We start from the raw sequence: 57,671 nt of genomic DNA on the forward strand, positions 1-57,671 counted from the left end.
GTGAAATTGAAGCAAAGTGGTTACTTTAAACACTAAAAAGGCACTTACGGGCCTTTTATATTAGTTTACGATGAGTTTCCAACCGAGTTTACTTTGCAATTTAGACTCTTGTTGTAGCTCACTAGCCATAAGAGGGTGTTCTTTTAACCAGTTATTGGCAAACTTTAAGTCTAAGGTGTCTTTTTCTACAGATAACTCTATTCTAGGAAGTACGTCGTCTTGTCGGCGCATCGATAATATTACGGCAATTCTTAATAACCTAACTAAGTATTGGGTAAGTGTACTATGTGCACCTAGAGCGTCGAAGCTGCCTTTTTGAATATCGGAGCGATGTGCATTAGCAACAGCTGCAATCACTTTATGTTCAGATTGTGAAAAACCTGGCATATCGGTGTTTTCTATAATGTAGGCTGTGTGCTTGTGATATTGCTTGTACTCTATTAATAAACCAATTTCGTGTAGTTGTGCTGCGGCTTTTAAAAGCGGCAACGCATTTTCACTAACAAGCGGCCAGCTTTCACCTACTTGTTCTGCCAGTTGAATAACTAAGCTCGATACCCGATTAGCTTGCTTTTGATCAACATGGTAACGGTCCATAAACCCATCAACGGTGCGTTTACGAATGTCGTTGTTATGAAGCTCGGGCACCATACTGTAAAGCACACCTTCGCGAAGTGCACCGCCAGCTAATCCCATTTTTTCAATTTCAAGCGATTCAAATAGCGCAATTAAGATAGCTAGGCCAGATACAAAAACTAATCTACGCTCTTCGCTTAGACCAGGTAAGTCTAGTGCAGCGATAGTGCTAAACGTTATTGATTGCTCTTTTATTTTATTTAGCTTTTCTAGGGTGAGTAGTTCATCTAAGTGTTGCGCAACCATTATTTCTTGAATGGCTTGCACTGTGCCAGAAGCACCCGATGCAATTTGCCAACCTGCTTGTTTATACTCAGGGGCAATTTCATCAATAACTTCGTGGGCAGCTTTGATGGCAGCGTTAAAGTTTGCTTCACTTAATTGGCAATCTTTAAAATAGCGTTCTAAATAAGTAACACACCCCATATTTAAGCTTTTATAGTGCAGTGCCTCAAAACCCTTACCTATAACGACTTCGGTACTTGCACCACCAATATCAATAACTAGCTGCTTGCCAGTGCATGATGAAGTGTGTGCTACGCCTTTATAAATAGTGCGTGCTTCTAGCTCACCACTTATTACATTAATAGTATGGCCTAAGATTTTTTCGGCTTGTGCTTTGAAAACATCGGCATTCGTCGCAAGACGTAATGTGGCCGTTGCTACTATGGTTATATTTTGTTTTGGAATGTCTTGTAGGCGCTCAGCAAAAAGTGCAAGGCACTCCCAGCCTCGCTGCATTGCCTCAGTGCTTAATACGTTATCTTTATCAAGCCCTGCGGCTAATCTTACTTTGCGTTTAACGCGGCCTATAGTTTGTAGGCCGCCAGCAATTGATTTAGCAATAAGCATATGAAAGCTATTTGAGCCTAAATCAATGACTGCATACACATTTTTTTGCGGTTTAAATTGCCCCACCGTTCAAAAACCTCTAGTTACTACTACGTACAGTAACGGCCGAGTTACGACCGTCCTTTTTGGTAACTATTATTTGGGCGACGTCCGTTATTATTACTACGATTACGTGGGCCTGTAGAATAGTTGCGCTTTCTTTGAATAGTAGGCTTTGTTAAATCATCTAGCAATGCGGTTTTATCATAATGTGATAAAGGAATGCTGTGCTCTATATACTCTTCTATTTCATGCAGGTTATAAGCGTACTGCTCACATGCAAAGCTAATTGCATGACCTGATGCGCCCGCACGACCTGTACGGCCAATACGGTGAACGTAATCTTCACAATCATCTGGCAGGTCAAAGTTAAATACATGACTTACCTCAGGGATATGTAGCCCACGTGCTGCCACATCGGTTGCCACTAAAAAGTCTAATTCGCCTTTGGTGAATTGCGCTAATATAGATTGGCGTTTTTTCTGGTTTACATCGCCAGTGAGCATACCTACTCGGTGGCCATCGGCTTTTAACCAGGCATACACTGTTTCACAGCTGTGCTTTGTATTGGCAAACACAATGGCTTTGTCTGGCCATTCTTCCTCAATTAAAGTTAATAGCAGCTTAATTTTATCTTCTTGAGAAGGATGAAATAGCTCTTCTTTAATTCGCTTACCTGTTTTAACGTCTGGCTCGATTTGAACGTGCTCAGGGTTGGTCATATGTTCAAAGGCAAGTTCTTGCACGCGATAAGAAAGCGTGGCAGAAAATAATAGGTTTAATCTATCTGCTGTATCTGGCATGCGGCGGAACATGTAACGAATGTCTTTTATAAAGCCTAAATCGAACATACGATCGGCTTCATCAAGCACAACTACCTCAATTTCATTAAGGGTGTAACAGCCTTGCTTGTACAAATCGATTAGTCGACCTGTAGTACCAATTAAAATATCAACGCCTTTTTCTAATTGTGCACGTTGTTTTTCGTAATCTTCGCCACCATATACTAAACCTAAGTTAAGATTACAGTGCGGCGCTAAAATTTTAGCATCTTTGTGTATCTGAATCGCAAGCTCCCGAGTCGGGGCCATGATCAGGGCTCTTGGATGTTTACTAGGTGCTTTGCTAGATTGTAATAACCGATGGCACGTGGCAGTTAAAAACGCCAACGTTTTGCCCGTACCTGTTTGTGCTTGGCCCGCGATATCGCGTCCGTCACAAATAAAAGGTAGGCATTTTGCTTGAATGGGTGTGCAATATTCAAACCCACTTTCGGTTAAACCGGCAACCACTTCCGGTGCGATAGCAAAGTCTGAAAACTTTTTATCGGTCAAATGTGTCTTAGTCATAGCGTTTAAGCATAACGTTTAAACTTGCAATAAGAAACAAGAGTGTTTAAATACGCACTAAATATTTCGCCTAACTAAATCGGAGAGCGCAATGAGCGAGAAAATAATCCAAATTACTGACGATAGCTTTGAAGCTGACGTATTACAATCAGACAAGCCTGTACTAGTAGATTTTTGGGCTGAGTGGTGCGGACCTTGTAAAATGATCGCCCCTATCCTTAATGAAGTAGCTGATGAATACGAAAGCCGTGTAACAGTTGCTAAATTAAACATCGACCAAAACGCGGGTACACCGCCTAAATTTGGTATTCGTGGTATTCCTACTCTGCTTCTTTTTAAAGACGGTCAAGTAGCTGCAACGAAAGTTGGTGCGCTTTCTAAAACTCAACTTATCGAGTTCTTAGAAAACAATATCTAAGTAAAAATTAAAAAAAAGGGCGTTTTTGCCCTTTTTTTGTGTTTATTTTGTATAAAGACTGGACGCTATGCCAGTGAACTGCTAGTTTATAAAGCCAACTAATCCTTAGTTATATTCAACAAACCTCACTCAACTATCAAAGCGATTTTGAGTATGACAATTGTAATAAAGAACCCACCAATATGCATTTACGCGAATTAAAAGACAAGTCTATAAAAGAACTTGTAAACTTAGCTGAGTCCATGGGGCTCGAAAACGTAGCCCGCTTAAGAAAGCAAGATATCATTTTTGCTATTCTTAAAGCACATGCCAAAGGCGGAGAGAACATCTTCGGTGGCGGTGTACTAGAGATTTTACAAGATGGTTTTGGTTTTTTAAGATCATCAGAAGCATCTTACTTAGCTGGCCCAGATGATATTTATGTATCTCCAAGCCAAATTCGCCGTTTCAGCATGCGTACTGGCGATTCTATTTCAGGGCTTATTCGTCCACCTAAAGATGGCGAACGCTACTTTGCTTTATTAAAAGTAAATGAAGTTAACTTCGATAAACCTGAAAACTCTCGCACTAAAATTCTTTTTGAAAACCTTACCCCACTACATGCAAACGAACGTTTTCGTATGGAACGCGGTAACGGCAGTAAAGAAGACATTACCGCTCGTGTACTTGATTTAGCATCTCCAATTGGCCGTGGCCAACGTGGTTTGTTAGTAGCACCGCCTAAAGCGGGTAAAACAATGCTACTGCAAAACATTGCACAATCAATTACTCACAATCACCCAGATGTTACATTAATGGTTTTACTTATTGATGAGCGTCCGGAGGAAGTAACCGAGATGCAGCGCCTCGTTAAAGGTGAAGTTATTGCATCAACGTTTGATGAGCCAGCTTCTCGCCACGTACAAGTTGCAGAAATGGTTATTGAAAAAGCAAAACGTTTAGTTGAGCACAAAAAAGATGTGGTTATCTTGCTTGATTCAATCACCCGTTTAGCACGTGCTTACAACACCGTGATTCCTTCATCAGGTAAAGTACTTACCGGTGGTGTTGATGCTAACGCATTGCACAAGCCTAAGCGCTTCTTTGGTGCTGCACGTAATGTTGAAGAAGGCGGTAGCTTAACGATTATAGCTACAGCTCTTATCGACACGGGCTCTAAAATGGATGAAGTTATCTACGAAGAGTTTAAAGGTACCGGTAACATGGAACTACACTTAAATCGTAAGATTGCTGAAAAGCGTGTATTCCCTGCCATCGACTTTAACCGCTCTGGTACGCGTCGTGAAGAACTACTTACTAAGCCAGATGAGCTACAAAAGCTGTGGATTTTACGTAAGATTGTTCATGAAATGTCAGAGATTGATGCTATGGAATTCTTAATTGATAAGCTTTCTATGAGCAAAACGAACGATGAATTCTTCGATTCGATGAAACGCCAATAAGCGCGTTTTCGTTATATAAAAAAAGCGCCTAGGGCGCTTTTTTTATGTTTAAACGACTAATACCAATCGGCTTAGATATTTAGCCTTTCTAGCATACTAAATAAAGCGTTAATGGCGTTATAAATTTCTTATGTAGAACAACTAGGTGTCAAAACTTATGCCTTATGACCACTCTATTTATCTGTCGCTATAAATGTCTAATAACCTAACACGATTGGTATAATTAACTCTCGTTATATTTTTTAAGTACACGCTGTAATTCATCTACAAGCTTTTGAATGTGTTCTTTACTTTGGCTTTGTTTATTGAGTAAAGCCATATCGAGATTTTTAGCGGCTTTGGCAATATCGTCTAACGCAAACATTTGCGCAGCGCCTAAAATACGATGGCTGTCTTTTTGTAGTGCCTCTAGGTCATTACTATTATGGTGCTGACTTATGGTTTCGCTTTCAAACGTGAAGCTTTGCTTAAAACTTGTTACTAAGTCGCTCATGTCTATCTTAGCTGTATAGGCTGCCTCTTGTTTTGCTTCACCTAAATGCTGGGCAAGGGTGTTATAAAACGCGTTTTTATCTAATGGCTTACCTAAATACCCTGTAAACCCTAGGGCAAGATAATCATCAACTTCATGGCTCATTGCATTGGCCGTTAAAGCAAAAATAGGCGCTTGAAAGCCGCACTGTTGCAACAACGAAAACGCAGCACGCCCGTCCATAATAGGCATTTGTATATCAAGCAGCACGAGGTCTGGGTATATTTGTAGGCACTTCTCAACCGCTTGCTCGCCATTTTCTACCGCAATAACTTCAAGCCCCATAGAACGTAAATAACGACTTATGAGTCTGCGATTGTCGGGATGATCCTCAGCCAGTACTACACGCCCGGTTAACTGCTTAACCTGTTCAGCGGCGCTTACATGTTCGTACTCATCTAGCTCTTTTTCAACTTCTATACAGGGTAAAAACAGCGAAAACTGACTTCCGCGTTTAAACTCACTTTGTACGCTAATGTAGCCGCCCATCATAGAGGCTAACTGTTGAGACAAACTAAGCCCTAACCCGGTGCCACCAAAGCGGCGACTAATACTGTTATCGGCTTGGCTAAAGCATTCAAATATTTGTTTTAGCTGTGATGAATTCATGCCAATACCGGTGTCTTTAACTATAAAAACAAGCCCTTGCTCGGTTTTGTTTAAAGACACAACTACCTGCCCCGCCTGCGTAAACTTAACAGCATTAGCACATAAATTAATGAGTATTTGCTTCACCCGCATTAAATCGAGCTTGGTATAAAACGCATTGCCTACATGGTTATCAAAACGAATTTGTAAATGCTTCGCCTTAGCCTGCGTAATAAACATGGCATGTACATCGCTAACTAGCTGCACTATGTCAAAGCACGAAATATTAAGCTCTAATCTGTTTGCTTCTATTTTACTTAAATCGAGTACGTCATTAATTAAACTTTTTAAGTGATCGCTATGTCGTTGAATTATTTTTAATTCATCTTGTAGGTTTTCAGGCTCGTACAAACCATTAATTAAATCATCTGTTTGGCCTAAAATAGCGGTGAGCGGGGTTCTAATTTCATGGCTAATATTTGCCAAAAACTGGCTTTTAACATCATTTGCTTCTCGTAGCTCTTGGGCAATAGCTTGTAGCTCTGCTGTACGCTGCGCAACTTGTTCTTTTAATAACTGCTTAGCACGCTTTTCGGCGCCCCGACGATAAAGCGCGGTACCCGTTACAATTACTAAAAATAATAAAACAAAAATAAAAACCGTAAGCTGCGAACGTTGGCTCATTTTTAACTTTTGTACTTTTCGTTCTTGCTTCAGCTTTTGAATTTCTTGATTTAACTGAGTAGCTTTAAATTGATTTTGCAGTACAGCTAAAGCGCTGGTAATTGTTTCGCTATTTATACCGCGCTGCTCTGCTACAAACTTTTCGTGCAGAGTTAATGCCTCAGCGTAGTTGCCTTTGCTTGCCTCTAGGAGCGAGCGTGTACCAAAAGCATCGCGCTTGATACGCACACTATTATATTGTGTGGCCAAATCGGTTGCTTTATCTAGGCTTTTTTGCGAATCAGCAAGCTCGCCTCTCACAAATTGTATTTTAGCCAGTGCATGTAAGGCGTTAAGCTCTAAGCTGTGATTAGCAATTTTAAGGGCATTTTGCACCCCCAATTTAGCTTGCTCGTAGGCAACATCCACATTATTAAGAATTAAATTGATGTTTGCTAAATTAGTATATTGGGTAGATAACTTATTATAATCATTGGTAGAAATATAATAGCGCAGTGCCATTTGGTAATAATGCAGCGCTAAATCTAATTGCGAACTTTCGTAGTAAGCAACCCCTAAATTATTGTTAACTTGCGCTATGCCGCTGGTATCAGCTAATTTTTGATAAACTTTAAGTACTTCTTTATAAAATAAAATGGCGCTTTCGTAACGTGATAACCTAATGTACACCCCTGCTATATTTAGCAAAATATCAGCTTGGTCTTGAGCACTGCCCTTTTTCTCATAAATCTCTTTTGCTTTTAAATAATATTCGAGCGTTAGCTCCATATTATTCATTTCGAAGTACGCTAAACCAATATTACTTAGCAGGTTTGCAAGCTCTACTTGCTTATTGTTTTTTTCAACAATCACCATGGCGCGGCTATATTCAACAATAGCTTGCTGAAAATATCCCTGAAAATAAAACACAACGCCTTGCATTTTAATGGCTCTAAAGTGCATATCTGGTAGGTAGTTTAAGGAAGTGTGCTGTTCTAATTTTTTAAAATACAGCAGGGCATTTTCAAAATCATCTGAGGAGAAGGCTAAATCGGCAAGTTCAGAATACACACTGACCTTTTGGGATTCTGTGATATTTTTTGCTTCAAGCAGCGCATTACCGAGCGTGAGTTTTACGTCCCACTGCTGCTCTTTTTTAAATTCATCAAATAAAGATACACTATTTTGAGCAAAGCTTGGCAGTATGAACACACAACATAAAACAAATAAAAGGCACTTCAATTTGCCTTGCATAATATTATTCCTTCAAACTTTAGCTTTAGTCAGTGTAATCTTTATTGAAGATACACAACAAAACGAGTGCAAACAATGCTTAACCCCCTGATTGATGAGATTTTTGAGCTACTTTTAACTCAGCGTGTTTGGAAAGTTCATATCTTAGCTGCAACGCTCGCTCAACAAGGGGTGTTACCACCTTTAGATGCAAACCCTGAGCAAAATTTATTTAAAAAGAATTTTTTTAATTATGAATGCTTTATTTGAGCTGCAAACACAGCTATTACCCAAGCACTTAATTATATCGTCATTACATATTGAACTTACAGAGCCAAGTAGCAATGTAGCAACGCAGTCCCATTTAAAAAGTTACTATTTAAACTGGGAAAACTACGACACCAGTGCCAAAGACATAGAGGCATTATTAGATAGTTTTTGGCAGCAATTTAACCCACTAATAAAGCAACCAGTTGGGCAAATTGAGCCATTACTTAAGGCTTGGCAACTACCGCCAAACTTTAGCCTGGCTATGCTACAAAAGCGCTGGCGGCAATTGGCATTAAAACATCATCCCGATAAGCAAACTGGGAGTGCATGTAAATTTAGACAAATAAGAGCCGAGTATGAGCAGCTAAAGCTAGCTGCTCAAAACAGGTAATTAACGGGTAAGGCGACGGGCACGAATTTTACGCCCTTTAATATTGCCCTCGGTTAATTTACGTAGCGCAGGTTTTGATGCATTGCGCTCAACGGCTACAAAGGCAACGTTATCAAGTACATTTATTTTACCTACTTGGCGTCCTGCAACACCATCTTTGCCAGTAAGTGCACCTAAAATATCACCAGCGCGCACTTTTTGCTTTTTGCCCGAGTCGATCATTAGGGTAACCATTTCAGGCTTGTAAGGCGGCTTTTCTAATAAACTAAAAGCAGGCATTGGCTCTGGCAAAAAGTCTCGTTCGTAATGGTCGCCTATTTGCGCCACTTTAAACTGCTCAGCCTCACCGTAAATAGAGCATGCAATGCCTTTTTTACCCGCTCGGCCTGTGCGCCCTACACGGTGTACATGGGTTTGTGGGTCGTGTGCTAAGTGGTAATTTATTACTATGTCCATGTCGTCAATATCTAAGCCACGCGCGGCAACATCGGTAGCAACTAATATTGAGGCGCTCTTATTAGCAAAATGAATTAACGTACGCTCGCGATCACGCTGCTCTAAATCACCGTGCAACGCCACTGCGCTAAAGCCTTCACTTGCTAAATCATCACAAACTTGTTGTGTTTCTACCTTGGTATTACAAAAAACAACACAGCTTTGTGGTGTAAATTTAAGTAGTAATAATTTAAGTGTTGAGTAACGCTGTTTGTTGTTGTCCATTTTGTAAAAGTATTGCTTTATTGTGCTTTTTTCTTGCTCTTCTTCTACTTTTATCATCTCTGGATTTTTTAATACGCGCTTTGCAATCGCTTCAATTGCACGCGGAAAGGTAGCACTAAATAACAACGTTTGACGATTTTGCGGTATGCGCTCAATAATGGCATCAAGGGTATCTTGAAAACCCATATCGAGCATTTGATCTGCCTCATCAAGTACCAGCGTTTCAACGTCGTCTAAACGCAGTGTACCTTTACGAATATGATCGTCTACTCGCCCAGGTGTACCCACAATAATGTGCGCGCCATGCTCAAGCGAGCCTATTTGTGGGCCAATAGAAACCCCGCCACACAAGGTTAAAATTTTAATATTGTGAATACCGCGGGCAAGTTTACGCATTTCTACCGCCACTTGCTCAGCCAGCTCGCGCGTTGGACAAAGTACAAGCGATTGAATACGAAAACGTTTTACATTTAATTTAGCTAACACACCTAAACTAAAAGCAGCAGTTTTACCTGAACCGGTTTTTGCCTGTGCAATAATGTCTTTACCTTCAAGTACAGGTGGCAGGCTTTGCGCTTGTACAGGCGTCATTTGCGAGTAGCCAAGTGTTGATAAATTATCAACTAAACCAGCAGGTAAAGCCAAAGATGAAAATGCAGTAGAAGTCACAATAAATTCCAAAATAATAAAAACAACACAGGGCTTAGCCCCAAAATATGGCTCTATAATAGCAGAATTCAGGTTAGGCAACCATTAATACCCGATGTGCATTATTTTACGATGCGTTAATCCTTGTTAATAAAAAAGTTGCAAATGATACTAGTTTTCATTAAGATCCTCGAAAAATTTTAACACCCTAACACTGGATGTAATTGATGAAACTAAACTCACTGTACGTAGCACTTGTTGGTGCCATTAGCACAAGCGCCTTTGCCGCCCCTACTGACCTAGAGCGAATTGAAGTTAAAGGCAGCTATTTCAACGACTACAAAGTCGACAACGCCAACGGAGCAATGAGAACATCAGCGTCATTGTTAGAAACAGCGCAATCAGTCACTGTTATTAGCGATACAATAATTAGCGAGCAATTAGCAACCACACTTGGCGAAGTGCTTACTAACGATGCAAGCTTAACTGCCGGCTCTCAGCAACGTAACCGTGAAGTATTTAACTTACGCGGCTTTGAACTTAGCTCTTCAACAGGCTACTTACGTGACGGGCACCAACATTGGTCTCACTACCAGCAACCGATTGAAATTCTACAACAAGTAGAAGTTATTAAAGGCCCATCAAGTATTTTATACGGACAATCAGGCCCAGGTGGCTTGATTAACATGGTGACAAAAAAGCCTACGGCAACTACATTATTTAACGCCAGCGCAGATGTAGACCAACATGGCTCTACCCGCTTTATGCTAGACGCGGCTGGTGCACTTACCGACGCTGAAGATTTACGCGCACGCGGTATTTTAGTAAAACAAGATGTTGATTATTGGCGCGAATACCAAAACGGCGAAAACCGTGAACGCGATCGTTTTTTAGGTGCTGTAATTGTTGATTACGATTTAAGCGACAACGCATTAGTACGTGTACATTACGACCGCACAGACGACGAAGCAGGCCTTGATACAGGTGCTTGGATAGATGACAACGCCAATGTGATTGGCGATGACAAAACTATTCGCGATATGTCTTGGGCATTTACCGACATAACAGTAGAAAACTTAGGCGTAGATTTTGAAGTGTACTTAAACGATCACTGGCAAGTTAAGCTTGGTTACAACGAGCAAACATTTGAGCGCCAGCGTTTTGAGTCTGCACCTCGTAAGCCAAGCACATTCGTAGAAGGCGATAGCTATGAGTCACGCCCTTACGACCGTTTTGACGATTGGCAGTTTAAAACCGCATTTATTGATTTTGTTGGCGAATTTAAAACCGGTAGTTTACAACATCAGTTTTTAATTGGTGCAAACTCGCTAGATTACTATTACGGACAACGCCGTACATCAGCAGAGTATTTTGATTTTGCCGCTGGCCAAAACGAGCCAAGCCGCCCAACAGTAAGCTATAAATCAGATGATACTATTAGCGAAACTGAATACGACTACTACGGTATTTACGTTCAAGACTTAATTACTTTCTCGCCACAGTGGCAAGTATCATTAGGTGGCCGTTACGATGAGCAAAATAGAGAAGGCGCAGATAACGAGTCGTTCGTACCAAAAGTAGGTGTGCTTTATCACCCTAACCCTTCTGCGACTATTTATGCTAGCTACTCAGAAGGTTTTGAGCCACAAGGTAGCGATACATTAGTAAGCGAAACTGACATCAACAACGGTATGAAGCTTGATGCTGTTACCTCTGAGCAAAAAGAGATTGGTGTTAAATGGCAACTATTTGATGACCGCCTAATGTTAAGCGGTGCTGTATTTGATATTAGCAAAAAAGGCACCTTAGTAACCGAAGCACTTGAAGTGCCAGTCGGCGAATTTACCTCTGAAACAAACCAAGTAGGCGAGCAACGCCATAAAGGGCTTGAGCTAAGCGCGCAAGGTGCAGCTACCGATCGCTTATTTGTTATGGCATCAACTATGTACTTAGATGCAAATTTTGAGCGTGACGAAGACCTACAAGGTAAACGCCCCACTGATGCTCCTAAATGGTCTGCATCACTTTGGACTCGCTATGAGTTAAACGACACCATTGCATTTAATGCCGGTGCATTTTATGAAGGTGAGCGCTTTGCCGATAGTGCAAACACAGTAGTAAAAGATGCTTACACACGAGTAGATGTAGGTGCAACTTACAAACTTAAAGTAAGTAAAACCGATGTAAACCTTCGTTTAAACATTGAAAACCTATTAGACGAAAACTACTTAGGCGGCGGTGGCTTAAACAACGTTACCGTGGGCGAAGGCACAAATGTACGCCTAGCAGCTCAATTTAGCTTTTAATTTATAAAACTTATACTTATAAAGCCCGCACAATAATAATTGTGCGGGCTTTTTACTGCCTATTAAAAACACCACTGCATTCATCTCATCTATTTTTTAAAGCCTTTAAAAAGTGCTCTAATACACTTAATTATAAAAAGGCTTACTCTATATGAAAAAAATTATTACAGCGCTACTAATGACTAGCAGCCTCAGCGTTAGCGCAAACAATGCAGAATTCACCACAACGCAATTACAACAGGTTGATGAGGTGCGCAGTGCTGCGCTTAAAAGCCATTTGAGCTACGAGCTACTCGAGTCACTCACAACAGAAGTTGGCCCTCGCTTACCCGGCACTGAAAACGATAAAAAAGCAGTAGCATGGGCTAAAGCAAAATTTAACGAACTTGGTTTTGATAAAGTATGGCTTGAAGAAGCAACATTTCCAAAATGGCGCCGTTATAGCGAAAGCGGAAAAATACTCACCCCAAGTGAGCAACCTCTGCATTTAACTGCGCTGGGTAACAGTGTAAGCACACCTGATGATGGCATTAGTGCACCGGTTGTGTTGTTTGAAACATTGGATGAGCTAATTGCAGCACCAGCAAATAGCTTAGAAGGTAAAATTGCCTATATTAATTACCGCATGAACCGCGACATAGACGGCAACGGATACGGCCCCGCAGTAAAAGCACGTGCCACAGGCGCAATTGAAGCTGCAAAAAAAGGCGCGGTTGCTTACATGATGCGCTCAGTGAGCACAGCTCACCATCGCTTTGCTCACACTGGTGGTAGTTACTATAAAGAAGGGGTTAAAAAAATACCTAACGTAACTATTGCCAACCCGGATGCGGATCAAATAGCGCGCTTAGTGGCCTTAAACAAAAAGGTAACGGTTAATATAAATGTACAAACACAAAGCCTAGGAGAAGGCACAAGCTATAACGTTATAGGCCAATTTAATGGCTCCGAAAACCCAGAACAATATGTGTTAATTGGTGGCCACCTAGACTCGTGGGATTTAGGCACTGGCGCATTAGATGATGGCGCAGGAGTTGCGTTAACAATGGCTGCGGCTAAACACATTAGCGATGTTAAACGCCCTAAGCGCAGTATTCGTGTTGTACTGTTTGCAGCAGAAGAACTTGGGCTTTGGGGTGCAAAAGCTTACTTTGCACAACATAAAAGCGATTTACATAATATAGTTGCAGCTGCTGAGTCGGACTTTGGCGCCGATGTAGTATATGGTTTTGAGTCGAATGTTAATGCGGCTTCTCTGCCAGTAGTACGTGCCATAGCAAAAGAGCTGGCTGCGTTAAACATTGAGTACATTGGTAAAAACCAGGCTAACGGCGGGCCTGATTTAATCCCATTAAAAAAAGCGGTGTCGGCACCTATATTTGAGTTGGCCCAAGATGGCACTGATTACTTTGATTACCATCACACAGCTGATGACACACTCGATAAAGTAACGCCTGCTAAACTGCGCCAAAATACCGCTGCGTATGCTGTATTTGCGTTAATGGCAGCAGATGCCAAAACAACAATTCAACCGAAAGCGCAGGCTAACTAATAACTGACATACTTACTTACAGTTTGTCACTTTGATAAACGCACTCCTTGTTTTACCTTTATATAAATTAAATAAAACAAGGAGTGTGCGGGCATGTTGCTTTTCAATACGAGTCAGTCGTTTCCTCATTTTGCACAAACACAGTGCTGCCCTAACTGCCATAGCCGCGCCTATCATCTAATAAACCAAAGTCGTTTTTTACGCTTTACGGTTATTCCTGTTCTACCTTTAGCACTAAACTATAAATACGAATGCTATCAATGCGGCCATAATACGCCTGTAAAATTAAAGCAGTTACCGACGTTTGAAATTTTCACTCTACCTAAATACTTTATAGGGGTATTTTTAGCGTTATGGGTGGGTTTATTTTTTTACCAACAACACGCTGCTGCGCAAGCGCAAAAGCAAAGCTACTTAACTAACCCTAAAGCCTACGATACGTATTTAGTACACGCTGATAAATTTACTCATGAGCCCTGGACACTCACCAACTTAAAAGTTGCGCAAGTTTTAAGTTTTGACGAGCAGTTTATTACGTTTCAAGTAAGTAACTACAGCTATAAGCGCAACAAAGGCATTACTACTGCAATGCGTACCAGCTTATTAGTACAAAGAGGTTACTTCTCAGATGACAAAATTACTTTGCCTCGTAGCGAAGTAAAAAGACTTTACAACGACGGGGTGATTTACGACGTACTGCGCCCCTCAGCAAATAGTTTATATGGTGGGTTTGTTATGTTTCCGCCAAAACCAAAACCGCTATATAAAGGCTTAAAGCTCGACAAAAATAACCAACAGGGCATTACGTATTTTAAAAACGGACAGTATAGCGATGCGCTTGAGAGTTTTACTCTAGCCGCAAATGCCGGCTCGCAATGGGGGCAGCTCAATCTTGCGCAAATGTACCGAGATGGACAAGGCGTGACTCAAAATGTACAAACAGCAAAACATTGGTATGAGCAGGCAATAGCGCAAGGTAATAGCAAAGCGAAAATAGAATTAGAGGAAATGTGTGATAAAGCAAACTGCAAATAAAAAATGGCCAGTTAAACTGGCCATTTTCAATCTTCGTTCATACTTATAATTAGAAAGTCATATGCTCATCTAAAAAGTTAAGTACCTGCTTGTAGTAGCGTGTTCTGTGCTCTGCTTTATAAAAGCCATGCCCTTCATCTTCAAGTAACTCGTATATATAAGGATGGTTTTCTTTTTTTAGTGCTGCAACTAAAGACTCAGCTTGCTCAATTGGTGCTCTTTCATCCTGCCCACCATGTACAATTAAAACTGGCGCTTTAAGCTTGTCTATGTTGTAGCTAGGTGAAAAACGCTTTAAAAGTGCCTCATCAGTACCAAGCGCGCTTTTAAGATAGCGCTGTCCACGGTCACGTTCAGAGATATCGCCTTCTTCAAACATTAGCGGTAAATCGTACACCCCAACTACACCAATAGCACACTGAAACATATCAGGTTCTAAAATTGCACTTTGTAGTGCCGAATAGCCACCAAAACTTGCGCCCATTATACAAATATTATCTTTATTTACAGTGCCTTGCTCTATTAAGTATTTTACACCGTCAATAATGTCGTATTGTATTTCAGCACCCCATTTTTTATGTCCGGCATGTTCAAAGTTGCGGCCAAAGCCACCAGAGCCTCTAAAGTTAACTTTTAGTACTGCAATGCCTCTACTGGCTAATAGCTGAGCTTCGCTCTCATAGCCCCACCAATCTCTTGGTCCATGAGGACCACCGTGAGGCATAACAACTAAAGGTAAGTTTTTCTCATCAGTATTATTAGGGATGGTTAAATATCCGTATATTGTTAAGCCATCACGCGCTTTATAATTTACAGGTTTGGTTATAGCCATTTCACTTGGCTTGATCCAGCTTTTAGTCGCAAACAAAAAGCGTAAGCTATTCTTTTTGGCATCGAACAAGTAGTAACTGCCAGGGTTAGTATCGCTTGACGCAAAGATAATACTCTTCTCACCATCTTCAGTACTACTAACAAGCTGAACTTGCTGCCCTTGAAGGGATTGTATTAATGCCTTTAAGCGCTCACTTTTATGTGAATTATTTATAAAGGAATAGGCAGGATAGCCAAGCTCATTTTCAATTGCGAATAATTCTTTAGAAACTTCATCTACCCACACTTTTTTTGGAGAGACCTGTGGTTCTTTATGCAAAAGCTCAAACTTTTTACTCTCTAAATTTAGTTTATAAAGCCCCTTTGCTTCGCCATTTTCTGACGCTGTAACATAAACAGAAGCACCGGTACTATCAAACGCATGGAGGCTAATATCAGTGTATTTTAACTCTCCTAAATCAAGCTGTTGCCATTCACCACCTGACTTCTCACGGGTATAAATTTTTTGATTAATATAATCATCGTTTGAAACAGCAACACGCACATTACCATCATGATCTGTTAAAAAGCCTGCCATTTTTGATGGTGAGCGAGCGACTCTTTTTCGCTTTCCGCTGTAAATATCAACTTCATAAACTATTGTATGCGGCTCATTTGAAGCGCTCCATGGGTAGGTTAGGATCAGCATTTTACGCCTATCATGAATAAGCGGGTCTAGTACATAAGAAGTACCAAGTATGGGTGTCGCTTTTTTTATACGGGTTCCTGTTTGCATTTCACCTTGGTAACCCACTAAATATTTGCCTCGGCTACCATCAGCATTTACACCAAAAAGCTCACCATGAAATTCGGGATGATCTTTCCAGCCTTTAATGTACTCTTTAGCCAGTACAATTCTTTCATTGTTAACCCAATAATAATTACCAACCTGGGCATCATTAGGAAACCTAATTGCATGACTTACTTTAAATGTATCAGTGCTTAGCACCATTAATACATTTTTTCCTTCTGGGCGAGTAATTACAGCTAAGTATTTTCCATCAGGTGAAATTTTCACACCTGCAAACTCTATATCTTTACTAAAGCTTTCTATCGGTACCAAGTCGTTACTTGCTGTAGTATGAGAGCTAAAAATACTAGCCAGCAATAAAGACAGACAAGCCAAAAACTTATTCATTAAAGTTCCTTTTATTTATTTTTGATTGAGCTTTTATGTTACATACTTTTAACAAAAATATACACCATACTTCTTCCCTTTATGTAAACAGGCGTAAATTAATAGGGTTATAAATCTAATGCTTAGGGTTAGTAAGCTTACTCCAAACTAAATGCAGAATAACAATGCATAGCCCTGCTACTACTCCTAGTAATCCGTCAAATATAAGGGGGGCTAATGTTTCGCCGGTGCCATTTAATAACGACTTGCCTATGGCTATTACTTCTAATTGCCAATGATGTAGTAGCTCAATACCGTGGGATAAAATGCCGCCACCGACTAAAAACATGGCCACCGTGCCGGCAAAGGCTAAAAATTGCATAAGCCTTGGCGCTGCAGCTAATAACCCCTTACCAAGCATCTCTTTAAATTTATTAGCCGACACCTTTGATTGATTAAGCAAATACAACCCTGCGTCATCAAGCTTTACGATACCGGCTACAAGGCCGTATACACCTATAGTCATTAATACGGCTATAACACACAGTACAAGCGCCTGATTTACAAGTGTGGCACCTGCAACCGTTCCTAAGGTGATCACTATAATTTCGGCTGATAGAATAAAGTCGGTGCGTATGGCTCCTTTTACTTTTTGCTTTTCATACTCAGCTGGGTCTAATTGCTGCGACTCATCAGCCTCTTTTTCGGGGTGAGGTAAAAACCGAGCAAATACTTTCTCAGCGCCTTCAAAACATAAAAATAAGCCACCGATTATTAGCAGCGGGGTTATTAACCAAGGCAGCCATACACTTATGAGCAATGCACCAGGGACCAAAATGGCTTTATTTAAAAATGAGCCCTTTGCCACAGCCCAAACTACGGGTAATTCGCGGTCGGCTGTAACCCCTGTAACTTGCTGAGCATTAAGTGCTAAGTCGTCACCAAGTACACCGGCTGTTTTTTTAGTGGCGACTTTACTCATTGTGGCAATGTCATCAAGTAAGGTGGTTATATCATCAAGTAATGTTAAAAGGTTAATGCCTGCCATGTTGCTTCCTAGCTAAAAAATAATGCTATCAACATAGCGTAATCCGTAATTTTCACCAACGGTTAATTTTGCTTTGTTATGCTGATTAAACGCACTGATTTTTATCAATGGCAAACTTACTTAGGGGATATTAATGAAAGCATTGGTGGTTATTTTTACAAGCATGCTGGTTTTATCAGCCTGTAGTAATGAGTCTAAAAGTACCCACTACTTATGCAACGAGCGCGTAGTAGAATTAGCCCGCCAAGGAGCGGGGGCAACACTTACTTTAAATGAGCAAACATATACGCTTAATAAAGAGCCGAGCGCATCAGGGGTAAAGTATATTAATGAGCGAGTGCTATTTTGGTCTAAAGCCGATGAAGCGATGTTGATTGTTTCAGGTAATAAATACCACTGCCAACTTCAACAAGCCGACGCCTTATAATTTTGTCGTTCGCGATTTAAACTTTTTCTTTTTTCTCATCGTAATAAATAGCCTGTTTTTACGCTAAACAACTGCACATGCATTTGTTGTTTAGTTGGGTATAATACTTTCACTTTTTGCTTAGTAGCGGCCTACCATGAAATATAAAGATTTACGTGATTTTATCGATTTGCTTGAAAAAAAAGGCGAACTTAAACGTATTACTCAAGAAATCGACCCGTATCTTGAAATGACCGAAATAGCCGACCGTACATTACGTGCTAAAGGCCCCGCATTATTGTTCGAAAACCCAAAAGGTCACAGCATGCCTGTGCTTGCAAACTTATTTGGTACACCTAAGCGCGTTGCTATGGGCATGGGCCAAGAAGATGTAAGCGAGCTGCGTGAAGTTGGCAAGCTACTCGCTTTTTTAAAAGAGCCCGAGCCACCAAAAGGGATTAAAGAAGCACTAGGGCAAATTCCGGTATTTAAACAAGTACTCAATATGCCGGCTAAAGAAGTTAAAAAAGCACCGTGCCAACAGGTTGTTCTAGAAGGTGACGAGGTAGATTTAACTAAGTTACCAATACAGCACTGCTGGCCTGGAGATGCCGCCCCCCTTATTACTTGGGGTTTAACTGTTACCAAAGGGCCTTATAAAAAGCGCCAAAATTTGGGTATTTACCGCCAGCAGCTATTAGGTAAAAATAAAATAATTATGCGTTGGTTATCGCATCGCGGTGGCGCACTCGATTTTCAAGAATGGTGTAAAGAAAACCCCGGCGAACCGTACCCAGTTTCGGTTGCATTAGGAGCTGATCCTGCCACTATTTTAGGTGCGGTGACACCTGTGCCAGACACGTTAAGCGAATATGCCTTTGCTGGCTTACTGCGCGGTAGTAAAACAGAAGTGGTTAAGTCAATTTCAAATGACTTACAGGTCCCTGCCAGTGCCGAAATAGTACTTGAAGGCTACATTATGCCTGGCGAAATGGCTCCCGAGGGGCCATATGGCGACCACACGGGTTATTACAATGAAGTTGATGATTTTCCTGTGATGACAGTGACCCATTTAACACACCGTAAAAACCCAATTTACCATAGTACATTTACCGGCCGTCCACCTGATGAGCCAGCTATTTTAGGTGTGGCATTAAACGAAGTGTTTGTGCCTATATTGCAAAAGCAGTTTCCAGAAATCGTCGACTTTTACTTACCACCCGAAGGCTGCTCTTACCGTATGGCCGTGGTAACCATGAAAAAACAATACCCAGGCCATGCTAAGCGCGTCATGATGGGCGTATGGTCGTTTTTACGTCAGTTTATGTACACTAAGTTTGTTATTGTTTGCGATGATGATGTAAATGCCCGTGACTGGAACGATGTTATTTGGGCCATCACTACCCGTATGGACCCTGCGCGCGACACCACATTAATTGAAAACACGCCAATAGATTACCTCGATTTTGCATCGCCGGTATCTGGGCTTGGCTCAAAAATGGGTATGGATGCAACAAATAAGTGGCCAGGTGAAACCGACCGCGAATGGGGCGAGCCAATTGTCATGGATAAAGCGACAAAAGATCGTGTTGACGAAATTTGGCAAAGCCTCGATATACTTTAAGCACGCTTAGTGAATATAAACAGGCTATAAAATAACCCCGCAGATATGTTAATATTGCTCCACTTAACTGCATATCTGCGTAAACGCTGCTAAAAGGTAAAAAATGCAAACATTAAAAGCTGAAGTTGTTGCCATCAGCCCACTTACAGAATTTGTTCATAAAGTAATTTTAAAGCCTCAACAACCTGTTACGTTTGAAGCTGGCCAATACATGCAACTTGTACTTGGCGAAAAAGACAAGCGCGCATTTTCGATTGCAAGTCGTCCATCGCAATGTGATGAAATAGAGCTTCATATTGGCGCATCTAAAGCCGATTCATACGCAATGCAATCGCTTGAGCATTTGCGTAATGCGCATCAAAATAATACACCGGTAGATATAGAAGCCGGCCTTGGTGTATCGCAACTACGCCTACAATGCGAGCGCCCTATTATTTTATTGGCTGGCGGCACTGGTTTTTCTTATGCAAAATCAATGGCTGATCACTTAGCTGAAATTAACTGCGACCGCCCGGTACTATTTTACTGGGGTGTTAAAGAAGAGTCTGCATTGTATGCTCACAGCGAAATGCAAGCATGGGCAGAGAGTAACGAGCACTTTAAATTTATTCCTGTTGTAGAAAACCCATCAGCTAATTGGCAAGGCCATACTGGGTTTGTACACAAAGCAGTCATGCAAGATATTGTGTCGTTAGAACCTTACGATATTTATATGGCTGGTCGCTTTGACATGATTGGCATTGTCCGTGATGACTTTATTGCTCACGGTGCTGTTCGCGAAAACATGTACGCCGATGCATTCGCGTTTATAAAATAAATTTTTATTTATAATACAAAGGCGCCCCATGGCGCCTTTGTTATTTCTATCAAATTTAAGCTATCAATTGGTATAACCTATTGCTTTAATCAGTATAAACAATTTCCTAAATTCCTATCTATAAACCATACTTTGTATAGAACATCAGCGGGAGAGACCCAAATGTTAAATACAAAAGTAAAAGATTTTATGCAACGCAAGTTGCCACACATTACCCCAAATACCGAAATGACCACCGCCATTAGTGAGCTGCAAAAGTTTAACTTATTAGGTGCACCAGTATTTGATGACAATAAATCGCTGGTTGGCTTTATATCTGAGCAAGAGCTGTTAAAACCATTAATGCGAAGCAGCTATTTTTGCGATGGCGTTGTAAAAGTTTCGCAGCTTATGCAAACCGATGTTGTAACCGTTAATGCCGATACCAACATTATCGAGCTTGCTGAGCAAATGAAAACAGGAAAGCCAAAAAACTACCCCGTTGTTGAGGGTGATACCGTGATAGGGCTGATTGGCCGAAGCGATGTATTAAAAGCACTGTTTGATAATTACGTGAGCTGCCAAACAAAAGTAAGCTAACATAAAAAATGCCGCTAATAAGCGGCATTTTTTGTATTAAGCGTGTTTAACGTGCTGCAGCAAGCGCAGTTAATGCGTTTTTATCGCTATCGCTTAAAAATGCAATCTCTAAGGCATTAGCTTGCGCCTTATGCATATCGGCTTGTGTCAAACCCGCCTTTGGCGCAGCCACTAGGTATTCATGCTCAATTTCAATGCCCTCTACAGCCGGATCGTCGGTATTAATACACGCTAAAATACCGTGATCTAGAAACTGTTTAAGGGGGTGTTTAGCTAAATCGTTTACGGTACTGGTTTGAATATTACTGGTTAAGCACGACTCAATACCAATGCGGTTATCGCGCAGGTAGTCCATTAGTTTAGGGTCTTCAATTGCTTTTACCCCATGGCCTATACGGCTTGCACCTAATTCATTAATGGCTTGCCAAATACTCGCTGCACCCAGCGCTTCACCGGCATGAATGGTAGCGGCCAGGTAAGCGTCTCTTACTTGCTTAAATTGTTCGACAAAAAGCTCTCCCGGAAAACCAATTTCATCTCCGGCTAAATCAATCGCCACTAAATCATTTTTAAAGGCAAGTAATGCGTCAAGCTCCTGCTGACAAGTTTTAACACCGTAAGTACGCGACATAATACCAATTAAGTTTGCTTTAATATTGGCGCCTTGAGTAGCCGATTTAATACCATCAACCACGGCCTCAACCACCCCTTGCGGGTGTAAGCCTTGGCTTTGTGCCATATAATACGGGCTAAAGCGAAGCTCTACATAATCAAGTCCCTGCGCTTGAGCATCTTCTATGTTTTCAACTGCAATGCGTCTACAGGCGTCGTAGTCGCCCAGTACCGTTACCCCCCAGTCGAGCTTTTGTAAAAAAGCCATTAAATCAGGCTCAGGATCAATAACTTGTACATGAGGGATAAGCGCCTCTACGTTATCAGCAGGTAGCGTAATATTAAACTGTCGACCAAGCTCTAGTATGGTTTGCGCACGTACATTGCCATCTAAATGACGATGAATATCTAGCAGAGGTAATTTTTTATTTATCATAATAGCGACTCGGTTAGGTTAAAATTGCGCGCATGATACGCAGGTACAGTTATTTTTCAAGTGTAGAGCAGTTAAAGTAAATATTAGCGGTCATATGTCTGCTTTTTACTCAAAAAGTGAACAAAACTAGGTTTTTGTTCACTTATTTTGATGAGCTAAGTGATGCCAGAGTGTTTTAAATAAGGTATTTGCTTCAATGGGTTTAGTAATATAATTATCCATACCGCTGGCAACTGCTTTTTTAACATCGTCATCGTGGGCATTAGCAGATAAGCCAATAATAGGTAGGTCAAACAAACCAAGCTCATTACGAATAACTCGCGTAGCTTCAAGGCCATCCATTTTTGGCATTTGTATATCCATAAGCACAATGTCGTAGGTATGCTCTGTCAGCTTTTCAATCGCCTCAAAACCATCATTAGCAATATCAGCAACGCACCCTTTGGTTTTTAAAATAGCGCTCGCGACGTGCTGATTTAATGGGTTATCTTCAACAAGCAATAATTTATAATCGGCAAAAGAAAGCGTACTAACATCTATCTCATCATATTGTTGCTTTATTTGCTCAGCCTTTGGTAGCGGCGAATAAATTGGCAGGCTAAAAGTAAACGTAGAACCGTGCCCTTCGTGGCTTATTAAATCAATTTCTCCGCCCATCAACTCTACAAGCTTTTTGCATATACTTAAACCTAAGCCCGTGCCTCCATATTGACGCGAGGTAGAGCTATCTGCTTGTGCAAACGGTTTAAAGAGCTGTTTTTGCGCCTCTTTACTAATACCAATACCGGTATCATTAACGCTAAAGTAAGTCATTTTTTTAGATTGCCACACTTTAAGCGTGATGCTGCCTTTGGCTGTAAACTTAATGGCATTATTGATTAGGTTTAGCAAAACTTGTTTTAAGCGTATTGGGTCGGTGTTGATAACCAAGTTATTTGATTTATCGTAATCAAGCATAAATTCTAGCGACTTTGCTTCTATATCAAACTGCAGCAAATTAGCCACTTCTTCACTGAGTGTGCCTACATCAATTGGCTCTTGAATTAAATCAAGTTTGCCTGCTTCCATTTTAGAAAAATCGAGCACATCATTTAATACTCTTAGCAGTACGCCCAGTGCCCCATCTGCTTGCTCAATATAGCTGCGAGCTTGCTGCCAATCGTTTTGCTGTAGGGCTAAATAATGCAGCCCTTTAATACCATTAATAGGCGTGCGAACTTCGTGGCTCATATTTGCTAAAAATTGGCTTTTTATTTCATTGGCTTCATCGGCCTTTTGCTTTTCTAAACGTAAAATTTTAGTTTGTTTTGCTACCTGCTCACGTATACGAATGTTGGTACCCGTTACCGATATTAAAAAGGTAATAAGCAGCCAAACAAATAACATGCCGGCTATTTGTGCAAGCCAGTAAACTAACCATGACTCTCGTTGCATTGGCTGATGCAGCTCCACCTGCCACACCCGCTTACCTACCAATAACTTATAGTCTTTTAACGGCAATAGTTGTTGATGATCGGCAATAAAAATAGGCTGTGCATTATTCTCTGTTGTGGTGTCTGTAAAGCTCACTGCAACGCCGTTATTTTGATCAAATAACACCGCGTTTGATAGTCTTTCTAAACTAACAACGGCTACCACAAAACCTTTAAAATCGTCTTCGGTAATATTGTTGCCAAACACCGGATGAAAAAACAACACGCCGCGCTCAGCTTCGTTTTGTACTAAATTTATTGGCTCACTGATCACCAACTCATTTAACACTTTTGCTTTTATTAATGCAGATCGCCTTACCTCATTTGAGGCAAGATCAAAGCCAATTACGTCTTCATTTCCCGACAAAGGATGTGCGTATTGTACGGGGTAGTAAAAATCTCGTGGGGGAGCGGCCTGCCAACTGCCATCTTTTGCTCTTTCTTTTAAGCTATATTTAGCCAGCTCTGTGTTGTTATTAGCCTCTATATACTGAGCTAGGTTTTCACTTGGTAAGTAGGGCACCCACTCAAATGCTAAAATTTCTTCGCTGTAACTAAGCTGCTTAGAAGTAAACTGCTTAAATTCAGTAAAGCTCACATCGTCACTACTAGAAAAAAAGGTCGCTAGTAAGGCGAGGTGTGCTGTTATTTCGTTAATTTTATTGTTAATAGCATCTTGAGTGGCTAATATTTTCAGCTCTTCTTTTTGAATGTTTTTTTCTTTTTTTACACTGGCCGCGCCATAAAAGCTAATACTTATAACCATATAAATTAACAGTGAGGGCAGTATAACTTGTAGGCGATAATTTACCTGTGAATAGTTAAATGCCGCTAGCATAAGCGGAGTAAAAACAAGCACCCCAATACTGTCGCCTATCCACCACGCTATAAACGTATCCCAACCGGCTTGAGACACAATAACGCCATTAAAAATTAATAAGCTGGTGCCTACACCTGCAGCTATAACACAGCACAATGGGCCGGCAACAACGAGGCTTTGAATACAGTGTTTTAAAGAAGATAAGTCGAGTGGTGCTTTAATCACTTTAGTGACCAATTGGCTACCTACCCATGCTTGTAAAGTAGCAGCAAAGGTAACAGCCGCAGCATGCATAAATACACTTAACTGAAATATCGCTGAGGCGCTTTCTAAATGAATGAGGTTAGTAAAAAAAGCCCCTAAAACAATACCTAGTAAGCTCTTTCTGCCCCAAATTAAAAAGCCAGCAAGCGCAATTCCCGAAGGCGGCCACACAGCCACTGCGTAGCCATCTATCGCTAATAGTAAATTACTGAAATATCCGGTAAAAAAGTAAGCGCACGCTAAACTTACAGTGACAATGAAAAAGTGTTTCAACCCAATGCTCCCGAATATCAAAGCTGCAAAAGTATAAGTGTAGCCTTTATTGATACAAAACGAGTGCTTTATCGGCTTGTGCGGTATTTTTATAGCTAAGCGCTGCTTGCTGAGCAAATTGCTTTTTGTTTTCGATATTTAAGGCTTTATCAAAAACCTTTGCGGCTAACTCATAATCGCCTTGAGCATTAGCTAAACACGCAAGCGAGAGTAATAATGCGTTGTTTGCATCATCTTTTTTCAGGCGCTCTTGAATACTACTTTGAAGCTTTACAGCCTCTGCAGAGGTGGCGTTACTTAATATATTAGCCAGCTGAGCATGTTGCTCGTCGTGCTTCACCATTTTAATTAAGTCACTTTCAATCGCACTTAACTGGCCCACTTTAGCCATTTGCATTAAGTAAGCTGTATTAGCATGAGCTTGTAGCTTTTTAGGAAGTTGTTTATATTTTTCAGTGATTTTATCGCTAGCTTGTGCATTAAAATAGGCATTAAACAGCTGCGTCCACTGCGCATCGTTGAGGACTTTTTTACGAAGTAAACGCGGTAAAAAGTCTTCAAGCGCACTAAAGTGCTGTTGCTGTACAAGTATTTCGGCGTATAGCTTAAGCTCAAGTGGTGTCGCTTTTTTTGAATCGCTGTTAGCACGCATTTGCGATTCTATTGCACTGCTATCGCCACTGGCTATCCAAAGTTTAGCAACGTTAAGTTGCTGCTCTGGGCTAATTTCAAATAAACGCTCTAGAGCTTTGTCAGTTTGGTTATTAGCAAGCGCTGCTTTTGCTAATAGCGCTAAGCGTATATCTTCAAACTTACTGGGTACACTATTACCTGATAACGTTTGCTCTACAAGCTCGTAATCATCGTTTATCGCACTCCATAAGGCTTGCTCTATAGCTGCTTGCTTTCGCTCTTCGCTACGCGCAAAAAAACCATGTTTAGTATTATGATAAATCGACAATAAATAGCGCACTAATTTGTAAGTTAAAAACAAAATAGTTGCACTAATTACCGCCATAATACAAAACGATACAATCGTGCCTTCAATCGTGGTGTTGTTAAACGAGATCAGCACATAGCCTTTTTCATCCAGTACAAATGGCGTAATCGCTAAAACTAAAACAATCGCCACAATTAATATTATAAGCCCTATCATTGCGCCCACTCCTTAACCTGCTGTGTACTTTGTAAGTTTACTTCAGGGTTAAAGTTTAATGGCTCTTTTTCTAGGCTAGTTAGTGCATTTATAACCACTTTTGTCGCCTCGTCATCTTGTTTAAAGTACTCATTAACAAGACGCTTTGCCTCACTTATGGCACTAAAATAAATGCTCGCTTGTTTGCTCATTAATGCATCTTGAGCTTGCGTCACATTTAATTTAATACGTTGATTAATTAAGTGGCGCTCCTGATCGGTTAGCAGTGGCTCTATAGCAACTCCTTCGTGCTGACGAATAGTAATAAAGCTATCAACTAGCTTATTCCAGCTATTACTTAGGTTTTGCTGCCAATCGCTTACATCTTCACTCAAGGCATTTTTTTCAATTTCTGCTGCTTCTTGCGGTATGTTAACGGCATTAAATGCAAGCTTATCTATGTTTGATAACACGCTATTAAGTTTTAGGTAAATGGCTTCTGTTGGGATAGGTTTTAAGCTATCTAGTGTTTGAATGTCTTGTGTTATTGCTTGGCGAACTGCAACAGTACCTGGGTGTTCACTCAATAAGGCATCTAAGCGTTTAAGTACAGCGCTGGCACCTTGGTAATCTTTTTCAGCCCACAGTTTAAACTCAGCCATACGTTGTAAGCTGGTTACTTCTTGCGGGTTTAGTGAAGCGCCTTGCTGCTGAGCTTGTTGCAATGCAGCTTTTAATTGTTGCTGGTTACTCTCTGCACTTTCATTAAGCGCAGCTGCCACTTTTTGCTCACTATTGAACAATGCTTGCTGAAGATTAGATTGCGCCGACTTGAGCGCCTGTAACTCTTGTGACAATAACGCGTTTTCTTCTTTTAGTTCATTAACAGCTACATTTTGGGCTTTACCTGCATTGAGTTTTTGGTAAAACTCATACCCCACACCACAGGCAACAATAAGCGAAATGATCAGCGCTAATACCGCTAATTTACTTATTTTTTGCTTATCGTTATGTGGTTTACTGTGTGCTTTAACTGCCTCTTTTTTTTGTGCAGAGGCCGCTGCCTTAGTGGTTGGTGTATTATCTGCCGTTACTGGCTTTGACTGTTCGCTCATCTTGTTACCTTGCTGTTTTATGCAGGAAAACATAGCGGTATCGCTTGCCCCTGCGGCAATGTGTATATTAGCCGAGCTTACCTGTTGCTGTTGTAAATAAGCGGCTATACGCTCGCTAGCAACATAAAATCGGCACTGTTGTAACCACTGTAACTGTTGTTCAGTCAGGTTATTAAATATTGCATCAACTGCTGCATTACTGGTTATGACTATACCTTGTACTTTCAGGCTTTGCCAGTGGTCTGTCCAGTTGGTTTTTTCAGCGCTTATTGGCTCGCGCTTGTATACCACACAGTTATTTAAAAATGCCCCACGCGCCTTTAAGGTTTTGGCAATATCAGGGCGCCCCGCTTGGCCTTTTACTAATACAATATTGCTACCATCAACCTCAGCTAACGAGTTTAGCGCCAATAACCCTTCAGAATCATGTAGCTTAGGCACTGCTGCTCGCACGCCAAATAACGCATAAATAGTATCTGCAGTTTGCTGCCCTACTGCGTAAAATTGCGCTTTGGTATTTATTGTTGGCTTTAATTGCGCAAGGGCAGTAACGGCATCTTGAGAGATAAAAATAATTTTATCGGCATTAATTAGCGGGCTTAGCTCGGTAGTAGAAGGCGTAAGGTAGGATATTTTTAAAACAGGAAATAATGACGCCTGATAACCCGCTTGCTCAAGTTGCTGAGCAAGGGCTGCGCCTTTTCCTTCGGGCCGAGTTATCAGGATATGTGTCATTTATGCGTCTCTATATACTTCTGCTAATATTTTGTCGGCGCCTTGCGCTAATAACTTTTTAGCTAGCTGCACACCGATAGCTTCTGCATCATTTATATGACCGGTTACTTCGTCATGTAAAATTTCACTACCATCTACCGCGCCCACGAGGCCACGTAAATGCACTTGCTCGCCATCAACTAATGCGTAGGCACCAATTGGTACTTGGCAGCCACCTTCTAAATGACGGTTCATAGCACGCTCTGCATTTACACGAATGCGTGTTTGGGTATGCTCAAGCGGGGCCAATAAGGCTTTTGTTACTTCATCGTCAATACGACATTCAATGCCGACAGCACCTTGTCCGTTAGCAGGTAGAGATACCTCAGGCTCAATATAATCAGCAATACGTGCGTCCATTTTTAAACGTAGCAGTCCGGCTGCGGCTAAAATAATCGCATCGTACTGGCCATCATCTAGTTTAGCTAAACGAGTATTAACATTACCACGTAAGTCTTTAATGACTAAATCAGGGCGCAAAGCTCTAATTTGGCACTGACGACGAAGGCTAGAAGTACCGACTATAGCGCCTTTTGGTAATTCGCTTAAATTGGCAAAATTATTTGATACAAACGCGTCGCGCGGGTCTTCACGCTCACAAATTGTGTGCAGTGCTAAGCCTTCTGGAAATTCTACGGGTACATCTTTCATTGAATGCACAGCAATATCCGCGCGGCCATCTAACATTGCTTGCTCAAGCTCTTTAACAAACAAGCCTTTACCACCAATTTTAGCAAGCGGTGTATCTAAAATAATATCCCCTTGAGTAGACATAGGGACTAATTCTACGCGTACATCAGCATGAAAATGCTCAAGCTGTGCTTTTACAAATTCAGCCTGCCAAAGCGCTAAAGCACTTTTACGGGTTGCAATGCGTACTAACTTTGTTTTTTCTGTCATAGGGGTATCCAAATAGTTACAGCTAATAGCCAAGCTTAATTAGCTAAAATTCTAAATTCTTTTTGAGCAATTAAATTACCTTGCTCATCAACAACATCTACACGCCAATGGCCTGTTTGTGTATTCATAATATTTTTGGTTGAGTACGTTCTGTAGCGCGGCGAGGTAACATTAAGCGAAATCTCAGCCATAGTTTCACCCTCATAAGACCATACATGCTTTACTTGTTGGCCTTGTAGGTTTTTAAGTTCACTAAAAAACGAAAGTGCTTCTTCAAACTGATTTAAGCGAATATCTGCAGAAAATACATTCGTGGGCTCACGCTTACTTACTTTGCGAGTAAGCACTGCACGGCTAATTTTACCGGTATCAATTTGTGCGCCTAACGCAACACTGGCAATGTGCGCATTAGATGAAAAGCCTTCACTGCTGGTTAGCGAACCGTCGTCGTTTTCAATATCTGGAAGCTGTTCATTGGGTGATGCGCTTAACTGCGTGCTAGTAAGCGGCTGATTAGCGATAGGCTCAGCGAGTTCGGTATCTGATTGCTCAATAACAGAAACTTGATTGCTTTGAACGTTAGCAATTGGCTCTATATCTGTTTGCTCATTATTGCTTTGCGCTAACGTAGTATTATTAACGCTTTCATCCTCAAGCACCGCTGGCGCAACATCCGCTATAGCACGCGTAAGCTCATTTGGGCGCGCTTGCTCGTCATTTACACTCACCGTGGGCTCAACATTATCTGCTGTGTTGTCGCTTAAAGGTGAATACGGCGATTGCTCATTAGGTTGCTCGCCCTGCTCGGCATTAACCGAGCTAGTTAAGCCATACACAACCGCTGCCGAGGTCATTGCTACCAACATAGAAACACTCGCAATACGACGCCAATGCCACTCGTAGCTTACATTAGGTACACTATTTTGTGGTTCGCGTTTTACATTTGCTTTAATAACTATTTTTTGACTCATATTGACCTCAGCGGCTCCAAATTAGCTTAAACGGGCAATTAACCATTGGCGAATAGCTTGCAGTTCTTCTGCGCAAACCTGATGAGCCATAGGGTATTCTTGCCAGCTTACATCCATGTTATGTGCTGTTAATACTTCAAACGCACTTCTACCCGCGCTATGCGGCACTACATTATCTTGGCTACCATGAGCCATAAATACATTTAAATCAGTATGCTTTGCTTCTTGCGCTAGCTTTTCAGGCACGCACATATAAGTAGACAGCGCCATAACACCTGCAAGTTTGTGCTCAAATCGCGGCGCTAAATGTAAAGACACCACGCCCCCTTGCGAAAAGCCCGCCAAAATAATTTTATCGGCAGGTATACCATTTTCAATTTCTTGATTGATCAGGGCTTGCACTTTTTCGGCTGAATCTCTCACGCCTTGTTCATCGGCACGTTTGTCTAATTCTATAGATTTAATGTCGTACCACGAGCGCATTTCCATGCCACCATTTATGGTGACCGGTTGAATAGGCGCATGCGGAAAAATAAATCGTATACCAAGCTCACTGGGTAAGTTAAGTTGCGGTGCAACCGGAGCAAAGCCATCGCCCGAGTCGCCTAAACCATGTAACCAAATAACAGTGGCTTTGTGCTCACCTTGCGCTGGGTATTGTGCAAACTCTAAACTCATAAGCTTGATTGCCACTTAATTTCTTGGCCAGCTTGGCGAGTAGACGCTTGGTTCATAAACTCCCAAAACTCTGCGCCCGAGCGGTTATCAATCCACTGGCCGTCACGCATTTCAAAATGGTGGCCATTAAATTTAGTCGCAACCCACACTTGATGCAAAGGCGCTTGTTTGTTAATTACAATTTTACTTTTATCAGGGAAAATTATTTCTAAAATACCCTCTGCCGATTCGTAGTCTAAATCTGCTTCGCAATCATCAACTTGCTCTTCAATTGTGAACATAAGAGCTTCGGCTAATTGGTGATATTCGTGTTCAGTCATTGTAATTTTCCTTTGCAGGCGAGCTGCCTAATATTGGGTACGGTTTATATACAGCTAGTGTAACAGGAATAAAATCATCCGCGAATAGCTGCATTTTTTAGATATTCTGTTACTCTGCGATTATAAAGCCAGCAACCGTATTAATCTAATGAAAGCGACACATACCTTACAATTAAAACGACTATATATAAGTACTTTACTGCTAAGTGCATTAGCTGGCTGCGGCCAAAGCGGGCCTTTGTATTTACCAGAGCAACAGGCTGAGCAAAACATCCCCCCTAATACGGCACAGCCAACGCCCGTAAAAAAAACCAACACCGAGCAAGTGCAGGAGCAATAAATGGATTATTTTAACTATCAAAACAATCAATTATTTGCCGAAGATGTCAGCATTGCCACAATTGCTCAGCACTATGGTACGCCGTGTTATGTGTACTCGCGTGCTACTTTTGAGCGCCATTATTTAGCCTTTGCAAATGCCACTAAAAATCATAAAAGCTTGGTGTGCTACGCAGTTAAAGCTAATTCTAATATTGCAGTATTAAATATATTAGCGCGTTTAGGCTCAGGGTTTGACATAGTGTCTAAAGGTGAGCTGGCGCGTGTAATAAAAGCCGGCGGTGATGCCAGTAAAGTGGTGTTTTCAGGTGTGGCTAAAACCGCCGACGAAATTGCTTATGCACTAAAGTTAGGTATTAAATGTTTTAACGTTGAATCGGCCTCAGAGCTTGAGCGTATCTCTGAGGTAGCGTGCGAGTTAAATTTAGAAGCCCCTATTTCTATTCGTGTAAACCCTGATATAGATGCCAAAACACACCCGTATATTTCTACCGGTTTAAAAGAAAACAAATTTGGTATCGATATTCAAACGGCTGTGAGCGTTTATCAGCATGCGGCGTCTTTACCAGGTCTAAAAGTAACCGGTGTAGATTGCCACATAGGCTCGCAATTAACTGAGGTTAAACCTTTTTTAGAAGCGCTTGATAAGCTAATGGCATTAATAGATGAGCTTAAAGCAAATGGTATTGAGCTTACTCATTTAGATATTGGCGGCGGGTTAGGCGTTCCTTACAATGATGAACAGCCTCCTCACCCAAGTGAATATGCTGCGCAAGTTACCGAACGCTTAGCCAATTACAAACACCTTGAGCTTATTTTTGAGCCAGGGCGCGCTATAGCCGCTAATGCTGGAATTTTAGTAACGCAGGTTGAGTTTATTAAGCAAAACCAAGATAAATTTTTTGCCATTGTCGATGCGGGTATGAACGACATGCTTCGCCCTTCGCTTTATCAGGCATGGCAAAAAATCATTCCTGTATCGGTGCGCGATGACGACACCCCAACACATAACTTTGATATTGTGGGCCCAGTGTGCGAAACCGGCGACTTTTTAGGAAAAGACCGCGAACTAGCCCTTAAACAAGGCGACTTATTGGCGCAGCGAAGTGCTGGTGCCTATGGTTTTACAATGAGTTCAAACTACAACTCTCGCCCACGCGTGGCCGAAATAATGGTAGATGGTGAGCAACACCACCTTATTCGCCAACGCGAAACCATCGAGAGCCTTTATCAAGGTGAGAAAATTTTACCATAAACGTTTTTGTTAAGGCGCTGCTCTGTGGCATGATTAGCGCAGAGCAAACCCGAATTAGAGCGCTATGTTAGTTAATTTTTCCAAAATGCACGGCTTAGGCAACGACTTTGTTGTAATTGATAACATTACACAAAATGTATTTTTGTCTCGCGATCAAATCAAAAAACTGGCTGATCGCCACTTTGGTATTGGCTTTGACCAATTACTTATGGTTGAAGCCCCTTACTCCCCTGATCTCGACTTCCATTACCGTATATTTAATGCCGATGGCAATGAAGTAGAGCAATGCGGAAATGGCGCACGCTGTTTTGCCCGCTTTGTGCGCATGAAAGGCTTAACTAACAAGCACAAAATTAGTGTCTCGACTAAGTCGGGCAACCTCACGCTATACATAGAAAAAGACGGCCAAGTGACGGTAAACATGGGCCATCCTAATTTTGAGCCTGCTAAAATCCCGCTTAAAGCCAGCAAGCGAGAACTAACTTATATAATAAGAGCTCAAGAGCACACTGTATTTAGTGGCGCTGTGTCTATGGGTAACCCGCATTGCGTGTTAGAAGTTGACGATATAGCTACCGCACAAGTTGAGGTGCTTGGTCCGCTGCTTGAAAACCACGAACGTTTTCCAAATCGTGCCAATATTGGCTTTATGCAAGTGGTATCGCAAGATCATATTAAACTTAGAGTGTGGGAGCGCGGCGTTAGTGAAACCCTAGCGTGTGGCACGGGTGCCTGCGCAGCAATGGTAATTGGCCACATTCAAAGCAAACTTAACACCACGGTACAAGTTGATTTACCCGGCGGCACTTTACAAGTACGTTGGAGCGGCGAAGGTCACCCTGTCCGCATGACCGGCCCAGCCGAGCATGTATTTGATGGGCAAGTTGCCTTATGAGCGAGCTAACAAAAGAGCAAGTCGCTGAGTATTTGGCGCGCCACCCTGATTTTTTAATAGAGCAGCCAGAGCTACTTGCACAACTTGAGTTACACCACAAAACGCAAGGCGCCACCTCGCTTGTGCACATACAACAGCGCCAATTGCGCGAGCACAATACTCAGTTAAAAAATCAAATACACAGTATGAGCGAACACGCTACGCAAAATGAGCTAGTGTATCGCTTGTTTAGCCAATGCCACCGCCAACTGTGGACAAACTACGACTTTAATACGCTTGCCGCTAATTTGCGCAATATTATTTGTACCAGCCCACATATTAGCGAGTGCAGGTTGGTTAAATACAACAACACTTTAGATGGGCTTATTGAGCACCGCCTTAGCCAATTTGGGCACTACTTAGGACGCGTTAATCAGCAAGAGCGTGAGCTATTATTTTGTGAAAACACGCAGTCTTCTGCTATTTATCTTATTGGTTGCGCTGAAAAACCCGTCGCTATATTGGCCTTTGGCAGCCATGATGAAAACCATTTTGAACCCGCACAAGATAACCTATTCGTGCTTGATTTTGTTCATGCATTGCAACTTAGGCTGTTGGAATTGGCATGAGCGACGAGACGCCTAACACTGAGCAATTAAGTGAGCATTGGCGTACACCCATTCATTTATTTAGTGACTATTTAAAGTACGAAAGACAGTACTCAGAGCACACTGTAAATCAGTATGTTAGCCAACTAAACTTTGCCGCCCTGTATTTTAGTAAATTATGTGATGACTGGTTTGGCGTACAAGGCGAGCATATTCGCCGCTACAGCATGGCGCTTCGTTCAAAGCAATTAAGTGGGCGCACCATTAGCTTAAAATTAAGCTGCATTCGTAGTTTGTATAAATTTTTAAAAGCCAAAAACATTGCTCAGCACGCGCATTATCATAACCCAGCACAAGGCATTAAAGGGCCTAAATTTTCTAAGCCTTTACCTAAAAATCTCGATGTAGATCAGATGGCAAGCCTACTAGAGATTAACGATGACGACCCATTAGCCATACGAGACAAAGCTATGATGGAGCTTATGTACTCATCTGGGCTGCGCATTAGCGAGTTAGTTGGCACCAACTTACGCGATATAAATGCCGCAAGCGGCGAAATATTAGTCAAAGGTAAAGGTAACAAAGAGCGCCTCATTCCCGTGGGTCGCAAAGCGCTCACAGCGTTAAAAAACTGGCTCAACATACGGGGGCAATTTGCAAAGCCTGACGAAATGGCGGTGTTTTTAAGCAGTAAAAAAAATCGTATTTCGGTTCGCCAAGTTCGCTTACGCATGCAAGAGTGGGGAATAAAACAAGGCATTAGCTCACAAGTGCACCCGCATAAACTTCGCCACTCGTTTGCCTCTCATATTTTAGAATCATCTGGCGATTTACGCGCTGTGCAAGAATTATTAGGGCACAGTAGTTTATCGGCTACGCAAGTATATACGCATTTAGATTTTCAGCATTTAGCAAAAGTGTACGACAACACTCATCCGCGTGCTAAAAAACAAACCGATTAGGAATGTAATTATGATCCGATTTAATCGTGCTCCTCGCCCTTTTTCAGTTATGAGCTTTGATTTAGACGACACCCTGTATAACAACCACCCTATAATAAAAGCCGCGGTTAAAGCGCAGCAAGATTATTTAAACGCGCTACCCAGCTACTTACAAAAAGGCCCAAAATACTGGCAACAATGCCGCAATGAGGCCGTAATACAGTTACCAGAGCTTGCTGATAATGTAACTAAATGGCGCCAACATACGCTACGCTTAGCCCTTTCAAAGCTAGATTTAAATGAGCAAGAGGTAGAGCATCATGCCGATGCTGCCTATAACGCCTTTGCCGATGCGCGCAGTAAAATAGTGGTAACCGACGACGTACTAAAGCTGCTAGATAACTTAGCCCAGCACTTTACGCTGGTTGCAATAACCAATGGCAATGTTGAAATTGAGCGCTTTAACTTACGCGATAAATTTGCGCTAGTATTGCAAGCTGGTATGCACGGTAAAGCCAAACCCCACGGTACACTGTTTGATAAAGCCGCCGCGCACTTAAACGTGGCTAAAAGTGAAATTTTACATATTGGCGATAGCCTAGATACCGACGTACAAGGCGCTAATAATGCAGGCTGCCAATCGGTTTGGTTAAACGACCAAGGCGCGGCTTATCACTACAAAGGCCTTGCCGATGTTGAAATTGCGAATATTCATACCTTAGCGCACTTTATCAAATAGCCTAAATAGAACGAAGAGGTTGCAATGAGCCATTATACCAAGCTAATTACCTTGCTATTAATAGGCTCGCTTAGCCTAAACGCTTACTTATTGTGGCCACAAAAACAGCCTGTAGTTGGCACACAAAAAATCCACAGCGGCAAGAGCATCAAAGTGCCAAAAAGTAACCTGCTCAGCCAAGCTCAACAGCAATTTACACAACACAAATTTGATGATGCTCTAAATACGTATCAGCAACTAAATCTAAGCGCTCCAAAAAAAGCACATACTTTATACGCTTCGTGGGTAGCACAACTAAAGCAATGGCTAAACACAAACCTACCGCTTAGCCAGTCATTGTTAAATACACTTTTAAATAAAGACCCTTACAATACCGAGTTACTCACTTTACACGTTGATTACCTAGTAAAAAGCGGGCAACGGCAAAACGCAATTATTGCGCTATTTGAGCTCTACCCATTATTAAACAAGCACCAACAAGGCCCTGTAGATAGGCGCCTTGTGCATTTAACGACAAACGAACTGCATAGTTTGAGTGAGCAGCAAAATTGGCAAACAATTAGTGAACAAACTCAAATTTGGCTCGACTATCAAAACGACAATAGCCATTTTTTATACGCACTCGCGCATGCTTATTATCAACTAGAGGACTTTATTAGCGCCTTAACAACTATTGAGCGCATGCCATCAAATCACCCACTACAAGCCGAAGTAACTGCCTTACACGCAATGATAGAGAAAGCTCAATCCCAAGATGACTTTATTGCACTTACCCCCTACGGCGCACATTACTTAATTAGCACCGAGCTAAATAGCTCAATCCAAACAGAGCTAATGATAGATACCGGCGCAAGTATTACTTCTCTTTCGAGTGACGTGCTTAACCAACTTTCACCCAGACCACTGTATTTAGGCGATGTAACCGTAAACACGGCGAATGGGCAAATTAGAGTAAAACGCTACCAAATTGAGTCGTTTAAAGTAGGGGTGCAAACTATTTACGGTTTTGAAGTGCTCAGTATTGAAAACACCCGCGGCCAAGGTTTGTTAGGAATGAACTTTTTATCTAGATTTAAATTTAATATAAATCAACAAACAGATGAGTTAGAGTTGAGTGCTAAATAATTTAAATTTAAGGAAAAAACATGACCCTAAACGATTTTTTACAGCAACTTGCAGACAACCCTAAAAGCATACAATTTAGCGATACCATGGCGGTAATAGAAGCTAATTACGATTTTACCGCGTGTGGATTTAATAACCACGGCTTACTTAGCTCTGCAAGCGAGAACAACGGCTCATGTAAAATTTTTGCGTTTGCTAAATTAAACGATTTAAGCAAGCAAAATACATTGGATTGCTTTGGTAAGTTTTACCGCGAAGACGTACTACAAAACCCTAAAGGCGATGATCACATGAACATTCGCACATTTATGTTAGCGCCAGAAGCGACTCCATTTTTAGGCCTGAGCTTTGATGGTGAGCCACTAAAAGAGAAATAACACTAAGCTGCTAAATTAAAGCATTTTTTCCATAAAGTAACGCGTACCAGAGCGCGGATAGTTGTTAAGCTGATACTTAACCACGTATCCGCGCTTTTCATAAAAAGGCTTGGCCTGAAAATCGAGTGTATCGAGCTGTGCGGTCGTTGCACCTAGTTCAGCAGCTGATTGTTCAAGTGCCGTTAGTAACTTATCTGCAAGCCCTTGACCTCGCGCTACACCGCTACACCAAAGCCAACTAATCATCAGCCAATTTCCAAACACACACCCACTAATACCTGCAACAAGCTCACCTTGCTCATCAACAAATTTATAGCCTAATGGCACTCTTTGCGCATCAAAATGCTGCGCGTTAAATTCAACTATTTTAGTGCGAAGCGCTGAGTTTAACGCATCGGTATTATCTGCTTTTAATTGATACATGTACCGCCCTTAAAGAAGCAGATACTAGCAAACAAACTTAATTAAAAAAGGTTATTTTTTCCATAAGGTACTTCTAGCAAATTGCTGCTTGTTTTTTCGGGTTGGCCGCACATTTCATCGTAAGCGCTAGTATGGCGCAGTACCATTTCGGCGTAGGCTATTTTTTCAAAACGTTTTTGAATATGCAGCGGGCTGAGCGCTTTAACAAACTCGCCATTTTCTTCAGTAACGTAATACTCTACGTTATTTATAATGACAGACACTTGATAGAGCGCCATTTCAAGGGAGTGCGCGACCACTTTTTGTAATGGTTCGTGCTTTTTTAACTCAGAAAATTTCATACCCATAACAATCGCCTTTTAATAAAAAGTAACTTTATAGATACGCACCTTTGCTATAATCGCGATCAAATTATTACATCACTGCCTTTTAAGCTTATGAGCAATAAAATTCGACTCGCTAAATACATTGCTCACGCTGGTGTGTGCTCACGAAAACAGGCATCGCGTTTAATTGATGAAGGTGTGGTGACTGTAAATAATCGCCCAGCGAATCATATTGATCACGTTAATGAGCAAGACGACGTAATAGTTAATGACCAAGCAGTAAAAGGGGCTGCCGATTTAGTTTATTTTGCGTATCACAAGCCTGTAGGTATTGACTGCAAATTAAATGAAAATGACCCCGCCAGCCTTATTCACCATTTACCTACCCTCACTCGGGTTTACCCCATCGGCCGATTAGATAAAGACTCTCGCGGCTTGCTTATTTTGACCAACGACGGAGATTTTTGTAATCAACTTATTCACCCTGACTTCCACCAGCCGAAACGTTATTTAGTCACGGTAGATAAACCTATTAATAATGCGTTTTGCGAAAAAATGGCCGCAGGAATCCCCGTCGATAAACAAGTAACCTTACCGTGTGAAGTAACAAAAATAGCTGACAACCAGTTTAGTATTATTTTAAAGCAAGGGCTTAACAGACAAATACGTAAAATGACGCATTACTGCGGCTTTAAAGTAATTGATTTATTTAGAGTGCAATTTAGCGAACTCGCCCTCTCAAACCTAAACCTCCCTGAAAACCACTATATACAAATTAATAAAACAGATATTTCAAAAATCTAACCTTCGTTTAAATAGCGCACAAAAAAGTTAAAAAATAACCTTGCAAAAATAGATTACAGGTGTAGTCTTAATTTAAAGATTACATTTGTAGGCAATAAAATGACTGAGTTATCAAAAGCAGAATTCGACGTGCTTGATGCGCTTTGGATTAATTACCCAGCAACCGCCAGCCAAATTATTGAGCGCTTAAGCGATGACAAACAATGGCACGAAAAAACCATTAAAACCCTACTGGGTCGATTAGTTAAAAAAGGCGCACTGACCTTTGAAAAAGACGGCCGCCAATATATTTATACCCCTTGTATGGAGCGCGCCGACTACACATTAAAAGAAAGCAAAAACTTTATTGAGCGTTTTTTTAGTGGCCGTATAGCGCCGCTGGTAAGCGGGTTTGCTAAATCAGAGCAGCTTTCGCAGCAAGATATAAACGAGCTAAAAAAGGTCATTGATGACTGGGAAAAAAACCAAAAGTAAGGAGTGGCTATGGATATTCAAACCCTGTTTAACTGGTTACTAGAGCAGCAATTATTACTCAGCATAATGCTTGGCGGGTTTATTATATGTGAGCGTTTTAGTTTAAGGCTGCTTGGCCCAGGCTTTGTGTATAAATTAGTATGGCTAATCCCCGTATCGTTACTGGTTGCAAACTTACCAAGTAACATTAAGCCACTGCAAAATAGCGCCATTAGCCATTATTTAATAACGCCTAACCAGCCCCTTATTAATAACTTAGGCCTAAATTGGGCCGTGCTTTATGTAGTGGTTAGCCTAGTGCTGTTTAGCATAGCGTTTGTTGTGCATATTCGCTTTATAAAAAACCTGCAGCTCAATTATTTAATTAATAGCGAACACACTCTAACCTCACACATTAAAACCTATACCAGTAATCATATTGCATCGCCAATGGTGGTGGGTATTTTACAAAGTAAGCTCATACTGCCTAGTAATTACAAAACTCAGTTTGATAAAGCCACTTTGGCACTTATTTTAGAGCATGAGGCTGTGCACATAAAACGCAAAGATAACCTAATAAATGCCCTGCTGTTACTGACTACTATTTTAATGTGGTTTAACCCGCTCGCGTGGATGGCTTACGCAAGCTTTAGACGCTTGCAGGAGCTAACTTGTGACCAGCGGGTACTTGCCAATAAAACCACACAGCAACACATTTTATACAGCAAAGCCTTAGTTAACTGCGCGGCAGCAACGCCCGCAGGCCTAATGGCTTATTCACACTACGGAGATAAAAAAACCATGTTACAACGACTTACCAATATAAAGCACAGTGGCAATCACTCTCGCCTAGCCAAAGGTGGCTTACTGCTAATAGCAACAAGCATGCTTAGCGGTTTAGCCATTGCAAAACAGCCCCAAACTGAAATAACGAAAGAGGATCATATTTCACCAACAATACGCATTGAACCTGTCTACCCAGCCCAAGCAGCTAAGCAAGGCATTAGCGGCTCGGTTGTATTAAAGTATGATATAGCCGCCAATGGCAGAACAAAAAACATTAGTGTCATTCAATCTAAGCCGTCAGACGTTTTTGATAAATCAGCTAAGGAAGCGCTGGCAAAGTGGGAGTATAAAATCTCTGAGGCAGGCTTTAATGATGTACTTGTACAGCTCGATTTTGCCATAAACAGCGAGGTTGCTAATACCGATTTAATAGAGCGAATTAAAGTATCGCATTAAGGCTAATGAGTGATGCAAGAGCACAAAGCAAGCGCCCTTTTAGGCCGCTTGCTTTGTGGTTTTAACAATAAAATTAAATACTCACTACAATCATGGCAATGGCAGTGCCTAAGCCAATAAACCATACAAGCGAACGTATAATATCTAAGTTCAACCAATAAAAAATGCAATACAAAGTGCGCGAGACTATATGAGTAACCGCCAAGGTTTCGGTTACTGCATTTACCGAGTTAGTTCCCAATACCACCACGATAGCAACGGCAAACACTGCTAGTGATTCAAAACAATTTTGATGAGCAGCGAGCGCACGCTCACCAAAGCCCGTTAATTTTGCTTGTTGAGAGCGCGGGTGTTTATTGTCGTATTGGCCAAGCTTTGCCATCGCAATGGCCACTGGTATTTTTGCAAAATAAGGCATTAATACAGCAAGTAATGCGCATACTACTAATGTTGTCATAATTTATTCTCTTATTTTAAAACCTAGTTATTTAACCAATACATATAACACACATACACAAAAAAGCCGCCAACACGTTTTATGACATACGCAGGCGGCTAAACAATAACATCATACTTACTATAGCTAAGTTTACCTATAAAGCAGTGCGGCATAATGTCGCAGGTGATGAATATTCACTATCACCCTTAATGCATCGCATTAATAACTAAAGATTGTTAACTTATAGACCTTATTTTTTACCGACGACCCCTATGACCTGGATCTTTTTCACTTTTTTAGCCGCCTTTATGCAAGCATGGCGAAATGCCCTACAAAGTAAATTAAGCGCACATGCAAGTGTGGCTGGCGTAACCCTCTCGCGCTTTATTTTAGCCGGCCCTATTGCTGCAGTATATTTGTATGGCTTGTATCAATATAAAGACACAGCCATGCCTACCTTTAATAATGCCTTTTGGGGGTTTGTTATTGGCGCAAGTGTTATGCAAATACTCGCCACCGGCTTAATGGTAAAGCTGTTTAAAATGAATAATTACGCCATAGGTGCAGGGCTTGCTAAAAGTGAGGCGTTAGTAGCGGCTATTTTAGGGGTATTGTTTTTTGGTTCTGCGCTTAGCCTTCTTGGTTGGCTGGGTGTATTTTTAGGCGCTATTGCGGTGCTTTTACTTAGCGGCATAACCAGCGTAAAACACTTTGATGCTAAAACAGCGTTACTTGGCCTTGCCTGTGGTACCAGCTTTGCCCTTACATCGCTGTGGGTGCGTGAAGCGAGCTTAAATTCAGGGTTATTGTTTCCACACTCAGCTGCATGGGTTTTACTATTTGTAATAAGCCTACAAACGCTTATATTACTTGGCTATTTATTACTAAAAGAGCCACACACTGTTGGCAAACTTTGGCAATATAAAGGCACCACTGCCGCAATTAGTACTTTTAGCTGTGTAGGCTCTATTGGCTGGTTTAGCGCGATGAGTTTACAGCACGTAGCGTATGTTAAAACGCTTGGTCAGGTAGAGGTATTTTTTACCATGCTAATTGCTGTACTTTGGCTCAAACAGCCACTTAAAAAGCAAGATACCGCGGGCTTAATACTTATAGCCATTGCCGCTGTTTTAGTAATGCTACCAAATTGAGAACATAAAAAAGCGCAGGCTTTTAAACCTGCGCTACTATAGGCTGCTTATAACTTTTAAAGCGAGTATTAAGCGCTCTTCTTAAGAGCTAATTTTTAGCGTTATCACACCGCAAATGATCATGAGTACACCAGCAATACGGCCAAACGTGGCTGCATCACCGTAAAGTAATATACCCACTAAAAACGTACCCGCAGCACCTATTCCGGTCCATACGGCGTAGGACGTCCCCATTGATATTTGCTTTTGTGCAAGCCACAACATAAAACCACTGGCTGTTAAAAATGCAATGGCCATTACTATACCCTGCCAGCGTGTGTCGGGATTTTGTGAAATTTTTAAACCAATTGGCCAGCCTATTTCAAGCAAGCCGGCAATGACTAAATAAACCCATGCCATTAAACATCTCTCTTTTTCAAAATTACGTCGTATAAATCTTCGCGGCGATCTTTTAAATTGCGCACCGTACCTTCGCTATGAAGAATTTTTAGCTTATCCATATCAAGGTCGCTGAATAATAACATCTCGGTATTAGGTGTGGCTTCATTTAATGTTGCATCGTGCGGAAAAGAAAAGTCAGACGGGGTCAACACTGCCGATTGCGAGTACTGTACGTCTAGGCTTTCTACCTCAGGTAAGTTACCCACTGAACCTGCAATAACCACATAACATTCGTTTTCGATTGCGCGCGCTTGCGCACAATGGCGAACCCGTAAATAACTATTTTTAGTATCGGTCCAAAACGGCACAAAGAGTATATCAAGCCCCTGCTTGGCTAATATGCGCGAAAGCTCAGGGAACTCTACATCGTAACAAATTTGAATACCTACACGCCCAGCATCGGTATCAAACACGGCAATTTTGTCGCCGCCTTGAATCACCCAATCATTTTGCTCATGCGGGGTTATGTGTATTTTTCGCTGCTCGTCTATTTTACCGCTACGGTGGCATAAGTAACTTACGTTATAAATTTTATCGTCTTCGGCAAGCGGCATAGAGCCGGTAATAATATTGGCGTTATATTCTATTGCCATACGCGACATCGCGTTTTTAAATGTTTCGGTATATTCGGCTAAATAGCGGATAGCTTCGGTTTGATTATTCTGATCGCCTAAACCCATAAGTGGCGCGTTAAAAAATTCCGGAAATAATATAAAATCGCTTTTGTAGTCAGATACCGTATCTACAAAGTATTCTACCTGCTTTAGCATTTCGTCAACCGACTCTACACAGCGCATTTGCCATTGCACCGCACCTATACGCACTATCGATTTAGTTGATTCGAGCACGGTATCGGTTGGCTCGTACATTATGTTATTCCACTCAAGCAAGGTGGCGTAACCTACAGACTCTTGATCCTCCGGCAGGTACTTTTTAAGTAACCGTTTTACCTGAAAGTCGTTAGAAAGCTGAAAACTTAAAATTGGGTCGTAAAGCTCTTTTTGGTCAACCTTTTCAATGTATTCCATTGGCGTCATTTCACTACTGTGATTGTAATAACGCGGGATACGGCCACCGGCTAAAATAGCGCGTAAGTTATATTGGCGGCACAACTCTTTACGGGCATCATAAAGACGGCGCCCTAAGCGCATGCCTCGGTGGGTTTCGCTAATTGCTACATCTAAACCGTATAGCGCATCGCCGTCGGAGTCACTAAATACTCGGTCGTGCCCATCGGCTATGTCTTCGTAAGTGTGAGGATTTGAAAAACGCGCGTAGTCTACTTGCACGCTTAGTGCTAAACCCACCAGCACGCCATCATCTACAATGCCTATTTGCCCTTCAGGGAACTGATCTATCAATCTAAAAATAGTATGGCTTGGCCACGCGCCACCTAAATCAGGATAAGCCTGATCCATCAAGGTTTTAATTTGCGGATACTGCTCTTTTGTTAAGTTACAAATTTCTAGGTGGGTTTTTTCTGCCGACATACACAACTCCTTTGGGCATAATAAAATAAAAGCCGAATGTACGCTAAAGTACACTCAGCTTTGTATCATGTTTTTTACGTTACGCGTACTACTTTAAGCTGCGATAAAAAAGTGTAGTCACTTTCTCTTTTGGCAACCAGCCTGCGTATTCAAGGCCAAGCTCTGCCAATGGATCGGCTTTTAGTACTTGCTCTAAGCTTGCGTTATTTTGCATTGCTTTTAGCATTAAATCTTTGGCTTTTTTAACAAGTTTAGCATACGTTTCCAGCCCTGAACGGTCACTTACCGGCCCATGCCCTGGTATCACTATGGTGCGCTCATCTATTTGCTTAATAACGTCATTTACGGCTGCTAATATTCCATCAACACTGCCGCCGCTATCTACATCAACAAACGGTAAATTGCCAAAGTTAAAGTAAATATCGCCCATGTGCACTATGTTATCGTTATTAAAAAATATCACCGAATCACCGTCGGTATGTGCATGGGCGTAGTGCACTACATGGGCATGTTCGTTGTTAAAATGCAGCTTTAAATCGTGGCCAAAGCTAATGCGTGGCAAATAATCTGAGTTTGCACCGTGTTTTTCTTCTAATCGCTTATGTACGTTGTCGTGCGCAATGACATGCGCACCGGCTTTGGCAAAGTTTTCGTTGCCGCCAGTGTGGTCGCCATGATGATGCGTATTAATTACAAACTCTGCACTACCGGGTTTTAAATCGCTAATGGTTTTTTTAATGTCGTTTGAAAGCTTAGCAAATTGGTCATCAATAATGTAAATGCCATCTTCCCCTACACTTGCGGCAATGTTACCGCCTTGGCCAAACAGTACATACACACTGTCGCTTAGTTTTTCTGCCGTTACCGGATTTTCATCTGCATGTGTTGCACTGCTAAGTAATAAGCCTGTTATTAATGCGGGTAGTATTTTTTTCATTTTAGTTCTCTGTTGATTTATTAATGATTATATAGAACGTGATTAACTGTAATTTAGTTCATCGTGCTGGCTCTATCACTATTTGATGTATTAGCGTTTGTGGCAATAAAGGCGTGTGCTTACCTTCAATGTAGTCACTAAAGCCTGCACGATAAAACGCGGATAGCGGATGCCCCGACTGCCCACCGGGCACTGCCATAATGGCGTTTTCTAAATGCCCTGGTTGGGCAATAAAGCGCTGCGATGCACCAAAGCTTTTGCCTTGTACGGCGGGCATGTAGCTATCGCCAAAAGCTGGCGCTACAGGCATATTTAAAAGCTTAGCCAGTATGGGCATTTGTTTAGCAAACGGGTGCTCAATATTAAGCGCATTTACCTTACCCCACTGCCAATTTTGTAAGTTATCCCCATACTCAGCCCCAAGTGCTGTCACTGTTTGGCTAAATGCACCTAATAACTGCTCGTCCCAATTTTTATACTCAGGGTTTACCCATGAGCCCGGTCTATCCTTAATAAGCTGCCATATAGCTGGTTCTAGATCGCGTTTTACATATTTAAGCGTGGCGTCTTGCTCATTAAGTTTGTTCTCCATGCTTGCAAATACAGTATTAATTAATGTGCTGCGGTAATGTTTAACTAAGGTATAACCTACCGAGCTTGCACATGCGCATTGCTGCCAGTTTTCAAGTGCACTTATGTACTGTGCGTTTTTGGCTTTGTCTTTTTTAAGCTGATTAAGTAGCAATGTATGCCATGGCGTTAAAAAGCGGGCTTGGTTATCAAGCTGTAGCGCGTAAAAGTCGCTCTCAGCAAAGCTTTGTTTTTCAAATAATCTATCACGAATTTGGCTCGAGCGAGCGCCTAGCGCGTACCCGCCATTGCCAAAGCGCGCATTATCAGTGGCTGACACAACGCGCGAATTACCTGTCCATAATCGCCCATTTTGCGGGTTCTTAACATAAGGGCGCTGGCGCTCATTTTGCTGCCAGTCGGGTGAGTATTCGTTTGCATTAACACTTAGCTCACTCGGTGTTTTACGCGCCGGTATAGCGCCAATATGTTGCCATGCGGCACTGCCTTGGCCATCTACCACCATTAAATTTTGTACCGGAATACCCACATCGCTTGCTATTGCTAATGCATCATCAACCGTATTTGCTTGTTCAAGTTTTACTAATTCCATATCAACGGCATAAGGCTTATGTGCAGCCCAGCTAAGTGCGTAGGGTTTTTTATTAATGTATTTTACTGGGCCATATTCGCTTAACGTTAATGGGTAGTTTTCTACCTCATCATTTGGCAGCGCTATTGGCTCATTGACTTGCCATGTTTTACTGTCATCATTTAGCGCTATCCAATCAGCGGTATCTATGTAGCCATTAGTAAAGCCCCAAGCGATTTTATTATTGGTACCCACCACAATAGCGGGTGCGCCAGGTAGCGATACGCCAGTTACTTGAGCTTGCTCGCCATTTTGCGTGTAATTAAGCTGTGCCCTGTACCAAATAACCGGCACCGCCATAGATAAATGCATATCGTCAGAGAGCATGGCTGCACCCGTTTGGGTATGCGCACCGGTTACAGCCCAGTTATTGCTGCCGCGCTCTTGGTTTGCCTGAATATTTTTAACCGTGTGCTGTGCTTGCTCTGGAAGTTGAGGAATGGTGCCTGTAAACGGGGCAAGTTTACTGCCATCAAGCGCCGCTTGGTATTGGCTAGGTTGTGTTAAAAAATCAACCATGTGTTGCCCGTATGCTTGCTCAATATGTATGAGAGCTTCATCTCGCTCAAAGGTGGCACTTTGCAAATCAAGGTACATGCTAAATATAACTAATAGGCTATCTTCACTTTGCCATGGTTTTTGCGCTCCGCCTGTAAGTAAATACTCAAAGCTTGCAAAGCCAACTTGTGCCAGCCCTTCGTTTACACCTTGGGCGTAGCTGTTTAATAGTTGTTTATCGCTTTCGGGTAAGGTGTTTAATATAGCGCGGCTGCGTTTTCGCAATTGATGAAAGCGCATTTTTTTATCAAGCCCAAGGGCCGCTTGACCAAATAACTCACTAAGCTCACCTGCGGCGTTACGTCTTAATAGGTCCATTTGAAAAAAACGGTCTTGCCCATGCGCATAGCCTAGCCCGTATGCCGCGCTATTGCGGTTTTCGGCCTTTATAACCGCCTGCCCTAGCGCATCACGCGAAATAGTAACCGGCTTATTAATTGCTGTACTTTGGCCTTTACCATCAAGTGTGGGCATACTTAAACTTAATACGCCATATACAAGCGCTGTGCCAGCTAACCCTAAAACCACAACGAGTGATACTAGCCATTTGATTACTTTAAACATTAATTTGTCCTTTGCACCATTTGTTGCACATATAATAACCATAGTTTTATTAAATAATAATGTTCTTACTCGCAAAGGGTGAAATAAACATCAAAATCCACGATAATAGCCATTCCACATTTTGTGCAGATCTAGTTGAGACTCATATGACTGAAAAAACATTTATCAAAGGTAAAGACCGCGACCTAGAATCGTCTATCTCTACCATGCAAAACAAGTTAAAAGCGCTAAACATCAATGTTGAAGAAGCACTTTGGCTTAACCCTGTAGCTAACTGTTATTCAGTTCATATAAAAGACAGCGACTGCGGTGTAATGTTTACCAATGGTAAAGGCGCAACCGATAAAGCATCTATCGCCTCTGCGTTAGGTGAATACTTTGAACGATTAAGCTGTAATTACTTTTTTGCCGACTTTTACCTAGGTGAAGAATTTGCAAACAGCGACTTTACTCATTATCCAAATGAGAAATGGTTTAAAGTTGAAGGCAATGAAGTGCCAGAGGGCATAATGGACGAAAGCCTTTGGGATTACTTTGACCCAGAGCGTGAGCTTAATGCCTCACACCTTTTTGACTTTAACTCAGGTAATAACGAGCGCGGCATTTGTACATTGCCATACACGCGCCAACGCGATAACCAAGACGTATACATTCCGGTAAACGTAATTGGTAATATTTTTGTTTCTAACGGCATGAGCGCTGGTAATACTAAGTTTGAAGCACGTGTACAAGGGCTATCAGAAGTATTTGAGCGCGCCATTAAAAACCGTATTATCGCAGAAGGTATTTGTTTACCTATCGTCCCTGAAGAGGTTGTAAAGCAATACCCTAAAATTCACGAAGCGTGTGAAGAGCTACGCAGCCATGGTTTTCATTTACGTATTGCCGATGCATCACTTGGCGGTAAATACCCTGTAATGAGCGTAACGCTTATTAACCCTGTTGATGGCTCTGTGTTTGCCTCATTTGGTGCTCACCCATCATTTGAAGTTGCACTTGAGCGTACCGTTACTGAGTTACTACAAGGTCGTCGCCTTGATCAACTTGATGTGTTCCAACCAGCTACTTTTGACAACGATGAAGTTGCAACGCCTGAAAACATTGAGCTGCACTTTATCGACTCAAGCGGTTTAATCTCGCATGACTTTTTCCGTGCTGACGCTGACTTTGACTTTGTTCATTGGGACTTTAGCGGTACTACAGAGCAAGAATACAACTTCTGTACTGACTTAATTCACAGCATGGGCCACGACATTTACATTATGGATTACACACACTTAAACGTGTATGCATGTCGTATTTTAGTACCAGGTATGTCAGACATTTACCCAGTAGATGAACTAATTTGGCGTAACAACAACGAAGGCGCTAAATTCCGTGAAGCATTCCTATCGCTTGATCAGTACAATGCGCAGCAGTGGATGGACATTTACGACAGCCTAGAAGAAGCAGGCCACAGCGATATTATCCGTGCTGCTGAATTTATTGGCCTTGCCACCGATGCCGACACACCATGGCATACACTGCGTATTGGTGAGCTTAAAGCGCACTTATGTTTAGCCGCAGGCAACGAAGAAGCCATTGATTGGGTAGACTGGATACTACACACAGGCCAAGTAAACGAAGATGCAATGCGCCACTTCCGCTGTTTAAAAGCCATTCTTGAAATTAAATACGATGACGAGCGCGACTACGCCGACTACCAAGATGCACTGGGTTTAATGTTTGGCAGCGATAACGTAACGCTGGCTATTGAAATAGCAGAAGGCCGTAAATTATTTAATGGTTTAACCTTCCCTGGTTTATCGCTTGAAGGCTTTAAAAAGCATGCAGCACTACTTGATGGTTACCGTAAGTTACATGTCGCTAAGCAAAACCATTGGGCACGTGAAGTAACCGATGCTTAATAGTTAAACTACTAATTATAAAAATAAAACGGCGCTAATTTATCAGCGCCGTTTTTATTTATACAATAAATTAGCTATAGTTAAATTGCCTAAAATAACAGCATGACTTAGCCAATGCCGCCAAAAAATAACAACAAAAAAAACACTATTAGCAACTATAAGCTGACCTTTTGGTTATCGCTTACGCTAATAATATTAGTGAGCATTGTGTTAGATAGAATTAACTACAATCGCGCAAAAGACGCCCACCGCCTACAAATTTTATCTCAAGTAAGTACATACCGTGCACAACTCGAAGCCACCTTGGTATCAAACATTCAGCTTGTTCGTGGATTAGCGGTTGCTGTATCAGCTGAACCTGAGTTACAACAAGCACGGTTTGAGCAAATTGCCGCGCCTTTGTTTAAAACCTCCAGTGAGCTGCGCCATATTGGTGGTGCACCCGACATGATAATTCGTATGTCTTACCCACTAAAAGGTAACGAAAAAGCCATTGGCTTAAACTTTTTAGAAAACAAAAACCAACGCCTAGATGCCATTAGAGCCCGTGATACCAATACTATTGTTATGGCAGGACCACTTAAACTAGTGCAAGGCGACATTGCCCTTATTGCCAGAGTGCCTGTTTATATTCCGCCCGAAAACCGCTTTTGGGGGTTGTTATCGGTAGTGCTCGACATTGAAAAAGTATACAAAAACTCAGGCATAAAAGAGCTTGAAAAAAACTACAACATTGCTATTCAAGGGCGTCATGGTTTAGGAAAAAAAGGCGAGTTTTTTTATGGCAATAACAATATAACCTCACAAGAGCCGCTTGATTTTACGCTCAATTTTCAAGGGGGAAGCTGGCAATTATACGTAGCCCCTAAAGAAGGTTGGAGCCCCGCACCTTCAACTATATGGCCGCTTAGAATCGCCATTATAATTATTTGCGGATTACTAATATGGGCGTTCTTATTCTTTTTAAAAATGCTAAACCGCCAGCAACAAAACGAAAAAATGCTGGAGGCAATGAGTGATCTTGCCCAAATTGGGGCGTGGTCATTTAATTTAGAAACCAAACAAGTGTATTGGTCAGATATGACCAAAAAAATATTTAAGTACCCGCTAAATAAAGAGCCTACTTGGCCTACAAATTTAAATTACTTTAAAGCCGGTGAAAGCAGAGAACGTATCACTCAGCTGGTTGAATCTGCAATTAAAGAAGGCAAAAGTTACGAAGCCGAACTTGAAGTAATTGACTCTGAAGGGCGCGAAATGTGGGTGCTTATTCATGGTGAAGCTGAGCGAAAAAACGAGCGCTGTGTAAGAATATTTGGCTCATTGCAAAATATTGATACCCGTAAGCGTATTGAGCTTGAAAACAGCAAAATTGCCCTACATAACGAAATTTTAGCGTCGCTTACAGCCAACGACCTTATTTTAAGTGGCCAATTAAGCCAATCTAAACAAGTTATTACTGAATCTATTTGCCATGCATTAAACATTGAGCAAGCCAGTATTTGGTTTTTTAATAGCTCAAAAACCTCATTGAGTCCTATAGCAGCCCATAATATTGAAAACAGAATGGGTAATAATAATGCGGTATGGCTTAAAAAAGAGGCGCCAGATTTTTTTGAAGCCATAGAAAAACACGCAGTGTTTAGCACCAGTGATGCCCAAAATCACCCACTACTAAAACCCCTTAAAGCGCATTACTTTGCGCCGCTCAATATTAATGCCATGCTGTGCGCAATCATACCGGCGGGAAGTGGCTCCATTGGCATAGTATGCGCTGAGCAATGTGCTTCAATGCGCCCGTGGTCACGTAACGAAGAAAGCTTTTTAATTGCTGTAGCCGCCCTCGTGGGCAGCTTGCATTCAAGTCAGCAACGTATTGAAACAGAGCAACAGCTAGTCACCGCCAAAGAAGCTGCAGAGCAAGCTGTAATGGCTAAAAGTGAATTTTTAGCCAGTATGAGCCACGAAATAAGAACCCCCATGAACGGCGTACTGGGCATGCTAAATATTATCAAGCGCACTCAGCTCAACCAACAGCAGGAGCACCATATTGAGCTTGCACAATCTTCAGCTCAGTCGCTGTTAAATATAATTAACGACATTTTAGACTTTTCTAAAATTGAAGCAGGTAAACTTGATATAGAAAATGTGCAATTTAACTTACCTAAATTACTTGGTGAAGTTGTTGAGTCGTTTGCGCTTAAAGTGGAGCAAAATAATACCAATCTCATTTTAGATGCCACCCAAATTACTATCAGCGAAATAATTAGCGATCCGAATAGGTTGCGTCAAATTTTAAATAACCTGATTGGCAATGCCGTTAAGTTTACTATTGATGGGCAAATTCTGGTGACCGCGCAGATAGATGAAACCACCGATGGCAGTTTTTTACATTGCTCTATTATTGATACCGGCATAGGAATAGACGCAGAAAAACAAAAAACTTTATTCGACTCATTCACTCAGGCCGATGCCTCAACCACCCGCCAGTTTGGCGGCACAGGCCTTGGCCTAGCTATTGTTAAGCAGCTTTGTGAACTCATGGAAGGCGAAGTAAGCGTAACCAGCATGCTAAATGAAGGCAGTACTTTTTCGTTTTCTATAAAAATACAGCCACGTTTAACTAAAGCGCAAGATTTACCCAGCCACTTAATTAATAACAAACATATTTTAATTATTGATGCCTGCACACTTAACGCCAATATTGCCGCCAAACAATTACGCGTTTGGGGCGCACACGTTAATATTTTAAATGACTATAGCGGCATCATTAATTATTTTGATAACTGCGATACCCAGCCAGATGCATTGCTAGTCGATTATCATTTTTTTGAGCAAGCTGCGCACCCACAAATAAATACATTAAAAAACAGAGTAACCACCAAGCAAAGCAAACTGGTTGTTATGGCACCGATGAGTTATTCGCAAGAGCATAACAACATTGGCATAAATATAGACTGCCTGATATTTAAACCGCTCACCCCATCAGATTTATTTGATTCACTCACTAACGATAAATACATTGAGCAACAACAGCGCCAAGCACAACTGCAAAATGAGTTAACCGAAAAGCCCAAAGAAATATCAGCGCACGCACAAGTGCTTTTAGTCGAAGATAACAAAGTAAATCAGGTAGTGGCCTCAGCGTTGTTAAAACAAGTTGGGCTTACCTTTGATATTGCACAAAACGGCCAAGATGCACTAGATAAGCTAAACAGCAGCCAAGACAAAAAATACCAGTTAGTTTTAATGGACTGCCAAATGCCCGTGATGGATGGCTACCAAGCCACGCAAGCTATACGCGAAGGCAAAGCGGGCAAGCATAATAAACATATTACAATCATTGCTTTAACGGCAAACGCAATGCAGGGCGACAAAGAGAAGTGCCTCGATGCAGGAATGAACGATTATTTAACCAAACCTTTAGATTCCGCAGCACTAGAACCTAAATTACAACAATGGCTTGGTACACAATAAAGGTGTAAGCTAAAAATACTGTTTACTAATAAAGAAAAGCCATGCATTTATCAGCAAATCAGCAGCGCGTTATTGGCTGCCTTTTAGAAAAACAAAGCACTACGCCCGAGCATTATCCACTGTCGTTGAACGCACTGACGAATGCGTGTAACCAAAAATCAAATCGAGACCCTGTTGTAAACTTGAGCGAAAGTGAGGTGCAACAAACACTGGATGAGCTCATAAGTCAGCGCCTTGTAACGCTAGACGAAGGGCTTTCGGGACGAGTTAATAAATACGATCACCGTTTTTGTAATACAGAATTTAGTAGCTTACAGTTGAGCACGCAGCAACGGGCAATTATATGTTTACTGCTGTTACGCGGCGCACAAACACCCGGTGAGCTAAGAACGCGCAGCGCTCGCCTAGCTGACTTTACAAACGTTAGCGAAGTAGAAACTGCCCTGAGCGCGTTAGCAAAAGATGACTACGTAACAAAGCTTGAGCGCGAGCCCGGCAAACGAGAAAGTCGCTACATGCACCTTTTTGCTGACCCAGCAGTAGCGCCAAGCCCAGTGCCAGCTACAGAAGTCGCAGAAGTTAAAAACGATGAAATTAACGAGTTACTTGCAGAAATTGAGGAACTAAAAGCCGAGCTTAGCCGTATAAAAGCACATTTAGGACTTTAATTAATAACCACTAAACCAGATAATGTAAGCCTATTTAAAAACAACTTATTAAATAACGAGGAGCTGGCCATGCGCGCCGAAATTATGGCTGAAATGAAAGTTCAGCCAACTATTGATGTAAACGCCGAAATTACCCGTCGAGTTAACTTTATAAAAGCACGTTTAGTGGCAGCCCATAGTGTATCGCTAGTGCTTGGAATTAGCGGCGGTGTTGACTCATCGACCTGCGGGCGCTTGTGCCAATTAGCCGTAGATGAACTAAACGCAGAGCAAAACACTAATAAGTACCAATTTATTGCGGTTCGTTTGCCATACGGTGTACAAGCAGATGAAGACGAAGCGCAAATGGCCGTTGATTTTATCAAGCCAAGTAAACGCATGACCGTCAACGTAAAACCTGCTGCCGATGCATTACACGAGCAAGCTATGGCGGCGGTAGTAGGCAGTGGTGAAGAGCTACCTGAGCAAGCTAAAATTGACTTTGTAAAAGGTAATGTAAAAGCACGCCAACGCATGGTAGCGCAATACGAAATAGCTGGTTTTTGCCAAGGCCTCGTTGTAGGTACCGATCACAGCGCTGAAAACATTACTGGTTTTTACACCAAATTTGGTGATGGCGCATGCGATTTAGCCCCATTATTTGGCTTATCAAAACGTCAAGTTCGCGCACTTGCAACTGCCTTAGGTGCGCCAGAGCTATTAGTAACAAAAGCCCCAACAGCTGATTTAGAAAGTGACCGCCCAGGCCTCACCGATGAAGAAGCATTAGGACTGAGCTATGATCAAATTGACGACTTTTTAGAAGGCAAGCCGGTGGCTGCAGAGGTTGAGCAAAAGCTAACTGATATTTATGTTCGCACTCAGCATAAGCGCCAACCCATTCCGACTATTTACGATGATTTATAACGGCTAAACAGCTAGTGCTGCATATGCACTAGCTGATCTATTCACCGTATTGTTACGTAAAACAAAAAATTGATTTATAGTTAATTTTAACGCCTGCCAAAGAGAAAACTGCATTACATGACATCTCCTATTTTAATAACAGGCGCTGGTCAACGTATTGGCCTTGCGCTTGCTAAGCACTTTTTATCGCAAGGCCAAGCTATTATTATTACCTATCGTACGCGCCACGATGCAGTCGACGACTTAGAACAACAAGGCGCCGTATGTATACACGCCGACTTTAGCAGCGATGCCGGTATAGCTAGCTTTATTGAAACACTCAAACAGCAAACTCACTCTTTACGTGCCATTGTGCACAATGCCTCCAGCTGGGACTGCGAAGCCAGTAACCCTGATTTTTCGAGTTTGTTTGATAACATGATGCGCATTCATGCCAAAACACCGTATTTAATTAATAATGCCTGTGCACAGCTATTAATGGCATACCAAGCTGATGCTCGCACACCGGCTGACATTATTCATCTTACCGATTACGTTGTTGAAACAGGTAGCCCAAAGCACATTGCCTATGCCGCAAGTAAGGCTGCACTTGATAACTTAACCAAGTCGTTAAGCGCTAAGTACGCACCAAACATAAAGGTGAATTCGGTTGCGCCATCGTTGATTATTTTTAATCAGCACGATGACGAGGCTTACCGTGCTAAAACCCTTAAAAAATCTCTTATGGGTATAGAGCCAGGTTGCCAAGAAATTATTAATAGTATTGATTTATTACTGCGCAGCCACTACATCACAGGCCGCGCTTTGCCTGTTGATGGCGGCCGCCATTTAAAGTAGAACACACATTAAACTGAGAAATTTATGCATGACGATTTAAAGCAAAGCTACCAAAAAATTATTACCGCTGTGGGTGAAGATGCAGGCCGAGAAGGTCTTCTCGACACACCAAAACGTGCAGCAAAAGCCATGGAGTATTTAACCAAAGGGTATCGTCAAACGCTTGATGAAATTACCAATAATGCGGTATTTAGCTCAGACGCTGACGATATGGTACTTGTACAAGATATAGAGCTTTACTCTATGTGTGAGCACCACCTATTACCTTTTATTGGTCGTTGCCATATTGCTTATATTCCCGATGGCAAAGTACTAGGTTTATCTAAGTTTGCGCGTATTGTTGATATGTTTGCTCGTCGCTTTCAGATACAAGAGCAACTTACTCATCAAATTGCTAAAGCAGTTGAAGAAGTAACCGGTGCTAAAGGCGTAGGTGTTATTGTTGAAGCTAAACACATGTGTATGATGATGCGCGGTGTAGAAAAGCAAAACTCAAGTATGCGTACCTCTGTAATGCTAGGTAACTTTAGAAGTGACTCTAAAACGCGTAACGAGTTTTTACAGCTTATTAAGGGTTAATTATGGCCAACGCAATTATTAACGTAACCAACTTACGCTTACGTACATTTATTGGTTTTAACCCAGAAGAACGGGAAAAAAAGCAAGATGTAGTGATTAATTTAGAAATTCACTACCCTGCTGATGACGCCTGTAAAACAGACGAAGTAGACCAAGCGCTTAACTATAAAGTGATCACCAAAGAGGTGATAAACCTAGTAGAGCAAGGGCACTTTTTGTTGCTTGAAAAGCTGGTTGCCGAAATACTTGCAGTATGCCATACACATCCAAGCGTACATTACGCAAAAGCCAGAGTAGATAAACCGCATGCACTGCGCTTTGCCGACTCAGTTTCGCTCACGCTTGATTGGTCAAAGTAACTTTACAAAACCGCTTGTGCACCACTGGCAAGGGCAATAACGGCTAAATACCGCGCGCCTTTGCCAATGCTCACTAATAATAAAAACAGACTAAAACGCACTTTAAATATGCCGCCAATTACCGTTAGTGGGTCGCCCACAATCGGCAGCCAAGCAAACAGTAAGCTATATACCCCATATTTTTTAAATTGAGATTGCGCTTTTTCAAGCCCCTTGGCCGATACCGGAAACCATTTTTTGTGCTTAAAACGTAGCACATGAGTTCCTAACCAATAATTAACACAACTTCCTAGCACATTACCTGAAGTAGCGGCTAACCACAGCAGCCACAGATTAGCTTTTGCTTGGCTTATCATGGTAACAAGTACCACTTCTGAAGAACTTGGTAATAAAGTAGCGGACACAAACGCACTAAAAAATAAGGTGATATAAAGCATTAAGTACTTAAAGTAAAAACCCAGCATACAGCTGGGTTTATTAAAGGGTCGTCATTTATTTTATCAAATTTAGACTCAGTGGGTAATTAAACTCTTTCCCTTCGTTGGCTTTAATACTGGCTAAAACCACCATGATAAAAGAAAAAATAGCCACTAAAGGCAGCAAAACGAGGCCGATTACGGCAAAGACTAGTAAAAAACATACAAAGTAAGCTATAGCCATAGTAATTTGAAAATTAAGCGATTTTTTACCGTGTAAATCGACAATTGGCATTTCATCTTTTTTAATAAGCCATACCACTAATGGCCCAAGTATAGAGCCAAACGGAATAACAAAACCGGCTACAGCGCTTAAATGGCAAAGCATAGCCCATGTTTTTTCGTCTTTTGATAACGGCTCAAGCTGTTGATTTTCTTCCATTACGCTCTCCTTATTAGTTAATACATACTGCCTTTTTATTGAGCAGGTGTCTATATAGAGGCAGCTATATTGTTAAATAACACGCCCTAACCCGCTGTGATAAAAAAGTGATAACTTTGTGAGAGTTTCTTGAGGTGGTTATTCAATACTTAGTCTGAATCATCACTTACAGGAAATAATAATGAAAGCTTCAGCATTTACAGTTGCAACCCTTTTAGCAGTAGCTAGCCAATCAACATTGGCAGCAGAGCTAGAAGTAGAAATTACTAACCTTACTAAAGGCCTTTACTTTACACCGGTACTAATAACAGCACACGATAGCGAAGATAAACTATTTGAAGTTGCAACCGAAGCCTCTGCTGCACTGCAAGCAATGGCTGAAGGCGGCGATATATCAGCACTTGTTACTCAAGCGTCAGCATCGAGCAGCGATATTGCAGAAAACCCAGCGGCAGGCCTTTTAGCACCCGCGGCGTCTGCAACAGCAGAGCTCACAACTACCGATGGCAACGAATACCTATCTGTAGCGGCTATGTTACTGCCAACCAATGATGGCTTTGTAGGCCTTGATAGCTGGAAAGTTCCAACAGAAGCAGGCACCTACACTGTTTACCTCAATGGTTATGATGCAGGTACAGAAGCAAATAACGAACTTGTAGTAGAAGGCTCGGGTGCACCTGGTGTATTAGGTATCCCTGCTGCGCCGGGCGGCCAAGCTGGTACTAACGGCACAGGTATTACAACTGGCGATACAAATACGATGGTGCACATTCACCCAGGGGCCCTTGGCGATGATGACCTAGAAGGTGGAAACAGTGATTTGAATAACACTGTACACAGATGGTTAAACCCCGTTGCAAAATTAAC

General features: G+C 41.7%; 52 protein-coding genes and 1 pseudogene (1 of these 53 running past the window's edge). 30 read left to right on the forward strand and 23 right to left on the reverse strand.

Annotation, left to right across the window (positions count from 1 at the left end; all coding sequences use genetic code 11):
- Nucleotides 1-60: 60 nt before the first annotated feature.
- Complete coding sequence (gppA, locus tag PAT01_RS08865) at nucleotides 61-1,554, reverse strand: guanosine-5'-triphosphate,3'-diphosphate diphosphatase (RefSeq protein ID WP_138579739.1); 1,494 nt, start codon at nucleotides 1,552-1,554, stop codon at nucleotides 61-63.
- A gap of 44 nt (nucleotides 1,555-1,598) precedes the next feature.
- A complete protein-coding gene (rhlB, locus tag PAT01_RS08870) occupies nucleotides 1,599-2,876 on the reverse strand; it encodes an ATP-dependent RNA helicase RhlB (RefSeq protein WP_054983731.1) in 1,278 nt (425 codons plus the stop codon).
- Nucleotides 2,877-2,967: 91 nt separating this feature from the next.
- Here rhlB and trxA point away from each other — a divergent pair, with 91 nt between their 5' ends.
- Both trxA and rho read left to right on the forward strand, forming a co-directional pair.
- Nucleotides 2,968-3,294: a thioredoxin TrxA gene (gene trxA / locus PAT01_RS08875; protein ID WP_004588957.1), complete on the forward strand. Its 327-nt coding sequence runs from the start codon at nucleotides 2,968-2,970 to the stop codon at nucleotides 3,292-3,294.
- Nucleotides 3,295-3,476: 182 nt separating this feature from the next.
- The gene (gene rho, locus PAT01_RS08880; protein WP_004588958.1) at nucleotides 3,477-4,736 is read left to right on the forward strand and encodes a transcription termination factor Rho; all 1,260 of its coding nucleotides are present in this window, start codon (nucleotides 3,477-3,479) and stop codon (nucleotides 4,734-4,736) included.
- A 223-nt stretch (nucleotides 4,737-4,959) separates the two neighbouring features.
- Here rho and PAT01_RS08885 read toward each other — a convergent pair whose 3' ends face one another.
- The gene (locus PAT01_RS08885; RefSeq protein ID WP_096738908.1) at nucleotides 4,960-7,773 is read right to left on the reverse strand and encodes a tetratricopeptide repeat-containing hybrid sensor histidine kinase/response regulator; all 2,814 of its coding nucleotides are present in this window, start codon (nucleotides 7,771-7,773) and stop codon (nucleotides 4,960-4,962) included.
- A gap of 75 nt (nucleotides 7,774-7,848) precedes the next feature.
- Between PAT01_RS08885 and PAT01_RS08890 the strand changes: the two are divergent.
- Nucleotides 7,849-8,413 (forward strand): annotated as a pseudogene (locus PAT01_RS08890) (DNA-J related domain-containing protein).
- On the opposite strand, the gene dbpA reads toward PAT01_RS08890, so the two are convergent.
- On the reverse strand, nucleotides 8,414-9,802 hold the full coding sequence (dbpA, locus tag PAT01_RS08895; protein WP_154945360.1) for an ATP-dependent RNA helicase DbpA: 1,389 nt from the start codon (nucleotides 9,800-9,802) through the stop codon (nucleotides 8,414-8,416).
- Nucleotides 9,803-10,008: 206 nt separating this feature from the next.
- Between dbpA and PAT01_RS08900 the strand changes: the two genes are divergently transcribed.
- The 3 genes from PAT01_RS08900 to PAT01_RS08910 all read left to right on the forward strand — a co-directional run bounded on the left by PAT01_RS08900 (nucleotide 10,009) and on the right by PAT01_RS08910 (nucleotide 14,674).
- Entirely contained in the window at nucleotides 10,009-12,087 is a 2,079-nt protein-coding gene (locus PAT01_RS08900; RefSeq protein ID WP_096738906.1) for a TonB-dependent siderophore receptor, read from the forward strand.
- Between the two features lie 151 nt (nucleotides 12,088-12,238).
- Complete coding sequence (locus PAT01_RS08905; RefSeq protein WP_154945361.1) at nucleotides 12,239-13,639, forward strand: M20/M25/M40 family metallo-hydrolase; 1,401 nt, start codon at nucleotides 12,239-12,241, stop codon at nucleotides 13,637-13,639.
- 93 nt (nucleotides 13,640-13,732) lie between these two features.
- Nucleotides 13,733-14,674 (forward strand): tetratricopeptide repeat protein, encoded by a 942-nt coding sequence (locus PAT01_RS08910; RefSeq protein WP_138579741.1) that lies wholly within the window; start codon nucleotides 13,733-13,735, stop codon nucleotides 14,672-14,674.
- 49 nt (nucleotides 14,675-14,723) lie between these two features.
- On the opposite strand, the gene PAT01_RS08915 is transcribed toward PAT01_RS08910, so the two are convergent.
- On the reverse strand, nucleotides 14,724-16,682 hold the full coding sequence (locus PAT01_RS08915; RefSeq protein ID WP_138579742.1) for a S9 family peptidase: 1,959 nt from the start codon (nucleotides 16,680-16,682) through the stop codon (nucleotides 14,724-14,726).
- Between the two features lie 115 nt (nucleotides 16,683-16,797).
- Nucleotides 16,798-17,709, reverse strand: a complete 912-nt coding sequence (locus PAT01_RS08920) for a DUF808 domain-containing protein (protein ID WP_055255408.1) — start codon at nucleotides 17,707-17,709, stop codon at nucleotides 16,798-16,800.
- A gap of 133 nt (nucleotides 17,710-17,842) precedes the next feature.
- On the opposite strand from PAT01_RS08920, the gene PAT01_RS08925 reads away from it, so the two are divergent.
- The 4 genes from PAT01_RS08925 (at nucleotide 17,843) to PAT01_RS08940 (ending at nucleotide 21,135) form a co-directional block, all read left to right on the forward strand.
- The gene (locus PAT01_RS08925; RefSeq protein WP_138579743.1) at nucleotides 17,843-18,136 is read left to right on the forward strand and encodes an MliC family protein; all 294 of its coding nucleotides are present in this window, start codon (nucleotides 17,843-17,845) and stop codon (nucleotides 18,134-18,136) included.
- A gap of 136 nt (nucleotides 18,137-18,272) precedes the next feature.
- Nucleotides 18,273-19,739, forward strand: a complete 1,467-nt coding sequence (gene ubiD / locus PAT01_RS08930) for a 4-hydroxy-3-polyprenylbenzoate decarboxylase (RefSeq protein WP_024032061.1) — start codon at nucleotides 18,273-18,275, stop codon at nucleotides 19,737-19,739.
- Between the two features lie 103 nt (nucleotides 19,740-19,842).
- Nucleotides 19,843-20,556, forward strand: coding sequence for an NAD(P)H-flavin reductase (gene fre, locus PAT01_RS08935; protein ID WP_004588968.1), 714 nt, complete (start codon nucleotides 19,843-19,845; stop codon nucleotides 20,554-20,556).
- Nucleotides 20,557-20,718: 162 nt separating this feature from the next.
- Nucleotides 20,719-21,135, forward strand: a complete 417-nt coding sequence (locus tag PAT01_RS08940) for a CBS domain-containing protein (RefSeq protein ID WP_055255405.1) — start codon at nucleotides 20,719-20,721, stop codon at nucleotides 21,133-21,135.
- Nucleotides 21,136-21,181: 46 nt separating this feature from the next.
- Here PAT01_RS08940 and add read toward each other — a convergent pair whose 3' ends face one another.
- The 8 genes from add to cyaY form a co-directional block, all read right to left on the reverse strand.
- Nucleotides 21,182-22,183 (reverse strand): adenosine deaminase, encoded by a 1,002-nt coding sequence (gene add, locus PAT01_RS08945; protein WP_055019972.1) that lies wholly within the window; start codon nucleotides 22,181-22,183, stop codon nucleotides 21,182-21,184.
- Nucleotides 22,184-22,321: 138 nt separating this feature from the next.
- Entirely contained in the window at nucleotides 22,322-25,012 is a 2,691-nt protein-coding gene (locus PAT01_RS08950; protein WP_138579744.1) for a CHASE domain-containing protein, read from the reverse strand.
- Between the two features lie 46 nt (nucleotides 25,013-25,058).
- Nucleotides 25,059-26,168 (reverse strand): heme biosynthesis HemY N-terminal domain-containing protein, encoded by a 1,110-nt coding sequence (locus PAT01_RS08955; RefSeq protein ID WP_154945362.1) that lies wholly within the window; start codon nucleotides 26,166-26,168, stop codon nucleotides 25,059-25,061.
- Nucleotides 26,165-27,997: a uroporphyrinogen-III synthase gene (locus tag PAT01_RS08960; protein ID WP_154945363.1), complete on the reverse strand. Its 1,833-nt coding sequence runs from the start codon at nucleotides 27,995-27,997 to the stop codon at nucleotides 26,165-26,167. Before PAT01_RS08960 ends, PAT01_RS08955 begins: the two co-directional genes overlap by 4 nt.
- The gene (gene hemC, locus PAT01_RS08965; protein ID WP_138579747.1) at nucleotides 27,998-28,936 is read right to left on the reverse strand and encodes a hydroxymethylbilane synthase; all 939 of its coding nucleotides are present in this window, start codon (nucleotides 28,934-28,936) and stop codon (nucleotides 27,998-28,000) included.
- Nucleotides 28,937-28,971: 35 nt separating this feature from the next.
- Complete coding sequence (locus PAT01_RS08970; RefSeq protein ID WP_138579748.1) at nucleotides 28,972-29,907, reverse strand: DUF2914 domain-containing protein; 936 nt, start codon at nucleotides 29,905-29,907, stop codon at nucleotides 28,972-28,974.
- A 21-nt stretch (nucleotides 29,908-29,928) separates the two neighbouring features.
- Nucleotides 29,929-30,585 carry an alpha/beta hydrolase gene (locus PAT01_RS08975; RefSeq protein ID WP_024032069.1) on the reverse strand — a complete coding sequence of 219 codons (657 nt, stop codon included), beginning with the start codon at nucleotides 30,583-30,585 and terminating at the stop codon, nucleotides 29,929-29,931.
- Complete coding sequence (gene cyaY / locus PAT01_RS08980) at nucleotides 30,582-30,905, reverse strand: iron donor protein CyaY (protein ID WP_004588977.1); 324 nt, start codon at nucleotides 30,903-30,905, stop codon at nucleotides 30,582-30,584. The genes PAT01_RS08975 and cyaY overlap by 4 nt, the downstream gene beginning before the upstream one ends.
- 148 nt (nucleotides 30,906-31,053) lie before the next feature.
- Here cyaY and lptM point away from each other — a divergent pair, with 148 nt between their 5' ends.
- From lptM to PAT01_RS09020, 8 genes are all read left to right on the forward strand, one after another.
- The gene (gene lptM, locus PAT01_RS08985; protein WP_138579750.1) at nucleotides 31,054-31,245 is read left to right on the forward strand and encodes an LPS translocon maturation chaperone LptM; all 192 of its coding nucleotides are present in this window, start codon (nucleotides 31,054-31,056) and stop codon (nucleotides 31,243-31,245) included.
- Nucleotides 31,246-32,499: a diaminopimelate decarboxylase gene (gene lysA / locus PAT01_RS08990; RefSeq protein ID WP_029773748.1), complete on the forward strand. Its 1,254-nt coding sequence runs from the start codon at nucleotides 31,246-31,248 to the stop codon at nucleotides 32,497-32,499.
- A 64-nt stretch (nucleotides 32,500-32,563) separates the two neighbouring features.
- Nucleotides 32,564-33,394, forward strand: coding sequence for a diaminopimelate epimerase (dapF, locus tag PAT01_RS08995; RefSeq protein ID WP_004588980.1), 831 nt, complete (start codon nucleotides 32,564-32,566; stop codon nucleotides 33,392-33,394).
- On the forward strand, nucleotides 33,391-34,002 hold the full coding sequence (locus tag PAT01_RS09000) for a DUF484 family protein (RefSeq protein ID WP_024032071.1): 612 nt from the start codon (nucleotides 33,391-33,393) through the stop codon (nucleotides 34,000-34,002). Before dapF ends, PAT01_RS09000 begins: the two co-directional genes overlap by 4 nt.
- A complete protein-coding gene (locus tag PAT01_RS09005) occupies nucleotides 33,999-34,943 on the forward strand; it encodes a tyrosine recombinase XerC (protein ID WP_004588982.1) in 945 nt (314 codons plus the stop codon). The genes PAT01_RS09000 and PAT01_RS09005 overlap by 4 nt, the downstream gene beginning before the upstream one ends.
- Before the next feature lie 10 nt (nucleotides 34,944-34,953).
- Nucleotides 34,954-35,661, forward strand: a complete 708-nt coding sequence (locus PAT01_RS09010; protein WP_154945364.1) for an HAD-IA family hydrolase — start codon at nucleotides 34,954-34,956, stop codon at nucleotides 35,659-35,661.
- A 24-nt stretch (nucleotides 35,662-35,685) separates the two neighbouring features.
- Complete coding sequence (locus PAT01_RS09015) at nucleotides 35,686-36,786, forward strand: retroviral-like aspartic protease family protein (protein ID WP_154945365.1); 1,101 nt, start codon at nucleotides 35,686-35,688, stop codon at nucleotides 36,784-36,786.
- 20 nt (nucleotides 36,787-36,806) lie between these two features.
- Nucleotides 36,807-37,163, forward strand: a complete 357-nt coding sequence (locus PAT01_RS09020) for a HopJ type III effector protein (protein ID WP_096040956.1) — start codon at nucleotides 36,807-36,809, stop codon at nucleotides 37,161-37,163.
- A gap of 15 nt (nucleotides 37,164-37,178) precedes the next feature.
- On the opposite strand, the gene PAT01_RS09025 is transcribed toward PAT01_RS09020, so the two are convergent.
- Together PAT01_RS09025 and PAT01_RS09030 are read right to left on the reverse strand one after the other, a co-directional pair.
- Nucleotides 37,179-37,586 (reverse strand): GNAT family N-acetyltransferase, encoded by a 408-nt coding sequence (locus PAT01_RS09025; protein ID WP_154945366.1) that lies wholly within the window; start codon nucleotides 37,584-37,586, stop codon nucleotides 37,179-37,181.
- Nucleotides 37,587-37,627: 41 nt separating this feature from the next.
- Nucleotides 37,628-37,933, reverse strand: coding sequence for a DUF6482 family protein (locus tag PAT01_RS09030; protein ID WP_004588987.1), 306 nt, complete (start codon nucleotides 37,931-37,933; stop codon nucleotides 37,628-37,630).
- Nucleotides 37,934-38,023: 90 nt separating this feature from the next.
- Between PAT01_RS09030 and PAT01_RS09035 the strand changes: the two genes are divergently transcribed.
- The 3 genes from PAT01_RS09035 (at nucleotide 38,024) to PAT01_RS09045 (ending at nucleotide 40,411) form a co-directional block, all read left to right on the forward strand.
- Nucleotides 38,024-38,716, forward strand: a complete 693-nt coding sequence (locus tag PAT01_RS09035; RefSeq protein WP_154945367.1) for a pseudouridine synthase — start codon at nucleotides 38,024-38,026, stop codon at nucleotides 38,714-38,716.
- Nucleotides 38,717-38,815: 99 nt separating this feature from the next.
- Nucleotides 38,816-39,190, forward strand: coding sequence for a BlaI/MecI/CopY family transcriptional regulator (locus PAT01_RS09040; RefSeq protein ID WP_154945368.1), 375 nt, complete (start codon nucleotides 38,816-38,818; stop codon nucleotides 39,188-39,190).
- Nucleotides 39,191-39,199: 9 nt separating this feature from the next.
- Nucleotides 39,200-40,411 carry a M56 family metallopeptidase gene (locus PAT01_RS09045; RefSeq protein WP_154945369.1) on the forward strand — a complete coding sequence of 404 codons (1,212 nt, stop codon included), beginning with the start codon at nucleotides 39,200-39,202 and terminating at the stop codon, nucleotides 40,409-40,411.
- A 73-nt stretch (nucleotides 40,412-40,484) separates the two neighbouring features.
- On the opposite strand, the gene PAT01_RS09050 is transcribed toward PAT01_RS09045, so the two are convergent.
- Complete coding sequence (locus tag PAT01_RS09050) at nucleotides 40,485-40,868, reverse strand: MAPEG family protein (RefSeq protein WP_054983708.1); 384 nt, start codon at nucleotides 40,866-40,868, stop codon at nucleotides 40,485-40,487.
- Nucleotides 40,869-41,122: 254 nt separating this feature from the next.
- Here PAT01_RS09050 and PAT01_RS09055 point away from each other — a divergent pair, with 254 nt between their 5' ends.
- Entirely contained in the window at nucleotides 41,123-42,001 is an 879-nt protein-coding gene (locus tag PAT01_RS09055) for a DMT family transporter (RefSeq protein ID WP_171036168.1), read from the forward strand.
- Nucleotides 42,002-42,082: 81 nt separating this feature from the next.
- Here the strand turns inward: PAT01_RS09055 and PAT01_RS09060 are convergent, their stop codons facing one another.
- The 4 genes from PAT01_RS09060 to PAT01_RS09075 all read right to left on the reverse strand — a co-directional run bounded on the left by PAT01_RS09060 (nucleotide 42,083) and on the right by PAT01_RS09075 (nucleotide 47,213).
- Nucleotides 42,083-42,400: a DMT family transporter gene (locus tag PAT01_RS09060; RefSeq protein ID WP_004588993.1), complete on the reverse strand. Its 318-nt coding sequence runs from the start codon at nucleotides 42,398-42,400 to the stop codon at nucleotides 42,083-42,085.
- Complete coding sequence (locus PAT01_RS09065) at nucleotides 42,400-43,932, reverse strand: bifunctional GNAT family N-acetyltransferase/carbon-nitrogen hydrolase family protein (RefSeq protein ID WP_029773759.1); 1,533 nt, start codon at nucleotides 43,930-43,932, stop codon at nucleotides 42,400-42,402. The genes PAT01_RS09060 and PAT01_RS09065 overlap by 1 nt, the downstream gene beginning before the upstream one ends.
- Before the next feature lie 88 nt (nucleotides 43,933-44,020).
- Complete coding sequence (locus PAT01_RS09070) at nucleotides 44,021-44,869, reverse strand: MBL fold metallo-hydrolase (RefSeq protein WP_154945370.1); 849 nt, start codon at nucleotides 44,867-44,869, stop codon at nucleotides 44,021-44,023.
- A gap of 58 nt (nucleotides 44,870-44,927) precedes the next feature.
- The gene (locus PAT01_RS09075; protein WP_154945371.1) at nucleotides 44,928-47,213 is read right to left on the reverse strand and encodes a penicillin acylase family protein; all 2,286 of its coding nucleotides are present in this window, start codon (nucleotides 47,211-47,213) and stop codon (nucleotides 44,928-44,930) included.
- Between the two features lie 146 nt (nucleotides 47,214-47,359).
- Between PAT01_RS09075 and ycaO the strand changes: the two genes are divergently transcribed.
- The 7 genes from ycaO to folX all read left to right on the forward strand — a co-directional run bounded on the left by ycaO (nucleotide 47,360) and on the right by folX (nucleotide 55,946).
- Nucleotides 47,360-49,120: a 30S ribosomal protein S12 methylthiotransferase accessory factor YcaO gene (ycaO, locus tag PAT01_RS09080; RefSeq protein WP_138579759.1), complete on the forward strand. Its 1,761-nt coding sequence runs from the start codon at nucleotides 47,360-47,362 to the stop codon at nucleotides 49,118-49,120.
- 114 nt (nucleotides 49,121-49,234) lie between these two features.
- Entirely contained in the window at nucleotides 49,235-52,597 is a 3,363-nt protein-coding gene (locus tag PAT01_RS09085) for an ATP-binding protein (protein ID WP_138579760.1), read from the forward strand.
- A 41-nt stretch (nucleotides 52,598-52,638) separates the two neighbouring features.
- A complete protein-coding gene (locus PAT01_RS09090; RefSeq protein ID WP_121636792.1) occupies nucleotides 52,639-53,265 on the forward strand; it encodes a YceH family protein in 627 nt (208 codons plus the stop codon).
- A 69-nt stretch (nucleotides 53,266-53,334) separates the two neighbouring features.
- Nucleotides 53,335-54,171, forward strand: a complete 837-nt coding sequence (gene nadE, locus PAT01_RS09095; RefSeq protein ID WP_055255384.1) for an ammonia-dependent NAD(+) synthetase — start codon at nucleotides 53,335-53,337, stop codon at nucleotides 54,169-54,171.
- Between the two features lie 117 nt (nucleotides 54,172-54,288).
- Nucleotides 54,289-55,008, forward strand: coding sequence for a dihydromonapterin reductase (folM, locus tag PAT01_RS09100; RefSeq protein ID WP_138579761.1), 720 nt, complete (start codon nucleotides 54,289-54,291; stop codon nucleotides 55,006-55,008).
- A 24-nt stretch (nucleotides 55,009-55,032) separates the two neighbouring features.
- Nucleotides 55,033-55,587, forward strand: a complete 555-nt coding sequence (folE, locus tag PAT01_RS09105; RefSeq protein WP_138579762.1) for a GTP cyclohydrolase I FolE — start codon at nucleotides 55,033-55,035, stop codon at nucleotides 55,585-55,587.
- A gap of 2 nt (nucleotides 55,588-55,589) precedes the next feature.
- Nucleotides 55,590-55,946: a dihydroneopterin triphosphate 2'-epimerase gene (gene folX, locus PAT01_RS09110; RefSeq protein ID WP_024032091.1), complete on the forward strand. Its 357-nt coding sequence runs from the start codon at nucleotides 55,590-55,592 to the stop codon at nucleotides 55,944-55,946.
- 2 nt (nucleotides 55,947-55,948) lie between these two features.
- Here folX and PAT01_RS09115 read toward each other — a convergent pair whose 3' ends face one another.
- Together PAT01_RS09115 and PAT01_RS09120 are read right to left on the reverse strand one after the other, a co-directional pair.
- On the reverse strand, nucleotides 55,949-56,383 hold the full coding sequence (locus tag PAT01_RS09115; protein WP_024032092.1) for a YqaA family protein: 435 nt from the start codon (nucleotides 56,381-56,383) through the stop codon (nucleotides 55,949-55,951).
- Between the two features lie 55 nt (nucleotides 56,384-56,438).
- Nucleotides 56,439-56,804, reverse strand: a complete 366-nt coding sequence (locus PAT01_RS09120; protein ID WP_024032093.1) for a DUF4870 domain-containing protein — start codon at nucleotides 56,802-56,804, stop codon at nucleotides 56,439-56,441.
- 181 nt (nucleotides 56,805-56,985) lie between these two features.
- Between PAT01_RS09120 and PAT01_RS09125 the strand changes: the two genes are divergently transcribed.
- A protein-coding gene (locus PAT01_RS09125) for a spondin domain-containing protein (protein WP_024032094.1) crosses the window boundary here: on the forward strand, nucleotides 56,986-57,671 show its 5' portion. It continues 16 nt past the right edge of the window; 686 of the gene's 702 nt are visible here — the first part of the coding sequence; the start codon lies at nucleotides 56,986-56,988; its stop codon lies beyond the right edge, outside the window.

This window comes from Pseudoalteromonas atlantica, assembly GCA_007988745.1.
In the GTDB taxonomy this organism is placed as follows: domain Bacteria; phylum Pseudomonadota; class Gammaproteobacteria; order Enterobacterales; family Alteromonadaceae; genus Pseudoalteromonas; species Pseudoalteromonas atlantica.

Coding starts and splice junctions, on each gene's coding strand:
- PAT01_RS09035 (WP_154945367.1), top strand. CDS start 38,024: ATGAGCAATAAAATTCGACTCGCTAAATACATTGCTCACGCTGGTGTG.
- PAT01_RS08920 (WP_055255408.1), bottom strand. CDS start 17,709: ATGGCAGGCATTAACCTTTTAACATTACTTGATGATATAACCACCTTA.
- trxA (WP_004588957.1), top strand. CDS start 2,968: ATGAGCGAGAAAATAATCCAAATTACTGACGATAGCTTTGAAGCTGAC.
- PAT01_RS09020 (WP_096040956.1), top strand. CDS start 36,807: ATGACCCTAAACGATTTTTTACAGCAACTTGCAGACAACCCTAAAAGC.
- add (WP_055019972.1), bottom strand. CDS start 22,183: ATGATAAATAAAAAATTACCTCTGCTAGATATTCATCGTCATTTAGAT.
- PAT01_RS08910 (WP_138579741.1), top strand. CDS start 13,733: ATGTTGCTTTTCAATACGAGTCAGTCGTTTCCTCATTTTGCACAAACA.
- PAT01_RS08975 (WP_024032069.1), bottom strand. CDS start 30,585: ATGAGTTTAGAGTTTGCACAATACCCAGCGCAAGGTGAGCACAAAGCC.
- PAT01_RS09030 (WP_004588987.1), bottom strand. CDS start 37,933: ATGGGTATGAAATTTTCTGAGTTAAAAAAGCACGAACCATTACAAAAA.
- ubiD (WP_024032061.1), top strand. CDS start 18,273: ATGAAATATAAAGATTTACGTGATTTTATCGATTTGCTTGAAAAAAAA.
- PAT01_RS09010 (WP_154945364.1), top strand. CDS start 34,954: ATGATCCGATTTAATCGTGCTCCTCGCCCTTTTTCAGTTATGAGCTTT.
- PAT01_RS09060 (WP_004588993.1), bottom strand. CDS start 42,400: ATGGCATGGGTTTATTTAGTCATTGCCGGCTTGCTTGAAATAGGCTGG.
- PAT01_RS08900 (WP_096738906.1), top strand. CDS start 10,009: ATGAAACTAAACTCACTGTACGTAGCACTTGTTGGTGCCATTAGCACA.
- rho (WP_004588958.1), top strand. CDS start 3,477: ATGCATTTACGCGAATTAAAAGACAAGTCTATAAAAGAACTTGTAAAC.
- PAT01_RS09000 (WP_024032071.1), top strand. CDS start 33,391: ATGAGCGAGCTAACAAAAGAGCAAGTCGCTGAGTATTTGGCGCGCCAC.
- PAT01_RS08960 (WP_154945363.1), bottom strand. CDS start 27,997: ATGACACATATCCTGATAACTCGGCCCGAAGGAAAAGGCGCAGCCCTT.
- PAT01_RS09015 (WP_154945365.1), top strand. CDS start 35,686: ATGAGCCATTATACCAAGCTAATTACCTTGCTATTAATAGGCTCGCTT.
- cyaY (WP_004588977.1), bottom strand. CDS start 30,905: ATGACTGAACACGAATATCACCAATTAGCCGAAGCTCTTATGTTCACA.
- lptM (WP_138579750.1), top strand. CDS start 31,054: ATGAAAGCGACACATACCTTACAATTAAAACGACTATATATAAGTACT.
- PAT01_RS09005 (WP_004588982.1), top strand. CDS start 33,999: ATGAGCGACGAGACGCCTAACACTGAGCAATTAAGTGAGCATTGGCGT.
- PAT01_RS09085 (WP_138579760.1), top strand. CDS start 49,235: ATGCCGCCAAAAAATAACAACAAAAAAAACACTATTAGCAACTATAAG.
- PAT01_RS08915 (WP_138579742.1), bottom strand. CDS start 16,682: ATGAATAAGTTTTTGGCTTGTCTGTCTTTATTGCTGGCTAGTATTTTT.
- hemC (WP_138579747.1), bottom strand. CDS start 28,936: ATGACAGAAAAAACAAAGTTAGTACGCATTGCAACCCGTAAAAGTGCT.
- nadE (WP_055255384.1), top strand. CDS start 53,335: ATGCGCGCCGAAATTATGGCTGAAATGAAAGTTCAGCCAACTATTGAT.
- folE (WP_138579762.1), top strand. CDS start 55,033: ATGCATGACGATTTAAAGCAAAGCTACCAAAAAATTATTACCGCTGTG.
- PAT01_RS08955 (WP_154945362.1), bottom strand. CDS start 26,168: ATGATAGGGCTTATAATATTAATTGTGGCGATTGTTTTAGTTTTAGCG.
- PAT01_RS09055 (WP_171036168.1), top strand. CDS start 41,123: ATGACCTGGATCTTTTTCACTTTTTTAGCCGCCTTTATGCAAGCATGG.
- PAT01_RS09045 (WP_154945369.1), top strand. CDS start 39,200: ATGGATATTCAAACCCTGTTTAACTGGTTACTAGAGCAGCAATTATTA.
- PAT01_RS08925 (WP_138579743.1), top strand. CDS start 17,843: ATGAAAGCATTGGTGGTTATTTTTACAAGCATGCTGGTTTTATCAGCC.
- dapF (WP_004588980.1), top strand. CDS start 32,564: ATGTTAGTTAATTTTTCCAAAATGCACGGCTTAGGCAACGACTTTGTT.
- PAT01_RS09040 (WP_154945368.1), top strand. CDS start 38,816: ATGACTGAGTTATCAAAAGCAGAATTCGACGTGCTTGATGCGCTTTGG.
- folM (WP_138579761.1), top strand. CDS start 54,289: ATGACATCTCCTATTTTAATAACAGGCGCTGGTCAACGTATTGGCCTT.
- PAT01_RS09050 (WP_054983708.1), bottom strand. CDS start 40,868: ATGACAACATTAGTAGTATGCGCATTACTTGCTGTATTAATGCCTTAT.
- rhlB (WP_054983731.1), bottom strand. CDS start 2,876: ATGACTAAGACACATTTGACCGATAAAAAGTTTTCAGACTTTGCTATC.
- PAT01_RS09070 (WP_154945370.1), bottom strand. CDS start 44,869: ATGAAAAAAATACTACCCGCATTAATAACAGGCTTATTACTTAGCAGT.
- folX (WP_024032091.1), top strand. CDS start 55,590: ATGGCCAACGCAATTATTAACGTAACCAACTTACGCTTACGTACATTT.
- ycaO (WP_138579759.1), top strand. CDS start 47,360: ATGACTGAAAAAACATTTATCAAAGGTAAAGACCGCGACCTAGAATCG.
- fre (WP_004588968.1), top strand. CDS start 19,843: ATGCAAACATTAAAAGCTGAAGTTGTTGCCATCAGCCCACTTACAGAA.
- PAT01_RS09120 (WP_024032093.1), bottom strand. CDS start 56,804: ATGGAAGAAAATCAACAGCTTGAGCCGTTATCAAAAGACGAAAAAACA.
- PAT01_RS08905 (WP_154945361.1), top strand. CDS start 12,239: ATGAAAAAAATTATTACAGCGCTACTAATGACTAGCAGCCTCAGCGTT.
- PAT01_RS08970 (WP_138579748.1), bottom strand. CDS start 29,907: ATGAGTCAAAAAATAGTTATTAAAGCAAATGTAAAACGCGAACCACAA.
- PAT01_RS09115 (WP_024032092.1), bottom strand. CDS start 56,383: ATGCTTTATATCACCTTATTTTTTAGTGCGTTTGTGTCCGCTACTTTA.
- PAT01_RS09025 (WP_154945366.1), bottom strand. CDS start 37,586: ATGTATCAATTAAAAGCAGATAATACCGATGCGTTAAACTCAGCGCTT.
- PAT01_RS09065 (WP_029773759.1), bottom strand. CDS start 43,932: ATGTCGGCAGAAAAAACCCACCTAGAAATTTGTAACTTAACAAAAGAG.
- PAT01_RS08940 (WP_055255405.1), top strand. CDS start 20,719: ATGTTAAATACAAAAGTAAAAGATTTTATGCAACGCAAGTTGCCACAC.
- PAT01_RS08885 (WP_096738908.1), bottom strand. CDS start 7,773: ATGCAAGGCAAATTGAAGTGCCTTTTATTTGTTTTATGTTGTGTGTTC.
- PAT01_RS09090 (WP_121636792.1), top strand. CDS start 52,639: ATGCATTTATCAGCAAATCAGCAGCGCGTTATTGGCTGCCTTTTAGAA.
- lysA (WP_029773748.1), top strand. CDS start 31,246: ATGGATTATTTTAACTATCAAAACAATCAATTATTTGCCGAAGATGTC.
- PAT01_RS09075 (WP_154945371.1), bottom strand. CDS start 47,213: ATGTTTAAAGTAATCAAATGGCTAGTATCACTCGTTGTGGTTTTAGGG.